General features: G+C 48.7%; 53 protein-coding genes and 2 pseudogenes (1 of these 55 only partly in view). 37 read left to right on the top strand and 18 right to left on the bottom strand.

The features are described 5' to 3' along the window. Both C4S74_RS22550 and C4S74_RS22545 read left to right on the top strand, forming a co-directional pair. Positions 1 to 360 (top strand): annotated as a pseudogene (locus C4S74_RS22550) (hypothetical protein); the annotation flags it as partial. 371 nt (positions 361 to 731) lie between these two features. After that, positions 732 to 3,116, top strand: a complete 2,385-nt coding sequence (locus C4S74_RS22545; RefSeq protein WP_181024510.1) for a polyprenyl synthetase family protein — start codon at positions 732 to 734, stop codon at positions 3,114 to 3,116. A gap of 105 nt (positions 3,117 to 3,221) precedes the next feature. Here the strand turns inward: C4S74_RS22545 and C4S74_RS22540 are convergent, their stop codons facing one another. Next, complete coding sequence (locus C4S74_RS22540; protein ID WP_103997587.1) at positions 3,222 to 4,406, bottom strand: multidrug effflux MFS transporter; 1,185 nt, start codon at positions 4,404 to 4,406, stop codon at positions 3,222 to 3,224. A 272-nt stretch (positions 4,407 to 4,678) separates the two neighbouring features. Between C4S74_RS22540 and C4S74_RS22535 the strand changes: the two genes are divergently transcribed. The 3 genes and pseudogenes from C4S74_RS22535 to C4S74_RS22525 all read left to right on the top strand — a co-directional run bounded on the left by C4S74_RS22535 (position 4,679) and on the right by C4S74_RS22525 (position 6,379). After that, the gene (locus C4S74_RS22535; protein WP_103997586.1) at positions 4,679 to 5,662 is read left to right on the top strand and encodes a phosphotransferase; all 984 of its coding nucleotides are present in this window, start codon (positions 4,679 to 4,681) and stop codon (positions 5,660 to 5,662) included. A 53-nt stretch (positions 5,663 to 5,715) separates the two neighbouring features. Continuing rightward, positions 5,716 to 5,886, top strand: a pseudogene (locus C4S74_RS22530) (TetR/AcrR family transcriptional regulator); the annotation flags it as partial. Positions 5,887 to 6,067: 181 nt separating this feature from the next. Continuing rightward, positions 6,068 to 6,379 (top strand): hypothetical protein, encoded by a 312-nt coding sequence (locus C4S74_RS22525; RefSeq protein WP_103997585.1) that lies wholly within the window; start codon positions 6,068 to 6,070, stop codon positions 6,377 to 6,379. 261 nt (positions 6,380 to 6,640) lie between these two features. Here the strand turns inward: C4S74_RS22525 and C4S74_RS22520 are convergent, their stop codons facing one another. Then, a complete protein-coding gene (locus C4S74_RS22520) occupies positions 6,641 to 7,354 on the bottom strand; it encodes an HAD family phosphatase (RefSeq protein ID WP_103997584.1) in 714 nt (237 codons plus the stop codon). A gap of 167 nt (positions 7,355 to 7,521) precedes the next feature. Further along, positions 7,522 to 7,974, bottom strand: a complete 453-nt coding sequence (locus C4S74_RS22515; protein ID WP_103997583.1) for a VOC family protein — start codon at positions 7,972 to 7,974, stop codon at positions 7,522 to 7,524. A 244-nt stretch (positions 7,975 to 8,218) separates the two neighbouring features. On the opposite strand from C4S74_RS22515, the gene C4S74_RS22510 reads away from it, so the two are divergent. Further along, complete coding sequence (locus C4S74_RS22510) at positions 8,219 to 8,809, top strand: TetR/AcrR family transcriptional regulator (protein ID WP_103997582.1); 591 nt, start codon at positions 8,219 to 8,221, stop codon at positions 8,807 to 8,809. Between the two features lie 36 nt (positions 8,810 to 8,845). Continuing rightward, positions 8,846 to 9,904, top strand: coding sequence for an NAD(P)/FAD-dependent oxidoreductase (locus C4S74_RS22505; protein WP_103997581.1), 1,059 nt, complete (start codon positions 8,846 to 8,848; stop codon positions 9,902 to 9,904). Between the two features lie 485 nt (positions 9,905 to 10,389). Here the strand turns inward: C4S74_RS22505 and C4S74_RS22500 are convergent, their stop codons facing one another. After that, positions 10,390 to 10,584, bottom strand: a complete 195-nt coding sequence (locus tag C4S74_RS22500) for a hypothetical protein (RefSeq protein ID WP_103997580.1) — start codon at positions 10,582 to 10,584, stop codon at positions 10,390 to 10,392. Between the two features lie 345 nt (positions 10,585 to 10,929). Here C4S74_RS22500 and C4S74_RS22495 point away from each other — a divergent pair, with 345 nt between their 5' ends. The 4 genes from C4S74_RS22495 (at position 10,930) to C4S74_RS27130 (ending at position 13,175) form a co-directional block, all read left to right on the top strand. Next, a complete protein-coding gene (locus C4S74_RS22495; RefSeq protein ID WP_103997579.1) occupies positions 10,930 to 11,685 on the top strand; it encodes a sulfite exporter TauE/SafE family protein in 756 nt (251 codons plus the stop codon). A 192-nt stretch (positions 11,686 to 11,877) separates the two neighbouring features. Next, the gene (locus C4S74_RS22490; RefSeq protein ID WP_103997578.1) at positions 11,878 to 12,060 is read left to right on the top strand and encodes a hypothetical protein; all 183 of its coding nucleotides are present in this window, start codon (positions 11,878 to 11,880) and stop codon (positions 12,058 to 12,060) included. Positions 12,061 to 12,157: 97 nt separating this feature from the next. Then, positions 12,158 to 12,817, top strand: coding sequence for a DUF1835 domain-containing protein (locus C4S74_RS27135; protein WP_258042577.1), 660 nt, complete (start codon positions 12,158 to 12,160; stop codon positions 12,815 to 12,817). Further along, positions 12,807 to 13,175: a DUF3658 domain-containing protein gene (locus C4S74_RS27130; RefSeq protein WP_258042576.1), complete on the top strand. Its 369-nt coding sequence runs from the start codon at positions 12,807 to 12,809 to the stop codon at positions 13,173 to 13,175. Before C4S74_RS27135 ends, C4S74_RS27130 begins: the two co-directional genes overlap by 11 nt. Before the next feature lie 119 nt (positions 13,176 to 13,294). Here C4S74_RS27130 and C4S74_RS22480 read toward each other — a convergent pair whose 3' ends face one another. Then, entirely contained in the window at positions 13,295 to 13,837 is a 543-nt protein-coding gene (locus C4S74_RS22480; protein WP_103997577.1) for a helix-turn-helix domain-containing protein, read from the bottom strand. Positions 13,838 to 13,989: 152 nt separating this feature from the next. Here C4S74_RS22480 and C4S74_RS22475 point away from each other — a divergent pair, with 152 nt between their 5' ends. Genes C4S74_RS22475 through C4S74_RS22465 form a run of 3 tightly spaced genes read left to right on the top strand, consistent with a single transcriptional unit; the run spans position 13,990 to position 15,917 of the window. Next, the gene (locus C4S74_RS22475; protein ID WP_103997576.1) at positions 13,990 to 14,229 is read left to right on the top strand and encodes a PLD nuclease N-terminal domain-containing protein; all 240 of its coding nucleotides are present in this window, start codon (positions 13,990 to 13,992) and stop codon (positions 14,227 to 14,229) included. After that, positions 14,226 to 15,128: an ABC transporter ATP-binding protein gene (locus C4S74_RS22470; protein ID WP_103997575.1), complete on the top strand. Its 903-nt coding sequence runs from the start codon at positions 14,226 to 14,228 to the stop codon at positions 15,126 to 15,128. Before C4S74_RS22475 ends, C4S74_RS22470 begins: the two co-directional genes overlap by 4 nt. Continuing rightward, entirely contained in the window at positions 15,129 to 15,917 is a 789-nt protein-coding gene (locus tag C4S74_RS22465; RefSeq protein WP_103997574.1) for an ABC transporter permease, read from the top strand. Between the two features lie 90 nt (positions 15,918 to 16,007). Here the strand turns inward: C4S74_RS22465 and C4S74_RS22460 are convergent, their stop codons facing one another. The 3 genes from C4S74_RS22460 to C4S74_RS22450 all read right to left on the bottom strand — a co-directional run bounded on the left by C4S74_RS22460 (position 16,008) and on the right by C4S74_RS22450 (position 18,023). After that, entirely contained in the window at positions 16,008 to 16,385 is a 378-nt protein-coding gene (locus C4S74_RS22460) for a hypothetical protein (RefSeq protein WP_103997573.1), read from the bottom strand. Positions 16,386 to 16,543: 158 nt separating this feature from the next. Further along, the gene (locus tag C4S74_RS22455) at positions 16,544 to 17,521 is read right to left on the bottom strand and encodes an EamA family transporter (RefSeq protein WP_258042575.1); all 978 of its coding nucleotides are present in this window, start codon (positions 17,519 to 17,521) and stop codon (positions 16,544 to 16,546) included. A 49-nt stretch (positions 17,522 to 17,570) separates the two neighbouring features. After that, positions 17,571 to 18,023 (bottom strand): Lrp/AsnC family transcriptional regulator, encoded by a 453-nt coding sequence (locus C4S74_RS22450; protein WP_103997571.1) that lies wholly within the window; start codon positions 18,021 to 18,023, stop codon positions 17,571 to 17,573. A gap of 341 nt (positions 18,024 to 18,364) precedes the next feature. Between C4S74_RS22450 and C4S74_RS22445 the strand changes: the two genes are divergently transcribed. Together C4S74_RS22445 and C4S74_RS22440 are read left to right on the top strand one after the other, a co-directional pair. Continuing rightward, positions 18,365 to 18,703, top strand: coding sequence for a helix-turn-helix transcriptional regulator (locus C4S74_RS22445; protein ID WP_103997570.1), 339 nt, complete (start codon positions 18,365 to 18,367; stop codon positions 18,701 to 18,703). A 44-nt stretch (positions 18,704 to 18,747) separates the two neighbouring features. After that, complete coding sequence (locus tag C4S74_RS22440) at positions 18,748 to 19,257, top strand: SRPBCC domain-containing protein (RefSeq protein WP_103997569.1); 510 nt, start codon at positions 18,748 to 18,750, stop codon at positions 19,255 to 19,257. Positions 19,258 to 19,335: 78 nt separating this feature from the next. Here the strand turns inward: C4S74_RS22440 and C4S74_RS27125 are convergent, their stop codons facing one another. After that, positions 19,336 to 19,458 (bottom strand): hypothetical protein, encoded by a 123-nt coding sequence (locus tag C4S74_RS27125; protein ID WP_258042574.1) that lies wholly within the window; start codon positions 19,456 to 19,458, stop codon positions 19,336 to 19,338. A 104-nt stretch (positions 19,459 to 19,562) separates the two neighbouring features. Between C4S74_RS27125 and C4S74_RS22435 the strand changes: the two genes are divergently transcribed. From C4S74_RS22435 to C4S74_RS22420, 4 genes are all read left to right on the top strand, one after another. Continuing rightward, positions 19,563 to 21,011, top strand: a complete 1,449-nt coding sequence (locus C4S74_RS22435) for a catalase (protein WP_103997568.1) — start codon at positions 19,563 to 19,565, stop codon at positions 21,009 to 21,011. A 288-nt stretch (positions 21,012 to 21,299) separates the two neighbouring features. Continuing rightward, a complete protein-coding gene (locus tag C4S74_RS22430; RefSeq protein WP_103997567.1) occupies positions 21,300 to 21,788 on the top strand; it encodes a cysteine hydrolase family protein in 489 nt (162 codons plus the stop codon). A gap of 234 nt (positions 21,789 to 22,022) precedes the next feature. Beyond that, positions 22,023 to 22,925, top strand: coding sequence for an SDR family oxidoreductase (locus C4S74_RS22425; protein WP_103997566.1), 903 nt, complete (start codon positions 22,023 to 22,025; stop codon positions 22,923 to 22,925). Positions 22,926 to 23,163: 238 nt separating this feature from the next. Further along, on the top strand, positions 23,164 to 23,724 hold the full coding sequence (locus tag C4S74_RS22420) for an NAD(P)H-dependent oxidoreductase (protein ID WP_103997565.1): 561 nt from the start codon (positions 23,164 to 23,166) through the stop codon (positions 23,722 to 23,724). 76 nt (positions 23,725 to 23,800) lie between these two features. On the opposite strand, the gene C4S74_RS22415 is transcribed toward C4S74_RS22420, so the two are convergent. From C4S74_RS22415 to C4S74_RS22400, 4 genes are all read right to left on the bottom strand, one after another. Then, positions 23,801 to 24,157: a helix-turn-helix domain-containing protein gene (locus C4S74_RS22415; RefSeq protein ID WP_103997564.1), complete on the bottom strand. Its 357-nt coding sequence runs from the start codon at positions 24,155 to 24,157 to the stop codon at positions 23,801 to 23,803. 120 nt (positions 24,158 to 24,277) lie between these two features. Continuing rightward, a complete protein-coding gene (locus C4S74_RS22410; RefSeq protein WP_258042573.1) occupies positions 24,278 to 24,706 on the bottom strand; it encodes a VanZ family protein in 429 nt (142 codons plus the stop codon). Between the two features lie 143 nt (positions 24,707 to 24,849). Further along, positions 24,850 to 25,983, bottom strand: a complete 1,134-nt coding sequence (locus tag C4S74_RS22405; RefSeq protein ID WP_103997562.1) for a DUF4179 domain-containing protein — start codon at positions 25,981 to 25,983, stop codon at positions 24,850 to 24,852. Then, positions 25,970 to 26,503, bottom strand: coding sequence for a sigma-70 family RNA polymerase sigma factor (locus C4S74_RS22400; protein WP_103997561.1), 534 nt, complete (start codon positions 26,501 to 26,503; stop codon positions 25,970 to 25,972). The genes C4S74_RS22405 and C4S74_RS22400 overlap by 14 nt, the downstream gene beginning before the upstream one ends. 272 nt (positions 26,504 to 26,775) lie before the next feature. On the opposite strand from C4S74_RS22400, the gene C4S74_RS22395 reads away from it, so the two are divergent. From C4S74_RS22395 to C4S74_RS22380, 3 genes are all read left to right on the top strand, one after another. Beyond that, the gene (locus tag C4S74_RS22395) at positions 26,776 to 27,612 is read left to right on the top strand and encodes a MerR family transcriptional regulator (protein WP_103997560.1); all 837 of its coding nucleotides are present in this window, start codon (positions 26,776 to 26,778) and stop codon (positions 27,610 to 27,612) included. 23 nt (positions 27,613 to 27,635) lie between these two features. Then, positions 27,636 to 28,658, top strand: coding sequence for a serine hydrolase (locus C4S74_RS22390; protein WP_103997559.1), 1,023 nt, complete (start codon positions 27,636 to 27,638; stop codon positions 28,656 to 28,658). Positions 28,659 to 29,449: 791 nt separating this feature from the next. Further along, the gene (locus C4S74_RS22380) at positions 29,450 to 30,253 is read left to right on the top strand and encodes a class I SAM-dependent methyltransferase (RefSeq protein WP_103997558.1); all 804 of its coding nucleotides are present in this window, start codon (positions 29,450 to 29,452) and stop codon (positions 30,251 to 30,253) included. On the opposite strand, the gene C4S74_RS22375 is transcribed toward C4S74_RS22380, so the two are convergent. Then, on the bottom strand, positions 30,231 to 31,052 hold the full coding sequence (locus C4S74_RS22375; RefSeq protein WP_103997590.1) for a DUF2935 domain-containing protein: 822 nt from the start codon (positions 31,050 to 31,052) through the stop codon (positions 30,231 to 30,233). The genes C4S74_RS22380 and C4S74_RS22375 overlap by 23 nt on opposite strands. Before the next feature lie 215 nt (positions 31,053 to 31,267). Between C4S74_RS22375 and C4S74_RS22370 the strand changes: the two genes are divergently transcribed. Continuing rightward, positions 31,268 to 32,932, top strand: coding sequence for a DUF6138 family protein (locus tag C4S74_RS22370; protein ID WP_103997557.1), 1,665 nt, complete (start codon positions 31,268 to 31,270; stop codon positions 32,930 to 32,932). Between the two features lie 413 nt (positions 32,933 to 33,345). After that, positions 33,346 to 34,374, top strand: coding sequence for a lytic polysaccharide monooxygenase (locus C4S74_RS22365; protein WP_103997556.1), 1,029 nt, complete (start codon positions 33,346 to 33,348; stop codon positions 34,372 to 34,374). 333 nt (positions 34,375 to 34,707) lie between these two features. Here the strand turns inward: C4S74_RS22365 and nagA are convergent, their stop codons facing one another. The 3 genes from nagA to C4S74_RS22345 all read right to left on the bottom strand — a co-directional run bounded on the left by nagA (position 34,708) and on the right by C4S74_RS22345 (position 38,002). Then, positions 34,708 to 35,853: an N-acetylglucosamine-6-phosphate deacetylase gene (gene nagA / locus C4S74_RS22355; protein ID WP_103997555.1), complete on the bottom strand. Its 1,146-nt coding sequence runs from the start codon at positions 35,851 to 35,853 to the stop codon at positions 34,708 to 34,710. Then, positions 35,843 to 36,637 (bottom strand): DeoR/GlpR family DNA-binding transcription regulator, encoded by a 795-nt coding sequence (locus tag C4S74_RS22350; RefSeq protein WP_181024511.1) that lies wholly within the window; start codon positions 36,635 to 36,637, stop codon positions 35,843 to 35,845. The genes nagA and C4S74_RS22350 overlap by 11 nt, the downstream gene beginning before the upstream one ends. A 321-nt stretch (positions 36,638 to 36,958) precedes the next feature. Then, on the bottom strand, positions 36,959 to 38,002 hold the full coding sequence (locus C4S74_RS22345) for a LacI family DNA-binding transcriptional regulator (RefSeq protein WP_103997553.1): 1,044 nt from the start codon (positions 38,000 to 38,002) through the stop codon (positions 36,959 to 36,961). A 389-nt stretch (positions 38,003 to 38,391) separates the two neighbouring features. Here C4S74_RS22345 and C4S74_RS22340 point away from each other — a divergent pair, with 389 nt between their 5' ends. Genes C4S74_RS22340 through C4S74_RS22320 form a run of 5 tightly spaced genes read left to right on the top strand, consistent with a single transcriptional unit; the run spans position 38,392 to position 43,602 of the window. Then, positions 38,392 to 39,528: an ABC transporter substrate-binding protein gene (locus tag C4S74_RS22340; protein WP_258042572.1), complete on the top strand. Its 1,137-nt coding sequence runs from the start codon at positions 38,392 to 38,394 to the stop codon at positions 39,526 to 39,528. A 16-nt stretch (positions 39,529 to 39,544) separates the two neighbouring features. Then, positions 39,545 to 40,480, top strand: a complete 936-nt coding sequence (locus C4S74_RS22335; RefSeq protein WP_103997551.1) for a carbohydrate ABC transporter permease — start codon at positions 39,545 to 39,547, stop codon at positions 40,478 to 40,480. Between the two features lie 16 nt (positions 40,481 to 40,496). Further along, positions 40,497 to 41,321 (top strand): carbohydrate ABC transporter permease, encoded by an 825-nt coding sequence (locus tag C4S74_RS22330; RefSeq protein ID WP_103997550.1) that lies wholly within the window; start codon positions 40,497 to 40,499, stop codon positions 41,319 to 41,321. Positions 41,322 to 41,344: 23 nt separating this feature from the next. Beyond that, on the top strand, positions 41,345 to 42,646 hold the full coding sequence (gene melA, locus C4S74_RS22325; protein WP_103997549.1) for an alpha-galactosidase: 1,302 nt from the start codon (positions 41,345 to 41,347) through the stop codon (positions 42,644 to 42,646). Continuing rightward, the gene (locus C4S74_RS22320; RefSeq protein WP_258042571.1) at positions 42,646 to 43,602 is read left to right on the top strand and encodes a carbohydrate kinase family protein; all 957 of its coding nucleotides are present in this window, start codon (positions 42,646 to 42,648) and stop codon (positions 43,600 to 43,602) included. Before melA ends, C4S74_RS22320 begins: the two co-directional genes overlap by 1 nt. A gap of 254 nt (positions 43,603 to 43,856) precedes the next feature. On the opposite strand, the gene C4S74_RS22315 is transcribed toward C4S74_RS22320, so the two are convergent. Continuing rightward, positions 43,857 to 44,738: a CPBP family intramembrane glutamic endopeptidase gene (locus C4S74_RS22315; protein ID WP_103997547.1), complete on the bottom strand. Its 882-nt coding sequence runs from the start codon at positions 44,736 to 44,738 to the stop codon at positions 43,857 to 43,859. 348 nt (positions 44,739 to 45,086) lie between these two features. Between C4S74_RS22315 and C4S74_RS22310 the strand changes: the two genes are divergently transcribed. From C4S74_RS22310 to C4S74_RS22280, 7 genes are all read left to right on the top strand, one after another. Continuing rightward, complete coding sequence (locus C4S74_RS22310; RefSeq protein WP_103997546.1) at positions 45,087 to 46,436, top strand: erythromycin esterase family protein; 1,350 nt, start codon at positions 45,087 to 45,089, stop codon at positions 46,434 to 46,436. 246 nt (positions 46,437 to 46,682) lie between these two features. Next, on the top strand, positions 46,683 to 48,137 hold the full coding sequence (locus C4S74_RS22305; protein ID WP_103997545.1) for an aldehyde dehydrogenase family protein: 1,455 nt from the start codon (positions 46,683 to 46,685) through the stop codon (positions 48,135 to 48,137). Between the two features lie 21 nt (positions 48,138 to 48,158). Beyond that, positions 48,159 to 49,037 carry a methyl-accepting chemotaxis protein gene (locus C4S74_RS27220; RefSeq protein ID WP_103997544.1) on the top strand — a complete coding sequence of 293 codons (879 nt, stop codon included), beginning with the start codon at positions 48,159 to 48,161 and terminating at the stop codon, positions 49,035 to 49,037. A 215-nt stretch (positions 49,038 to 49,252) separates the two neighbouring features. After that, a complete protein-coding gene (locus C4S74_RS22295) occupies positions 49,253 to 49,648 on the top strand; it encodes a VOC family protein (RefSeq protein ID WP_103997543.1) in 396 nt (131 codons plus the stop codon). Between the two features lie 262 nt (positions 49,649 to 49,910). After that, positions 49,911 to 50,585 (top strand): response regulator transcription factor, encoded by a 675-nt coding sequence (locus tag C4S74_RS22290; protein WP_103997542.1) that lies wholly within the window; start codon positions 49,911 to 49,913, stop codon positions 50,583 to 50,585. Beyond that, on the top strand, positions 50,582 to 51,949 hold the full coding sequence (locus C4S74_RS22285; protein ID WP_103997541.1) for a cell wall metabolism sensor histidine kinase WalK: 1,368 nt from the start codon (positions 50,582 to 50,584) through the stop codon (positions 51,947 to 51,949). The genes C4S74_RS22290 and C4S74_RS22285 overlap by 4 nt, the downstream gene beginning before the upstream one ends. Before the next feature lie 213 nt (positions 51,950 to 52,162). Then, a protein-coding gene (locus C4S74_RS22280; protein WP_103997540.1) for an alpha/beta fold hydrolase crosses the window boundary here: on the top strand, positions 52,163 to 52,772 show its 5' portion. Its footprint extends 404 nt past the window's final position; the window shows 610 of its 1,014 coding nt (coding positions 1–610); the start codon lies at positions 52,163 to 52,165; its stop codon lies beyond the right edge, outside the window.

The raw sequence follows: 52,772 nt of genomic DNA, 5'->3' as shown, positions 1-52,772 counted from the left end.
CCTGCATCTGCAGGAACTAAAGTGGAAGGTTATTTCACGAGAGACGGCAAGCCTGATTATTTTGCCGATGGTTTCTTGAATGATCCGAAACTGTTTTCCTTACTGAAAATCAGCCCGGAAGAATTGAAAGCCGAATTGGCAAAAGGTAAATCTGTCGTGGAAGTGGCGGCGTCTAAAAATGTCTCCAAACAACAGGTGATTGCTGTCATTTCTCAAACACAGGTTGATGGACAGCTTCAAGGTGAAAAGCAAGGCGAAGTACCTAAGAGTAATCAATCCAATGAACAAATGTTAAAAGGCGTTGAACCTAAAGTATTGCATGTGATTGAGCACAAAAATGAACCATCTTCGAAGAAATAACCAGGCAAGCCGAATCAGGTTGGCAAAATGATGTTCATCCTACATGAAAATGAGTGTCAAATACCCCCGCTTCATCCAGGAGGGGGTATTTGACATGTTCTCATGGCTATTTGTTCAACGGAATTCATCATCGGCTGATAGGCCGGTACGATCATGCGGAAATGATCAAAATAAGAGCGCTGTGGCCATCACAGACGCTCTTTTATTTTTCTCCCGGCATCTTTTCGAATGGTTTTTTACGGTCCCGGATAAACATTTCGTAACCTGAACGATTTTTTCCCGTATAAATAGAACAAAATCGGTTGCCGTCCGGCGAAGGAGCTGTTCCTTTAAGACGGTTTAACCAAATAGAAGTCGAGGTCGTGCATCCTATGAACCAGACATTTACAGACCAAGCCGATACCTGGTACCGGCTGGCTGAGCAGAGAGCCGCTCAGTATTTCACATCGCTTTACGAGCAGGTCAAGGAGAAGCGTTATGTGTCTGTCCTGACTGAAGATATCCGCCTGTGGAAAAAAGATCATCTCCCGCCTTATTCGCTATTTTCCTTATTGACCCGAAGAAAAAGAAAGCCCGATTCGCGGGACTATTCCCGGTATATCCAATGGCTTCGTTACACGGGAAAATTGGACGATTATCTGGACCGGAGCATTTCCTATATTTATTTGCGTGATCTGGGCCAAGCCCTAGATTCTCCCGGCACACAGAAGAAGATCCGGCACTTGATCGGCGACGTCAAAAACCAGTTGATAAATTCCGGCAAAACAGACGGGGGAGATCAGCCGGATTATATAAGCTGGGCGGGCTTATACCGGTGGGCTCAGAAGGAAGGGATCGAATCCGCCGCCATTTGGTTAATAGCCAAGCTCAAAAGCGTTTCTTCCCGTATTCCGGACGGTATGAATGCCGAGCAGGCTCAGCGCAAACTGCTCAAAATCATTCTCGGGGTTATTCTGCACGTTAACGACGATATGGATGATACAACGCCGGCGGATGAACGGTCCCGCAGACTTGATGAAGCTATCCGGCTCGGCTATTCATACGGGCTGACCTATCCTTTTATAGACGATCTTCTCGATTCGGGGATATTAACCGACCGGGAGAAAGAAGAGTTTACCCGCATGATACGAAACGCGCTTCTGACGGGGTCCGTGCCTGAATTAGGCGATTGGTCCTACAATAACCGGACTTTGCTGGAATTCGTACACGCGGAGCTGCGGGATGCTTTTCAGTCGATCCAATCGTATCAGAGGCCGGAAACATTAAAAACCTTTTACGAACAATCGTATGTGTTTTTCCACTCCCAAGAGCTTGACCGTAAGAAGGACCTGTCCTGCGAGACTTACACGAATGAAGAGCTGTATATCCCCATCATTCTAAAATCCTCTTCTTCCCGGCTGATTGTACGTTCCGTACTTAGTGCGGACGCGGACGAAGGCTTTGACAACCGGACTTTTTATTACGGCATCTACAACCAGTTGGCCGATGATTTCGCGGATATGTTCGATGACAGGGAAGACGAGGCGGTAACTCCTTATACCTACTACTTAAAATACCGGGATCGCCGTCCGGATCTGATTAATCCCTATGAATTATACTGGACGGTTATTTCCCATCTGATTCATAACGTGTACCGGTCCGATGCCAAGACCCGTGAAGTCATCCTGGATCGTGCGATCAATGGTCTCAAACGATGTAAAGCACGTCTCGGTGGAGAGAAGTATAACGATATCATGAATATATTCGCTTCGGGAGATCCCGAATTTAATCGTCTTATCCAAACCATGGTAAGCAAAGCGGACGATGTCGATTTCTTTGATAAACTGCTGCGGGACCAGGTGGTTGCCGTGCTCCGAAACAACAAGAGAGAGAAAGAGGATTTCTCCGATACGGTCGCCGACGTACGTGATCAGATCAACAGCTTTCTGCATATATCCAAGCCTCACGGAATGCCCGAGATGAAAGAGGCGCTGATTGACGCGGCCAACTACAGTCTGGAAGGCTCGGGGAAGCGAATCCGGCCTATTTTGACCTGGGTGATGGGCGTGAACGAATACGGTCTGCAAGCGGAGGAGATCGTCCCGCTGCTCAGATCGCTCGAATATATGCACACCGCTTCCCTCATCTTCGATGACCTGCCTTCCCAGGATAACGCGTCCACGAGGAGAGGACGGCCGACCCTGCATCAGGTGCACAACATAGCCACCGCGGAACTGACCGGACTGTACCTGATCCAGAAGGCCACCCAAGAGCAGACGTCGCTGGACCGTTTTCCGGCTAAGTCCGTCCTTGCCCTTATCCGCTATTCGGCCGAAAAGACCGAGGAGATGTGCATGGGACAGGCGATGGACTTGCAGGCCAGGGGAAAAGCATTGACCCTGGAGCAGTTGAACCGGATCTGCTTTTATAAAACCGGCATCGCATTCGAGGCGGCACTCGTCATGCCGGCCATTCTTGCGGAAGTTCCGGCTTCCGAGATCGAAGCGCTGAAAAAGTTCGCCTACCACGCGGGCATCGCTTTTCAGATCAAAGACGATTTGCTTGATGCGGAAGGAAACTTGGACGTACTCGGTAAACCTGCCGGCAAAGATATTGAAAACAACAACTCGACCTTCGTGACGGTATTGGGACGGGACGGCGCAGCTAAAGAGATGTGGGAGCATTACTGCCTGGCAATGGAAATGCTGAAAGAGATTCCGCGGAATACCGCTTTCCTGAAGCACTTGTTGACTTATATAGTCGGAAGGGATCATTAAGCGTGCGGGAGCATAAACATAAGTTTTTTTAAAAGAAAAAAAGCCGATTTTCTGAATTCAGAAAATCGGCTTTTGAAGTGAAGAACGTTGCCTGAGATTGCCGCTTTATTTTACGGGCAGCAGCTTTTTGCTTACGAATACCATAATCAGCGACAAGACGAGAAAATAAAGCGGCATCGTGAGTAAAGAATCGTTGTGAAGGTAACTCATGCCGCTCGTGATCAAGCTGACAAGGATATAATAGCCCAAACCGAAGATGGCGCCCGCAGTCCCGAGCACATCGCCGTATCGGACCAGAGCCAAGCTCAGACAGTTGGGGATAGCCATCCCGATTCCAAGCAGGAAGATGAAGATACAGATGGCCAGAAGGATGAGAAAGGTTGCGGAAGGACTCGCCTTGTACAAAATGATGGCGGTCATGCAGGCCGCTCCGGCAGCGGATACGGCCGTACCGGTGACGATGATCTTTTCGGCGGTGAATCTCGTTAACAGTTGTTTCGACAACAAGGCGCCGAGAATGGAAGACAGCGCCACGAGAATACCGAAAATACCGAATTCGCCCGGTGTCAGGTGAAAATACTCCATAAAAACAAACGGTGACTCGGCATAATAACTGAACAAAAGGCCATTGGTTGCACCGATGAGAAAACCGAATGCCCATAGCTTTTTATCTCCGATCATGCGCCGCAGCACAAACCGGATTTTTATGTTAGTTGTTACGGCTCCTTTTGTCTCGGGAAGTGCGGCGAACGTATACGCAAAAACGGCTGCGCTCATGATAACAAGCGTGAGGAAAACCGCCCTGAAACCGAGCGCTTGATCGACCCACCCGCCAATTAACGGGCCGATCGCCGGAGTGAACGCCAATGCTGCGGAAATTTGGGCGAAAACGGCGTGACGCTTGGCGCCGTCGATACTCTCGCGCAGAATGGTTTGCGTGACAACCGAGCCGGTACTGGCTCCAAAGGCCTGAACAAACCGGCTTACCAGCAGCCATTCGGCGGTGCCGGACAAATAACACCCCAAGCTTCCGATCCCGTAAACGAGAATACCCCAAAGCAGCGCGGGACGACGGCCGATAAAATCCGAGAGTCTTCCCCAGCAAAAAACACCGAGGGCAAAGCCCAGGAAGTAGATACTGAGCGTCAACTGGATCAAGTTCCGGCTGGCCTGGAGCTGATCCGCGATGTCCGGTAAAGAAGGCGTGTAGATCGTTTCACTGATTTGCGGAAAACCCACCAGAATAATAAACAGCAGGATGGATGGTGTTGAGATTTTTTTGGTTAACACAGTTCATGCCCCCTATAAATTGAAAAATCTCAATTCGGCACGATCATTACGGGATAGGGGGCTTGCATTTAATCAATCGGGCAAATGACAGCATATAATTTCACCTTTATTTTTTATAGGGGGGACTATAGCGAGTATTATAGCAGGAATGCTCAAAGTTCCCAAGGATAATTCGAATGTGAATTCATGGCTCAAGGACGGGGAATGTCTGCTGCCCGCAGACTGTTTTAAAATAACGTTAACGAATTGACAACCGCTGGAGGGGAAAAGGAATGGAAATAGAGAGCTTGAAGCTCGCACGGCTCGCAAAATTGGTTGCGGAACATTATCTTCTGGAGCCGCTTAGCATTAACAGGCAGCAAGGAGGCTGGGCTTCCTTGGCTTACCGGATCGAGACCTCAAGTAACTCAACCTATTTTTTGAAAGAGTATGAGAAAAAGCGGTCGTCGACTCCAAAATTAACCGCAATGCTGGATACATATATCCCCGTGACCTGCTGGCTTAACGAAAATACGAACCTGGCCGGTAAAATCACGGTGCCTCTGAAAACTCAATCTGGGGAATATGTATGCGAAAATGTGGACGGTATTTTTCTTCTTTACGAATATATTCACGGAGAAACGATCGGAAAAAAAGCTTTAAACCAAACTCAGATTGAACAATTGTCAACGATATTGGCCGAGCTGCACAAGGCCGGAGATTCCATCCCTGTGCCTGTGGAGCACCTGACGGAGGATTTTCAGGTCTCGTTTGTGTACGCACTCGGCGAAACGATGGCATCCCGCCATACGCCTCCAAGATTCATATCTGCCATAAAGCCTTACGAAAACGTTTTGCTTAAACAGGTATCTATTTTGCAGGACTTATCTTTGAAATTGGTCGGCCGCATGCTGCCTTTACGTTGGTGCCATACGGATATTCATCCCTGGAACATGATGCAGAGCGATCAACAGCTCATTCTGATTGATTGGGAGGGGGTAAAACTGGCACCCGTGGAAGCCGACTTGATGTTCCTGACGGATGAAAGCTATTTTCACGATTTTTTCGCTTTATACAAAAAAATACATCCCAACTATATCCTAGATGAAGAAGCGCTCAGATTTTATAAAATCAGGAGGCTGCTTGAAGATATTTGGGAATTCACGGAACAATTTTTGTATGACGAACAAAATGAATCTGAAAAAGAAGAAACTCTTAGGCAGTTGATTCATGAATTGGAAGCTTTGAAGGAATACGTAGCTCCATTGACAAGATAAAATCCAAAGAGTATTCTGACGAAAAACATACGCTGCCGTATCTAAGGGGGACCATGCAATTAACGAGGGAAGATTGGGTAAGAGCCGGGTTAACTAAACTGGCCGAAAGCGGCATACATGAAGTTCGTGTCGAAGTACTTGCCAAGGCGCTGAAAATAAGTAAAGGAAGTTTTTACCACCATTTTCGAGACCGTAAAGAACTTCTGGATTCCATGCTGGATTACGGTTTAGTACCTGTCCCGATCCTTGTGGAAAGAAAAAAATAAAACATCTTTCTGTACAGGATGAATGGAGAGGATACAGGCTGCGGCCTTGAACAACAACATAACTTTCACGGGTTGATCCTTTTGCCCTTATGCATTCCTGAGATATAATAGATGTACTAAAAATATGGGAGGCATCTCAATGAGCCAGCGTTACCGGATTACAAGAGCGTTTCAGGAAAACGGCAATTCCGCAAAAACGATCTCTTTGGAAGAGTGCAAACAGTATTTCTCGTCCAAAGCGGATTTTTCCTATACAACCGTTTTTACGGTGAAGGGCGCAACCAGTATGTCCATTGAAGGGGACTTTTTTATGTGGAGCTATGACGGGGATACCGTGATTCCATTCAGGCATTACGAAGGGGATATCTACGTGTCCGGTACGAACAAGGTCGTGATTCCCTTAGTCATTGAAGTTGCGAGCGATTTAGAGGCGGACGTACAGGAAGAGTAGTTTGTACAAACCGTGTGCTGTCTAAACTAAATGATGCAAAAGCGGAAAGCCTGCCGGGTACGATAGTCCGGCTGGCTTTTTTTGTGCGGAATAGGGACGGAACATTTCTTACAAATCTGAGGTTTTCGTGTCATCAAATGAATTCTCTTTCAAGGAAATACGGGGCTTCAGAAGGTATATTCAGTGAATGGAAAGCATGGGCGGGAATGGCAAAAGGGCTTATCTTCATTAGAAGGCAAGCCCTTTCGTCTTTTGCAGATGTTAAGTCAGCGAAGAAAACGGGGCAAAAGGCAGCGAATCTTTTAAGGCCCAGAGCTCTTCGAAACTTCTTATCCGGTAATCGGCTAGTGAAAGATCCTGATTGCCCGAACCGGGATTCTGAAGCCCGATGCACCGCATGCCCGCGCTCTTCGCGGCCTTAACGCCGTTGCGCGAATCTTCGATGACGAGACAAGAAGAGGGTTCCACTCCCAGCAAGCCCGCCGCATGAAGAAAAATGTCCGGTGCCGGCTTCCCGTGTTCGACTTCCTCTCCGCTGACGCGTACGTCGAAATAAGGCCCAAGGCCGGTCTTGTCCATAATCAGCTCAATAAGCGGCCGTGGAGAAGAGGAGGCGACAGCGACCGGAATCTGCTTTTCTTTCAGCCAGCTTAGCCAGCGCTCCGCCTGAGGCATGGCAGTAAGTCCCGTATGTCCGGACAACATATTCATCACATTGTCCTTGTGATAGGTCAGTACTTGCTCCAGCGCAAACGGAATCCGGTGCTTGTCCAGAACCTGCTGCCACATGGACTCCAGCGTTACACCCACAAAACTATGATGATCTTCTTCGCTCACGGGCACGCCGAAATGGTCGAACGAACTGCGTTCAATATCAAAATAAATCGGTTCGCTGTCTATAAGGACGCCGTCCATATCGAACAGAACCGCTTTTATGGAAGCTTCCTTCCATTCGGATTTGTTTAAATCCTCCAATGCAATTCCTCCTTTGACATGCAGCTCGGAATACAAACCATGCTAGCATATTCGTTTGGTCTTTTAAAGATTAGGCTATGGTAAATCCTGATGTTGATCTTTACGATAAGAAAACCGCCCCCGTTGAAGAGGCGGCTTATTGAGTTAAGTCTGCTTTTAAACGTCACTTATTTATTACCGAGTTGTTCAGCCAGCCCGATTAAAAGTCCTTCCTTTCCACGAATGTAGCAGAGCCGATACGAGTTCTCGTACTGAACCACTTCGCCAACGAGCTGAGCACCATGCTTAGCTAGTCTGGATACCATTTCGTCAATGTCTTCAACGGTGAACATGACGCGTAGATATCCGAGGGCATTTACAGGGGCATTCCGGTGATCTGATATAATCGGTGGAGTGAGAAATCGCGAAAGTTCAATCCGGCTGTGGCCATCCGGGGTAATCATCATAGCAATCTCTACACACTGTGAACCCAGCCCGGTTACGCGACCGGCCCATTCACCTTCGACAGTGGCTCGTCCTTCGAGCTTCAAGCCAATCTCCTCGAAGAAGGAGATTGCGTCATCAAGGGATTCTACGACGATGCCGACATTGTCCATTCGAAGTAACTTGTTATTTGCCATAGTTTTATCTCCTTAGGTGTGCAAATTTATTGCCGGATCATCTTTATATATATTCTATCAGGAATTACTAGTTCCTTCCAAAGCAAATCCCAATTTGAGATCTCCTCGTTCGTTTCGGAGGGAAAAGCCAGATTCTTGGTTTGGGACAGTAAAAGTAGACAAGCCGGAATAAACTTTTCAAAATAGGCTCCGCCATGTTATAGTTAATGCAAGCAAGTACTTGCACGCGTGAAAGGTGATGCAGATGGAACAAAATGCGCAAGAAACGCGGGATAAAATTTTAACTGCCGCTATCTCTTTAATGAAGGAAAAAGGATACAAGGGCATGACTACACGCGCCATCGCAAAAGAAGCCGGCGTGAACGAAAGTACGATTTTCCGGCATTTTGTTAACAAACAGGGGATTTTGGACGCTTTAGTGGACCGGTATTCCTATGTTCCCGGGATCCATCAAGTTTTTGACAGCCTGACGGGGGAGCTTCAATCCGACCTGATCCTTGTGGCGCGGACGTACCAGGAGTTTATGGAGCACAACGGCGAAATGGTGTTAATCGGATTAAGAGAGACCGGGCACTTTCCTGAACTGGACGAAAAAACGGCCGCAATACCGATTCAATTAAAGGAGCTGCTAATCGGTTATTTAAGCCGTATGTATGAGAAGGGAGCTATTGAGCGAACCGATCTAGAAGCGGCGGCGATGACTTTTATTTGGATGAACCTCGGATTTTTTATGTCGGCTTCGCTTTACGGTCAGAAAATAACGTCCGTCAAAGTCGAAGATTTTCTACGGTACGGTGTTGGTACATTCGCTCAAGGTTTGTTAAAGGAACGCTAGGTTAACGATAAAATCGCAGCCAGGGGAAATGTGAAAATGAATCATGTGGAAGTTATTATCATCGGCGGAGGACAAGCCGGTCTTGCGATGGGGTATTTCCTGAAGCGGAAAGGAATACCTTTCCTCATTCTCGATGCCCATAAACGGACCGGAGATTCCTGGAGATCGCGTTATGATTCCTTGACTTTGTTTACACCAAGGATGTACAGCAGCCTTCCCGGCATGAAGTTTCCAGGGGTTCCTGACGGTTTACCCGCCAAGGATGAAACGGCCGATTATCTGGAGGCGTACGCGAAAGCTTTCGATCTGCCCATCCGGCATCAAACGAAAGTACATTCACTTACGAAACATGAGCACGGGTTTAAAATCGAAACCGGGCAGGAAACCTTTATTGCCCGTCAAGTAGTTGTGGCCACGGGGCCTTTTCACGAACCTGTCATTCCGGATTTTGCGAAAAAACTGCCGGAGGAAGTCATGCAGATCCATTCTTCCGGTTATAAAAATGTATCACAGCTTGCGGACGGTCCCGTACTGGTCGTCGGAGGCGGCAATTCGGGCGCACAGATCGCGGTTGAACTTTCCGGTCATAGGCAAGTCACGATCTCGGCAAGCCGTCCCATGAGTTTTAAACCGATGCGTATATTCGGTAAAAACATATTCTGGTACTTTGAGACATTCGGTTTGTTGAAAGCGGGCAAGGAGTCTCCGCTTGGTTCCTGGCTGAAAAAACAACCCGAGCAAGTATACGGCACCGAATTGAAAGCTCTTCTGAAAAAAGGAGTCGTTTCCTTAAGGCAAAGAGCGGTAGATGCGGATTCCGGAGAGATCCTTTTTGAGGATGCAGCAAGAATGAAGGCGGCTAACATCATCTGGGCCACCGGTTTTCGAAGTGATTATCCCTGGATCGGTATTCCGGAAGCGGCAGATGCCAACGGAAAACCGATTCATGTCAAAGGGGTCAGCAAGGCGAAGGGATTGTATTATGTGGGCCTGCCTTGGCAAACGTGCCGCGGCTCCGCTTTGTTGGGCTGGATGGCGCGAGATGCCGAGTACTTGGCGGAAATCATCGAGCAGCATGCAGAGCGATCAGGGTGAAGTACGCGGCTATCGATAAAAAACGGGAGGATGCTGCCATCGAGATGGTATGGCTCCTGAGTGAAGCAGGAAACGGACAGTGAGGCAAGATGTGCCGCACTGTCCTTCATTTGGTCTGTCATGCCGGGCAGGCGCTGCAAACTGTACCGAGCTACAGATGCGTGTTAACGACAATCCAGCCGGTGTCCGGCTGCATAAACGAACCTTGAATTTGGAAACGTCATAATCCACAGCGATATGAACACCTACACCGGGAAGAGTTGTAGTTGTCGTTACGTAACTGTCCCATTGTCCGCCAATACAATCTTCCCCTCAATAAACACTGAAAGTAATAGAACCTGATGTTGGGAAACTTGGATATTCTGCTTTGATTACGTCGCCATAGTAAGTGCCGGATGACAAGTTAGTAAAGGTGGTGTAATTAACCTCATTTGTGATGATTTTATAAGACGTACAGCTTCCTCCGCTTTTACACACCCTCACTTTTAATTTATGATGCGGCTGCCAATCGTTAATGACAACATCCACGTTACTGCCTGAAACGGCCTTAAAGCTTCCGTCCCATATCCCGTCTCCGTAGTAAAATTAGGTTTCGCTGCGGCATCGACCGCGGAAACTGACGCTGATAAGGCCAGCAATAAAGCAAAACCGGAAAGAACGGTGATTACACTTTTCCTCATCCTCAAATCTCCCTTCGTTCGTATGATTTATTCCGTTTAGAATGTATGGCGGAAAATTTGTACGTAGACCAGATGTTTTGGGAATAAAAAATTCAATGCGAACACCTCGCCAGAACTCCTCGTTTCATTTATAATGACCTGTAAAGAATTTAGTGTATAGGATCTTGTGTTATGCCATTTAAATCGCTTATATAGCGCATTAAACTCGTTAAAACACGCATTTTATATAAGATAATCATGTGATACTATATAGATCTGTACAAAAAGGAGGGGTTCTTTGCATTATTTCTTGTTCCATGCAAAATTGTTGAACAGGCTGTCTTATCGGGCCGGTGGGAGGGAACAATGACACTCTCTCTGATCGTGCTTGTGGTCGCTGCGGTTTTTGTGGGCGCCTTCATGAAATCCGTGTTCGGGTTCGGGGAAGCGATCGTGAGCATGCCTTTGCTGGCCTTGCTGCCGGTGCCGCTGCAAACGTCGGTTTCCCTGATCGGTTTGGCGGGACTGACCGTTGCTTTGCTTACCGTGTTCGGCGGTTGGCGCCATGTCGAACGTCCTGTTCTGATACGACTGGCCGTATCCACCATAATAGGAATTCCTTTCGGGCTTATCCTGCTTCACCTGGTTCCTGCCATAGTGATTACTTCCGCACTTGGCGTTTTCTTGATGATTTTCGGCTGCTATTCTTTGCTGAAGAAGATGCTTTCCCAGAAAATCGGACAGCCTCTGCTTAATAACCGCGGATGGGTGCTGCCGTTCGGTTTTGCTTCCGGCGTACTGGGCAGCGCCTATAATTTTAACGGTGTGCCGGTCGTTGTTTACGGTACTTTGCGGCGCTGGAATCCGGATCGTTTCCGCGGCACGCTGCAAGCCCATTTTCTTATATCCGGCTTACTCGTTGTGACCGGACATGCACTAGGCGGATTATGGACACCAGACGCACTTGTTTTGTACGCGTACTCTTTACCGGCTATTCTTGCGGCTACGGGGCTTGGTGTCGTCTTAAACAAGCGTATTTCCGCTGAAAAATTTGAACGGTACTTATTTATGATGATTATCGCACTCGGTATTCTTTTAATCGTGCCAAGCGGCTCCCGCTGAGTCTTGCTTTTTATCCTTCCACTCAACACTTGAAAAGACCGGCAGTTTAAAGCTGCAGGTCTTTTTTGCAAGGCTATTATCTCGGGATGTAATTATTTAGCTCTAAATATAGATACAGGCAGCAACAATCCTGACTATGGTAAAATAAGGTAACGGGTTATTTTTGGTTACATAAGAAAGAGGGGATGCAGGATGAATGAGGAGATCAATAAGGAAATATTAAAAGAACTAAGAATTTTAAACGAAAAAATCGATCATTTAAGCGCAAAAGGATTATCGACCCCTTATAAATTGTTAGCCGTTTTTATCGGGTTCGCGGTGATTGGTCCTATCGTTCTGGTGATTGTGTCGGTTTTACTGAATTATTTTAGATAACCGTGTAAAGCGATATTTTGTATGGGGAGATAGCCCAGGAAAGAAAGGGATGATAAGGATGGGAGATAGACCGGGTATCGCGAGGGCAATCGATAGTTTGGGAGGACAGGGCGCGAAGCTTTATCTGGCATTTGCTTTGAAACAAATCAGGAAGCTGAAGGAAGAGGAAGCGCCACCGGGAACAGCGATATCCGAGCTCATTGAGATATATGACGATTTAATTGAATCCGCAGAGAAAAGAGCCGCCTGGGACCCGGATCCGGCCTGTACCCATGTCCATTTTGTTGCAGGCGATTCCTTTGCGGGCCTTATGAAAGCGGCTTTGAAGCAGCTCAACTGGAAGGGCACACACAAGTTGATTATTCTGCCGGATAACTACGCCATTGGACCGCTTGGCGAGCTGGATTCATACGAAGGACGGAAAGCAAGACGGGACTGGTTTCAGGACCATATTTCAGAAGACTGTGAAGTCTTTGATGACTCTGATGAAGAGTACAAACAGTTACTGGATAGGGTCAGCAAGATTCCGCATCAGGCGAAGGCAATCGTCTGGACCAGCCGCAACGCATGCGAGCGGATCGGGATGCTGCACGCGGTCCGTTTGATGAGCGGCCGTCCCAATGGTTTAGCGGTATACGATACATGTCAAATCTGTGAGGAGCTCATTAATTCTCCGGATGTAACTCACCGTTTTAAATACTCGGGGGGAGATTCCGGCAAACCATCTGCAGACGGCACTTGTCCGTATGGACGATAGCAGCTGCCTGAATGATGCGGATAGGGCCAAGCTGGAGCGGGAATGGCAGGCTCTCTTAGAGCAAAAAGGAACACTTCGGATTTGGCGGGACGGAGCAGTGGCAGAGGTGCCGGATGATTGTTATGACTCGTACTTGCTGGAAACGCTGGACCGCCTCAAACCCGCTTCCGATTCCAGCTTTCTCAAAGCGGCCCGTCTGATTGGAGAGGCGATAGGCTGCTGTGACCAAATTATCGGAGCCGCCTATTTCGAATACCGGCTGAGGAAGTTGATTTATGCAGGTATTCTTGAAATCAAAGGTGTCCCTCGTTCGATGAGACACTACAGCGTCAGACGTAAAAAGCTATCGTCAAATTGAGCTTCGAGATGGTAAGGAGCCCTTCATGATTTCAAGCGGCGCATACAATTCTAACTCGGTCCGCCCGGGGACCGGAAGCAGAGAGGACGTGAAGCAGGCTTTAGCTGCATCTCGGCCCTCTAAGCATCCGGAATAATCGTAAAGGCGATTGTCCTTACCGGTGCCCCCGTATCTTCGCTGCCTGAATGATAATACTTGGTCATTAATTCATTTAATTCGTTCTGAAAGCGGCTAAATTGTTCTTCGCCCAGCTTCAGTTCTACCAGTGAAAAGGTGGCCCCGTCGTCTTCCGGGGTGTTTTGTTCTTCTAATTTTTTGAGATAACTTTGATACTGAGTCATAAGAGAGAGCTGGTAATAAGAAACATAATCAAGCTTCTTCTCATGAGAAGCTTTTTTCCATTCTTCGACATTCAACTTCGCCTCAAGTTCATTCAGAACATAATATTTTTCCACGACGGATTTCACTTTCTTCTCTTTAAATACGCGTATGATCCCCGAATCCAGCATCACCTGGATGTGCCGGTACAGAGTGGCTTGAGGCACGTCTTTAATCAGTTTGACCATTTCCAGGGATGTCAGCCCCGTGTCTTTGTTTCTCATGAGCACCTGCAAGATTTTCATTCTTACCGGATGCATTAAAACTTCTACTTTGTTAGCCATCATTTTCTCCTTATACGGGATTAAATTGGTTTTATTGGTGCTCCTTATTTTGATTCTTATTATAAATAATGAGAATAGGTATTGCAACGAACACGGTTTATCGTTTATATTATCATTATCAATAACGATAATAAAATGAAGGAATGATACGCATGAAGCTCCACTACGGGTTTGACGAATTAAAGGACTTTGATTTCATGGCTTTGATGCCCATGCTTCTCCCGTTTATAGCCATAGGTACCCTATTGGTCTTGATTGCCTTAATTGATGTATTCCGCCACAGGGCGACGAGAAAGAATGTGCTCGTATGGACTTGTCTCATCTTTTTCGTGCCTACATTGGGTCCCATTCTTTACTTCGTGCTGGGCCGGAAGGATGACGTGAAAATATGAAATTGGAAATCAAGCGGGTAAAGAAAGCGTACAAAGATAAAATAGCGGTCCATGATTTCTCGATGGAGCTTAATGCAGGGGAATGTGTCGGCTTGATCGGTCCGAACGGAGCGGGAAAATCGACGCTGATCAAAATGATTTCAGATATGATCGAACCGGACGAAGGCGAAATTTTGCTTAATGGAAACAAGATCTCCCGGATGAAAAGAGAAATCGGCTATTTGCCGCAGTACCCCAATTTCTATCCTTGGATGACGGCCCGGGAAACGCTTGCGTTCATGGGACAACTTTCCGGATTGCGCAAAGATGAATTAGCTAAGTCCATTCCGGAGATTTTGACCAAAGTTGGGCTGGGCGAGGCGGGGAATGCAAAAGTCGGCACCTTTTCCGGCGGTATGAAACAGCGGCTCGGTATCGCCCAGGCACTGCTGCACAAGCCTGCGCTCCTCGTTATGGATGAACCGGTATCCGCTTTGGATCCGGTCGGACGGCGGGAAGTGGTGAACCTGATCCGGGAGATCAAACAAGATACTACCATTATATTGTCCACCCATATATTGAGCGATGCCGAAGAAATATGCGAACGATTCGTCATGATCAGAAAGGGCATCAAAATAGAGGATACCACGATTGCCGAACTTTTCGGCCGCGGTAACAATAACAAGCTGAGCATTCAATGTACAGCGAAAGATTTAACTTGGATGGACGCCGCAAAAAAATTGCCTTATGTGAAAAACATAGAGGTTACCGGACACAGGATGGATATAGAAGTCGAAAATATCCGAACCGATAAAAACAGATTGCTGGAAAATGCTCTTATGCATGGAGTAGACATCTTAAAATTCGAAGTCCATACCGATACGTTAGAAGAAATCTTTCTGCAGCTGGTGGTGAAGTAAATGACTGCATTTCAAGTGCTCGTAAAAAAAGAAGGAATTCAACTGATACGCGAGTTAAAAGTGATTTGGCTGCCGATAGTATTCATTTTATTGGGAATGACTCAGCCCCTAGTCACGTATTACTTGCCATCTATTCTCGGAGCGTTGGGGAGCGGGAAGGGGATTACTATCGATCCGGTCTTGTCTGCCCAACAAGGCGGGGAAGTCCTGGCCGGCACGTTAGGATCTCAGTTTGATCAGCTCGGTCTGATTATTCTAGCCATCTCCATGATGGGGATTATTCAAACCGAGAAGGGCAGCGGCATGCTGGCTTTTATCCTGACACGGCCTGTAACGGTCCGTTCCTATTTGACGGGGAAAATCGCCACCCATTATTCCATGGCCGCTTTTTCTGTATCCATAGGATATTTCGTTTCTTATTTATATGTAACTTTTCTTTATACGAAGGTTCCGTTTTCACTGATGATAGCTTCCTTGCTGCTGTATCTGGTTTGGATTTTATTTGTTACGTCCTTCATAACCATGCTCAGCGCCCTGTTTAATACACAGAGTATGATTGCCCTATTAGCCATTGTTCTGCTTATCGGCTTCAGAATGTTGGCGGGTATAAGCCCGCTTATCGATTTAATCAATCCCGCGAGTATGAGCAAGCTTGCCATGGAAATGCTGATTAACGGATCGGTCCCGTCAGGAACGTTAGCGCATACTTTAGTAACGCTCCTTTGGATCCTGCTGATCCTTCTTGCAACCCATCACTGGATTTCGAGCAAAAAAATCAATGCCGAGTAAGCGGCAGCAGCAGTTTTTATAGCAGCTATCCGGCTGATTCTCTCCTATGTAGATTCTTCACAAAAGAGACTGTGAAGAATGCGGAATCCTTTACATCACGGGACTAAGGGAAGAAATAAAGCTCAGTTCAGATTGAAGAATACGCTGATCGGTGACAAGATTTCCGAATCCGTCGATACCGAACACGGACAGCAACGCGTTGGGGGCTGCTACGGAAGCTGTGTTAATTTGAACTTCGTAAGCGACGTTTCCGGCGATAAAAAATTCTCTGACATTGTAAGAATTTGCAGGAACTACGTACGTGATCAGGTAAGCCGTGTAGAAAGTAGTGGAATTCACAGAAGCGAATATTTGCACCGTAACGGTTACCGGGTTTGTAAGGTCCAGATTTCTGACGTTCATCACGATGTTGGAAGATGCGGTACCTGCGTCTCTTGTATTCGTAATTATACCTGTAGAGAATGGCATTCTTGTTCTCTCCTTTCGCTAGATTTGCTATAAGATATGAAAGATTTATATTCTTTGCTTGGACGATCATCTACTATGCATACGAAAACAAGCCATCCTCGGAAAGCGAACGAAGGATGGCTTGTTTTTATGTTGAAGCGTATCGATTAGAATACCGCTCAATCGCGGCCGGCAACGGAAGCTGACCGTCGGGCTGATTTTCTCCCGCTTGTGCTTTTTCCCGAAACCGTAATGACGGCAACCGCGGCTACAATGAAGCAAGCGGCCGTAAGCGAATTGGAGGAGAGCTGTTCACCGCCAAGGAACCAGCCCAGAAATACGGCGACGACGGGATTGACAAAGGCATAGGTGGAAACCAGAACGGGTTCCGCATGTTTCAGCAGCCAGATATAGGCCGTATAACTGACGATAGATCCGAATGCAATCAAATATCCAAGGGCCGCGAAAGAACGGAGGGTAACGGCACCCGGCTGAAAGCCGGACCACTCGCCAAGTACAAGTGAGACGATTAAAAGCAAACTTCCTCCGACGACCATTTGGACGGCGGTAGACAGCAGCGGCGATTCGGGAAGCTTGGCTTTGCGCGAATACAAAGAGCCGATTGACCAAGAGACGGAAGCGAGCAGGAGAGCGGCAATGCCTGCCATATCCAGACTTCCGCCGGAAGATGAACCCGGGTGAACGAGGATGACGATTCCCGCGAAACCGAGTACGATTCCCGTCATGACACCTGCCGAGGGCTTTTTCCGGCTAGGGCCTGCCCAACCGAATACGAGCATCCACAAAGGAACCGTAGCTACCAGCAGGGAAGCGACGGCGGACGGGACTCGCTGTTCCGCCCAAGCGACGACCCCGTTACCGCCCAGCAGCAGCAAGGCTCCTGCAATTCCTGCTCCTTTCCATTCGCCGGCATTCGGGCGTTTTACTCCTTTGAATCGTGCCAGTATGTACAAGATGAACCCAGCACTAAGAAAACGAATACCTCCCATCGTAAAAGGCGGGATCGTTTCAATAGCAATCTTCATGCCCAGGTAGGTCCCGCCCCAGAACAAGTAAACCAAGAGCAGTGCGGCCGTAATGGCCATAAATGGGGGAACCCCTGCCTGAGGAAGTTTTGTCGCCGCAGGTTGTTTCATATTCTTCTTCCTTTCAGGTTCTATCATGAAAATTACGGATAGTCCGGACTCAATTTTCTTTCTGTCCGTTTTCATAGACGGTAGACAAAATGAAAGTCGTGGAAGTTTCCAGAACTTCGTCAATCTTAACCATTTCATCGATTAAATTCGTAATGTGACCGGGATCGGATACCCTTACTTTAAGCATCATGCACCATTCTCCCGCAAGCCGCTGACATTCCAGAATCGTGACATTCGGAACCTGGAGGGCGACGATTTGGCCCGAAATTTCCTTAAAGTTCAGGCACTTCATCTTTACGTAGATATAGGCTTTGATTTTTTGTTCCAACTTGCTCCAATCAACGATGCCTCGATAACCTCTAATAATTCCGTTTTTTTCAAGTTTCGCGACTCGCTGATGAACCGCCGGACGGGAGATGTGGAGCAATTTGCTTATCTCTTCGTGAGAAAGTCTCCCGTTCTCTTCAAGCAGCCGGGTAATTTGTAAGTCGATAGGATCCATACCTAACCTCCTTAGATAAATTATAGCATGTGAATAGACTATCAAAACTATTCGTTACATAGAGCGTATAAATTCAAACGATTCGTCAGAATACAAACCGATTTTTGAAATAATTACCCAAGCTTGCAGGAAAAGAGACTACCTTTTCTTTACGAATCGTAAAGAAGGGAACGGCGATTAATCCGGCAGAAACGTGTACAGAATCCGTTGAAAAAATTTAATCAAATATATTCCTTTACAGGAATATTCCTTATATGGTATATTCAATTCAGCAAGAAAAGCAATCGTGAAAACACCCTCAGACTCTTACATACAAGTCCGACACAGAATGGAGGATGACGATGGACGCTCGCGTCATGAGTGCTCTTGCTGAGCCGAACCGGCTGCTGATATTGGAACTGCTGCGAGAACGTCCGCTTACGGTAGGGGATATTGCAGAGCGCCTTCTGCTGCGCCAGCCTCAGGCATCGAAGCATTTGCGCGTTTTGAGCGAAGCGGGCCTTGTCAAGGCGCAGGTAGATGCGAATCGGCGGATCTACAGCCTTCAGCCGGAACCGTTTCAGGAGCTGGACGAATGGCTGGAGAGATACCGCGTCATCTGGGAAGAACGATTCGACCGTTTGGACGACTATTTACAGAAGCTGCAGAACCCGGCAAACGAAGAAGACCGGCAGGACTGAGAGCAAAAGATGAAAAGAAGGACCAATTCGAGGAGGAATGTAGGATGACAACCCCAATTACTTCCAAGGTAGAAGACAAGACCCTGACACTTGAGCGTGTATTCAAGGCTCCACGCGAGCTGGTATTCCAGGCCTTCACGCAGGCCGAACATCTCAAGCACTGGTGGGGTCCGAGAGGCTGGACTATACCGGTAATTAACGTCGATTTCCGTGTCGGCGGCGTTTGGCATTATTGTATGAAATGCGAGGACAAGAATCAAGGCGACTTCTATGGCATGGAATCGTGGGGCAAGGCGGTATACAGTGAAATTCAGCCGCCCGAGAAGATCGTGTATACCGACTATTTCTCTGACGCGGAAGGCAATGTTGCGGAAAACATGCCGGCTACTTTCTGCACGTTGAACTTTGTTGAAGTCGAAGGCGGCACCAAAGTCATCAGCACAGCCGAATATGCATCGGCCGAAAGCTTGAAGCAGGTCATGGATATGGGAATGCTGCAGGGCATCACCGAGACATGGGATCGCCTAGTCGAGCACCTGGAAACGATTCAGTAGAACATGCGGTTCGGCGTTTTACACCCTATAGATAAGAAGAAGATCACTCCCCGAGTGATCTTCTTTGTCGTTAGCGGCCTAAGCGCGTTTGCGTAAACGGAGCGTGACGAAGTTAAGCTTGCGGCCGGGAACGAGCTTTGACACGCTGCCCTTAAAATCACCGTTCGTGATGTAACCGAGCAGGGAGGAGGGGATGATCATCGCCCCTTCCACGAATATAGGGAACGGAGGGTTATAAATGCTCCGAAGTACAACATATACAATAGGGTAGCCGCAAAAAAATCGGACGTGTGAGGAGGATGAGGATGGAAGGAATCAACGGACGGTTTCAACCGGACACCAGGGCTCCGCAAGGCGTTCCTCCGCAAAGACCAGCGGGGCAAAATGTACTCAGAAACGAGTCTGCCCAAGATCACTTTTCTGCCCGGCGGGCGGGAGATATACCTGCTGTTTATCATTCCCAGACGGTAGGGGACAGAGGACCTGTACTGGAACAGGACAATATTTTACACGAAACCCTGGAAACTTTTGTACATACAAAAATCTTAGAAAGACCGGTTCACGTTAAAGGCTACGGCGCTTTCGGTTACTTTCAGACCGCTCATTCCATGGCAGCTTACACAAAACTCGGATTTCTGCAGAATGTGGGTCAGCAGGTCCCCGTCACCGTAAGATTTTCCCTCGCCGTAAGCAATAAAGGCACTCCGGATACTTCCCGCAACGTACGCGGGTTCTCCACCAAGTTTTATACCGAACAAGGCGTATTCGATCTGGTCTGCAATCATATTCCCGTTTTTTCCGTGCGGGATGCCATCCGCTTTCCGGAGTCCATTAAAGCCTTCTTGCCCTCGCCGGTTAATAACCTGATCGATCCGGAAAGGTTTTGGAGTTTCGTCGTCAGAGCGCCCGAATCGACGCATTTCCTGGTCCGGCTCTACTCGGACGCGGGTACGGTCAAGAGTTTTCGCCACATCCCGGGCCATAGCGTAAACACCTATGTATGGAGGAACGCCGGTGGTGTACGCACTTATGTGAAATACCACTGGATTCCGTGCGCCGGCGTTCAGGGTATAGATCGTCAGGAAGCGGCCCGGTTGACGGAGAATCCCGATGTTGCGGGCAAAGATTTGTACGATACCCTGGCGGCGGGAAAAACCGTGGAATACGGGCTGCATGTGCAGCTTATGAATCCCGGTGACGAAGCCCGGCTTCCTTTTGACCCATTAGATGATACCAAAGTCTGGGATGAACGGCAGTATCCTCTGGTGCCGGTCGGCCGGTTAGTGTTGAACCGCAATCCAGACAACTATATGGAGCAAGTGGAGAAAATTGCCTTCTCGCCTTCCAATCTTCTGGACGGAGCCGAATTGTCGGACGATAAGATGCTGCAGGGACGCGCAAATATATATTGGGATTCACAGCGCCGGCGGCTGGGACCAGATTTCCGCAGCATTCCGGTCAACCATCAGGCGAATTGGCTGCCCGACTCTCTTGTGACCAGCGGCAGCGGTAGATATGTGGAGGGCCGTCTTATGCGGTCAGACCTGTCCAAACCGGATGATTTTACGCAGGCCGGGCAGTATTACCGCGCTTTGCCGCCTGTGCAGCAGGAGCATCTGGCAGGGAATCTTTCCGCCGATCTTGCGGGTATATCCCGAGAAACGCAAAATATTGCCTTGAGTTATTTATACCAAGCTTCGAAGGAACTGGGCGAAAAGGTTGCCCGGCAAATTCAGATGCAGACAAGGGAGTAATTTCAGTAAAGCAAGACGGCCGAGATCTCGTCTCCCTGCTTCACAATTATCTGGATAGCTTCTATGCCGGGCCGAACCATACAAACAAATGAAAGCCGGCATATCCGATACAGCCCCTCCCGCATTAAAACAGCCCGCAATTTACCAAGGCAGCCGGTCATAGAGACCTGCTGCCTTTTCCGTATTCCGGATAAAGATCAGCTATACCCGATAAATCCATATACAACTTTATTCTTGCTTTGCTATAGTGTAGAAAAAAAGCTCCAGTATATGAGAGGTAGTGAATCCATGAAAATTGCCCTTTTAATCGTCGATATGCAAATTGAATTTCTTCAGGATCAACCGGTCGCAGCCGCAAGCGAGTATATAAATCATACGGCTCAAATTCTGCGGTCAGGCGGCCACCAAGTCATTCATATCCAGGATGTGGAAGGGGCGGAAGACGAGGAAGACGCGGTTCCTGAACGGCTCCGGTTTATCCCTGAGATTGTAGTGGAGCAGGATGATCTTGTTGTGAAGAAAACGTTCTCCAACGCTTTCTGGCAAACGGATCTGGAACGGATTTTGCTTGATCGCGAGATCGGCCTGGTCGTGGTAGCGGGCTTTGACGCCGGCAATTGCGTCTTATTTACCTACAATGGAGCGATTGAACGCGGGTTTAAGACAGCCATTTTACACCGTGGCATTATGAGTTCAAGAGAAGATCTTGTTCTCCTTACCTACCGGGATCGCCATGTGGTTTCCTATCCGGTTATCGAGTTCATGGTTCAATCCTAGGCGGCTGGAATCGGACTGGCTGACCACCGTCATGGGCATCCGGCACCGCGTACTGCAAAAATCCGGCAATCCCTTGACAGATCGCTTGAAAAGGGCTGCCGTGACAGGCGCACTGATCCAAGACCGCCGTACCTATCGTTTAAATGTCCTCCATCTTGGTTACAAAGAGAAGTGTTAATCACTTTTACGTCAACTGTCGAACGATACAGATACGACCAAGAGGAGGACTTCACTATGCCGGATCAAAACCAGAATACCGTGCAGGATCCAACGACTCAATATCCGAAGGCTTCACCTGAATGGAAGCAAAAACAGCCTGAACCGGGGCTTCAGAACAAAATGACTCCCGTACCCGACGCGGGAGAGACCAGCTATCGCGGCACCGGGCGACTAACCGGCCGCAAAGCGGTAGTCACGGGAGCCGACAGCGGAATCGGACGCGCGGCGGCGATTGCTTTTGCCCGTGAAGGCGCCGATGTGGTTCTGTCTTACTTGCCGGAGGAAGAGGCGGACGCGCAGGAAGTCGTCAAGCTGATCGAAGAAGCGGGCCGGAAAGCCGTCGCTTTTCCAGGCGACCTGAAGGACGAGCAGTACTGCGGGCAGCTGATTGCGACAGCGGTGGAAAAACTGGGCGGAATCGATATTCTTGCCAACGTGGCAGGCAAGCAGCAGTTCGTGGAGGACATTGCGGATCTGACGACCGATCAATTCGACGCCACTTTCAAGACTAACGTCTATTCTCTGTTCTGGCTCTGCAAGGCTGCGATCGGACACATGAAGCCGGGCAGTTCCATTATCAATACTTCTTCCATTCAGGCGTATAAGCCGTCACCGATACTTCTGGATTACGCGACTACGAAATCGGCGATCAATACTTTCAGCAAAGCACTCGCACAGCAGGTAGCGGGCAAAGGCATCCGGGTGAATGTGGTGGCGCCTGGCCCCGTATGGACTCCCCTGCAGGTAGCGGGAGGGCAGCCGACCGAGAAACTGGCGGAATTCGGAGCGAATACGCCGCTCGGACGTCCCGGCCAGCCTGCCGAAATGGCCCCGGCCTTTGTATTCTTGGCCAGTCAGGAATCCAGCTATATCAGCGGAGAGACTCTTAACGCCAACGGCGGTACGCCTACGCCGTAACTTTTTCCGAATCCCCGAAGACGCCTGTGCCCGTAAAGGAAACGAGTTATTCATAAAAAAACTCTTACCGGTCTTCAAAAGGCGGGTAAGGGTTTTTTTAGTTTCAACAAGAAAGCGAAGGATGGGCAGCTCTCACACTTACCTTTAGGTAAGTACATGTTCTAAAAGTGCATACTTACGTATTTGCAACAGGGCCTTTATACTCTAGAGGTAAATACACCTGTAGGAGGACGAAGCCCTGAAAACACTTGTTATCGTTGCACATCCCAGTCTGGAGACATCTGTCATCAATAAGCGGTGGATAGAAGAACTGAGCAAATTCCCGGAAAAATATACGGTGCATGACCTGCATAAGGCTTATCCGGACGGGAAGATCGATGCGGAGAAGGAACAGCGGTTAATTGAGTCGCACGGCAGCTTTGTTTTGCAGTTCCCTATTTATTGGTTCAATTGTCCGCCCCTTCTTAAAAAATGGCTGGACGACGTTTTGGCATACGGCTGGGCCTATGGTTCGGGCGGCGATAAATTAAAGAACCGCAAAGCCGCTCTAGCTGTATCCGCGGGGATTAAAAGAGAAGATTACAGGGAAGAGGGGCGGTACCGTTATACGCTGGAGCAGCTATTAGCCCCGTTTGAAACGACCTTCCTTTACTGCGAGGCGGATTATCGTTCGTTTTTCGCCCACTACGGTACGGAAAACGAGCCCGGTGAAAATGAACCCGGCCATGAAAACGAGCCTCCGGGGAGCCTGCTGGAAAAAAGCGCACAAAATTATATAAATTTTATTGATCATTTGTAACAGGCGCCTTTGCTTTAGAGCTGCAAAAAAAGAAGTATCTCCCCATGGGGAGATACTTCTTTTGATTTCGTCAGCCTTATCGCTGTCCGGTTTGCGGAGCCGGCAAGTTGTTTTCTCCCCACTCGCACATCATGTTTAATAAGGGAAGGAGAGACAGGCCGCGTTCCGTTAAGGAATATTCAACTTTAGGCGGCACTTGGGGAAATTCCTCGCGCAGGATAAGTCCGTCCGCTTCCATTTCTTTTAACATGACGCTCAGTGTTTTATAGGGAATGCTTCCGATACTTCGTTTCAGCTCATTGTGCCGCATCACTTTGTTCTCGGCCAGCCAATACATAATGATCATCTTATATTTGCCGCCTATTATGGACAGCGTATATCCGAACCCGGTGTCTTTCAGTGCCACGCCGGACGGAACACAGGTTTCCCTCACAAATTACACTCTCCTTCCGGTGAGTACAGGTCACCAATAGATATACTATAAATCAGATCATTATGCAATCTTATGGGGAGAAGGTAATTGAGCAGCCCGGTAAACCCGCCGGGTTGGACGCTACAACTTGAACCTGTCTGCCAGACGCCGGATAGCGGCCGACCGCATCAGCATCCTGTAGATAAGAAAGCCAAGGACTCCCCCGAGCGTGTTGGCCAGAAGGTCATTTATATCCGTGCTCCTTCCGTTACCCAGAGTGATCCGAATGACCAACTGCAATACTTCTAAGGAGAGGCTTACAACCAGTGCCAGTTTCGCCGCTTTCGTAACGGTGCCGTATTTAGGGTTCAAGAGAGGCAGGTAAATGCCCAGCGGTACGAGCATAAGGACGTTCAGGACAAAAGTCTTTATGTCAAGCGTCAGAAGCGGAATAAAATTAATCGTTTTATACCACGGCGTCTGATTGGCATACAGCCCGATATTGATGTCAATCGGAAAAAAGACCAAATGAATGACTGCCGATGTATAGATGCAAAATGAAATCAGCAAGATGTACTGCATACCTGTAAACTTGCGTTTTTTAAATTTTGAAATCTCAAACAAAGCGACCAGGAAAATCAAAAATAACGGTATCAGTATGAAGTAGGACTCAATTGTAAATTGGATAGACATCAGTTTCGAATTTCCCCCGTTCAGTCGGCAGCATGCACGTCGATTTTCATTTCAAGCCCTTTGATGTACTGATCCTCATGCACCTTTTCCGTAAAATCATCCTTGATCACAAAAGGTTTTAAAACTAAATAGCCCGTCTTCCCGGGTGTTGAGGCGTACCGGTTGTCAAAGTTCAGTCGATTCCCTTCATATACGCCATCCCCGTTCAAAGAGGGCAGCTGCCGGCCTTGATCGTCGAAAACCGCTATACCGATCCGGCGCAATCTGTTTTCTTCTTTCACATTCAAAGCGGAGACTTTATCCAAGGCTATGGAAGAATAAATGCGGGTCGTCAAAGGCGTCGCTTGCAGAGCGGATACCGAGAATGTAAGCTCATCCTTGGTGACAGCCGAATTCGGATTCCTGTTAACGATCCGGTCCGTGGACTTACGGAAAGGGACATCCAGTTTAAACTCGTGATCGATCCCGTCCAAGACGAGCGTTACTTCGGCATTGAACGAATCGGGAACAGAGCGGGAGCCGGATGTGTCCAGCACTTCTTCGAAGATCAGCATGTCCGGATTTGCTTCCCCGGCTCCCGCAAAGAATCCGCCTTTCAGAATAGAACCCGGATCACCCTGCCGTTTCCCGTCTACGCTGAAAATAACGTTGTCAATGGCGTTATTAAGATTCACTGTCTTTTTTCCGTTATTATACTTGCCATCACGCAGATTTGGAGCCGACACTTTGAGCAAGAAGGCGGCCCGGCTTCCGTCGAAGACCGTTTCGGTTACCTCAAGCTTAACGTCCTTGTAAAATACCTCTTTGTTCACGGGTGAAGCAAGCCCGAGGTCGCCGGCGTTGCGAAGCCCGATATCGCCTTCAATGGAGCTGAAGAGGCTTCCGAGTATAGGAATACTCTTGATCGAGCTTGCCATTACGGGAGACACGAAGCCGGAAGCGAAGAGCGCCGCACCGACGATAACAGCCGCTGAAGTAACAGAGGCGATCCGGCGCAGACGGGACTTCGGTTTATGCATGCGGGTGGAAGCCCTATCCGGGAGTGAAGCGTAGGTTTCATCCAGGCGAGAGCGGACAAGCGATGAAATAGCCATATCTGCGGATTTCACTTCTTTCAGTTTTTTTAATTCGTTCCCAAGGTTAAACGGATCCATAATTGATCTTCCCTTCGCGAAGGATTTTAAATTGTTTCAGCAGGGTATCGCGCGCTCTGGAAAGGCGCATTTTGACGGCACTCTCCGAAATGTTCAGGGCGCTTGCCACCTGGCGCAGGGGCAAATCTTCAAAATAATGCAGAATGACAACGATACGCTGGTTCTCATCCAACCGGTCTACCGCTTCTCTCAAATCCACTTTATCGTACTCATCGGAAACGGAAGAGGCTGCCGGTACTTCCGAGTAAGCTGCGGTTCGGGACCTGTTTGCAAGAATCGTATGGCATTCATTTATGAGAATCCGGAACATCCAGGTTTTAAAAAATTTCGGCTCGCGCAGGGAAGGAATCGCTTTGTACGCCTTGAATACGGTTTCCTGCAGCGCATCGGCGACATCCTCGTCTTTTCCCAAAATGGATTTGGCCATATGGTGTAAAGAATCCTCCGATTGCCTGACAAGGCTGACAAAAGCTTCACGGTCGCCGGCTATCGCTTTAACCGCAAGTTTCGTTAAATCCACTTTCCACACTCCTCTTTCTTGTAAGCTTATATTTATACTAGTTAGACGGCCCAGGCCGGAATATGGTCACATTTTTTTTTTGCCGTGTGTCTGCTGCGGTGACAATAAACGTTTCCTCCAAGCAAAAGACATCGTTTACAGGAGGAGGCCGCTAATCGGCCGTTGACTTTGCCCTTAGGGGAAGCTGTACAGTGAAGTAGAACAAAGGCACAGAGCCGCCGCACAGCTCAGCTCTTAAACTCTTAAATAACCGGATGAATGGAGGTGATCGCTTGCTATCGATTGGGGAATTTTCGAAAATATGCGAAGTATCCACAAAAACGCTTCGATATTACGATGAAATCGGATTAATTAAACCCGATGAGATTAACCCCGAAAACGGATACCGGTACTATTCCATCGGCCAGCTGAAAAAGATGCTTCTGATTAACCGTTTGAAATCATATCATTTTTCTCTCGAAGAAATCAAAGCGCTGCTGGAATCGGAAGAGGATCATTCGGAAGAGAAGCTTTATTCGGCTCTTGGCCGCAAAAGGAAGGAAATCCGGGAGAGGCTGAATGCTTTGGAATACACGCTGAATCAGATAAGTACGGACATCGTCCATTTGCAGAAGGGCATACCCCTGATGTCACACGTGGACCAAATAGAAGTGCAGCTTGTTGAAACCCTGCCCGTGAATATCCTTTTTACGCGTCAGATGTTAAGCAGAGATGACTTTGCCTCGGGCTATGCGGAGTATTTTAGCAGGCTGTACGAGAAGATTGCCGCCGAAAAGCTCACCATGCTGGGGACGCCGATGACGATTTATCACAGCCTCGATTACGATCCTGCGGGCAGTGATACGGAGTTTGCGATCCCGATTGCGGAGGCGGTTAAGGGGACGCGGGATTTGCCGGGAGGTCTGTGCGCGAAGTCCGTATGGAACGGTTCCTACCCGGAATTAAGACCGGTTTATGCCAGGCTTACGGAATGGATAGCGAATGAAGGCTATGAATGGGTGAGGCCGCCCTACGAAGTATATGTAACCGATCCCCACCAGGCCGAGGTGTCGGGGGATATCGTTACCGAAGTGTATGTTCCGGTAAAGAAGAAACGGCTTATACACTGACAATACATAGGGAGGTGTGGATCATGCGAAACAGCTGCTGGCCGACTGAAAAATGGCAAGCCGAAGATCCGGAAGCTCTGGGAATGGACCCGGAAAAGCTTGCAGAACTCGAACCTGTTGTACGATCCGGGTACGGCAACATAAACGGAATGGTTATCGTTAGGAAAGGGTTTCTTGCCTATGAGAACTATTACAACGGTCACGGACCGGATGATACGCACCATGTGGCATCGGTTACGAAAAGTATTTTGTCCGCTCTGATCGGGATTGCCATAGACGCGGGTTTTATTAAACATGCGGATCAGAAGGTGCTGGATTTTTATCCCGACTATATTCCCGATGCCGCTGACGGGCACATACGTGACATCACGCTGCGCCACCTTCTTACGATGACGGCTCCCTATCCGTTTGAGGATTGGCATGAACCGCTCGACAAGATGTGTATGCAGCCGGATTGGGTAAAGTACACGCTGGATATGCTGGGTCAAAAAGGTGAGATCGGAGCATTTAAGTATTCTACGGCGGGGGCGCACCTGCTTTCGGGCATCATCACCCGCAGTACAGGCAGAAGTGCACGGGAGTTTGCCAACGAACGGTTATTCAGCGCCATCGGTATGCAAAAGATTCCGGATTACGGAATGAAATCGTTCGGGTTCGAGGACTTATTCGGGACGGGAGTAAGGGGTTGGGTTAACGATCCCGACGGCAACTCCACGGGAGGCTGGGGACTCACGCTCACTCCCCGCGATATGGCGCGTTTCGGTCTTCTTTATTTGAACCGCGGCTTCTGGGATCACACCCGGATTATTTCGGAAACATGGATTGATGAATCGACAGCAATGAATGAGAATCATTACGGTTATTTGTGGTGGCTGCGCGATGAAGGCGGAGTTTATGCCTATATGGCGCTGGGCGACGGCGGGAATGTCCTTTGCTGTATACCCGGGAAAGAACTGATCGTTGCCATTGTGTCCGAATTTATCGTGCAGCCCCGTGACAGATGGACGCTGATAAAAGATCATATTCTGCCTGCGGTCATCGCTTAAGCAGACCGCCCGGCATACCTTTATCAGCAAAGAAACGAGCGTATACATTTTAGTCCCTGCATCGGGGACTTTTTTATTTGGCCTAAAGAGTCATTCTTACCATTGACGAGAGAGTCACCGCTCCCAGGTTCTGCTGATCACAGACGACAGGCGGATCATACCCGCTTTAGCGGGTACATCGACTCTGACGGACAGTTCCTTCCCCTTATAGTCCAAAGTCATTTGATAAGAACAGAAGGATCTGTCATATCGAAAAGTTCCCATTCCATCGATCGAATGGTCCGGTTCAAAAATGAGGTTATCGGAATACACCCGTTCTTTCACATCGGATTGCAGTCTGTACGGAGTTCCGATAGTTTATTTTCCGAGCAGTAAAGCTCTTTCAACAGCGGATTATGAGTCAGATCCAAGCGGCTAAGATGATTTTGGAAACATCTTAAACTTTCTAAAGCCGGGCACCGGGATACAACCAACTGCTTCAAATGCTTTCAAAAAGACGCTTGACATTCCGAAGTATTCGCAGCTATCATGGATGCATGAAGTCCATAATTATAAAAGTGCTCCAATCGCCTAAAGCGGAATGACCGGAGCGTCACAGTTACAAACGGTCAATGCCGGGTGATGATAAAGGACTTACCGGGTGCTTGTCCGGTGGAATTGTTCTTGTTACACCTAAGGCAAAGAGCAATCCTTTGATATATTGTGGATATCATCCATCCGTATAATCCATAAAAGATGCGTGGATGATTCAGCTTTCCCGCCAATTATAAACAGAAGGAGATTTTACCTCTATGTGCAGCCAATCCGACACCAATCCTTTCCATTCGAAATTGTCTCAAGTTAATCAAAATTTTAGTACGAACCCGGGAGCCGGAGTCTTGTCCTTGCTGCAGCCGCAGCCCGGTGAGCGGATCCTGGACATAGGATGCGGGAACGGGGATTTGATGTCCGAGATCGCGGCTGCCGGTGCTATACCTGCGGGCATCGATCTATCGCAGGAAATGGTGAAGCGGGCGAGAAAGAAACATCCCGGGCTGGAGATTCAAGTGGGAGATGCCAGCCGTTTCAGGACCGATGTCCGCTATGACGCTGTGGTTTCACATGCGGCGCTGCATTGGATCAAGGATGCTCCCGCTGCCGCCCGTACCATCTGGCTGGCCCTTCGGGACGGCGGCAGATTCGTTGCGGAATTCGCCGGCAGCGGCAACGTAGCCGTACTGACCACAGCCATCGAGAAGGCCCTGGTGGAGCATGGGTATGTGTGGGAGGGGCGGGATCCGTGGTATTTGCCCACGATCGGCCAGTACGCCGGTCTGCTGGAGCGGACCGGCTTCCGGGTCACACTGGCTCAGCACTTCGACAAGCCCACTCCGCTCAAAGGAGAGAAGGGAGTCCGGTTCTGGCTCGACAGTTTCGCCGAGCATTTCTTTCCGGACGTAACTCCGGCCGACAAAGCATCCATCTATGAAGCCGTCGAGGCACAGGTTACGCCCCGCCTTCTGCGGGAAGGGCAGTGGATGCTCGACACCAGCCGATTGCGTATCGAAGCCGTTAAGGAATCTGTCTTTTTACCTAATGATGGAAAGCAGGATTAACGCCGCCGCTTACGCCTGTCAAAGACCGCTCGAACATCTCGATGATCTCCAGAAACCTTTCCGCTTCACGAAAAACATGGTCTGCCAATAAAGGATGGATGATGCTTTTTATTTTGCATTGCTCAATTAAATCTCTTGCGGTTTTCTTGAAATCCTTTAGTGACGCAACCGATACCCGATTCTGATCAAGAAATTGGTTTAACAACGGCGCTGTCTGAGATTGAGGGCGCATCGAGTCCATATCCCTGGCCTGATATAACAATTGATCGAAATCATGGCTGAAATCCCGGGCTTGTTCCACTAACTTCCGCTCGGAAGGGTCCAGCAGATGCCCGATAAATTTTGCATGGTCCGCCATAATGCGTAAGAAAAAAACATTTTCATCAATAATGGCATCTTGAAGCGGCTCTAGCTTCCCTTGATTCAATTCTTCCAAACGATTGCGGAAATATCTTGCTTCTCTGCTGACATGATCCACTAAGAGAGGAAAGTTCGTTTGCCCCGGAAGCCGGCAAGTCAGAATGAGGCCGAGTACTTTTCGTTTAAAAACCCAAATATGCGAAGCGGCTGTGTGTACTTCTTGATTAAAGGTGCAGATCACAGCCGGATCCGTTTCTTCGGGAAAGGAATGTGCCTTCTGCTCAATCGCTTCGAACGTACGGTAAAAATGGTTGGCTTCATTTATGAGTTGGGTGTCTTCGCTTCGGAATCCTAAACGCAGGAAAAAAGAATGCTCTTTCATAATGCGCGACCAAAATCTAATTTCCTCCAACGAACGGGAAACAAACACATCAGCCATATAATTCCCCCCAAGTAAACGTACTTTCGTAAAAGGATATGAGCAGGGCGGCTTGTTTAAATACCAATAATTAAGAAAATACAGGGCGAAAATAAGACCCTTCCATGTCTGCATGCTCCATCCTGTTAACATGTCGTAATATAAAGTAATATTCAACCATTAATGCGTTGGACGACTATTCATCTATACCGCCATATAAAGGAGCACTAGACGACATGGATCTCACTCCCGAAACGATTCTGGACGAAATGAAGCGCCAAATCGATAAATGGATCGCCTATATCAGCGACAAGGACGCGAATCAAATCATAAAACGCACTACGCTGCAGCTCGGAATTCACGATTACGCTCTGCTTGAATACGTCAAGGGCAGGGTCACCGTAACGGATAATAAGATCGACTTTGCGATACCGGAAGACGGGGCCGGAAAGAGCCGGCCTGCGGAAATGCTGACCGGGGAACATGTGCGGGAACGAATTGTCCCCGAGCTGGCCTCTTATATCCGGGATACGTTTAAGGAGATTCCTTCCGCGGTAATCGACTATCATTTCACTTGGAACGGTAAGTTTCAGACGAAGGACGGCGAGATTCACGTTCTTCTTTACGAATACATCGACGAAGCGAAGAAGAAGCTGCTGCTGGAACGAATCTCCGATTATATCGCGAAAAAGCTTGAAGAGGGAAAATACCCGACCAAACCTTTGGAGACGTTTTTCCTCTCCAGACATCTGTTGGACGAAAGATTGTTTCCGGAAATGGATGCCGGGCGGATTATTTCCATTTTCGAAAAGATCCAGAAGGTGAACAAAGGAAATAAACACCTTGCCGAGCACCGGAAAGATGTGACCTCAGCCCTGCGCAATTGGGTGGAAGATTGCTGGCTGCCCCGTTATTTTGACCCGGTAAGCGAACAACTGCCCATAGAATATAAGAAAAAGAGCGAGGCCCGGCTGGAAGATACCGAGCGGGGTCCCGTCGAACTCGTCATCTATACCGCGGTTATGATTCTAAAATATGAGCCCTCTTACAGCAGAAGCACGGGGCTTTCTATGCTGAACTGCGCTATCGAGCTGGGAAGCGATAAGGCCAAGCGTCTGACGGCGGAAGGCAGCGGAACGCTCGCCAAGGAAGATGTCTGCCGGAGCGATGAGTGGGTTGAATGCAAAGCCAACGATGTGTTTGCCGAAGTAACTCTGGTTATTAAACAGGAAACGGAGGAGAGCTATGGCCGTGCGCTAAGGTTTCTGACCCGCCTGCTCAGCCTGGGCTTCCCCAAAAGCTATCAGATCAAGCTAAAATCCGGCGTCAAACATTGGCTGCCGATCAAAGGCTTGGCCAAGTCGGGAACGCACCGCTTCTTCGCCCAAGCCCTGGAATACCCGAGCCTGCATCCGCTTCTGGAGGAATACGCCCGGACTGCGATGGAACCGTTCGAATGGTATGCGGATACGGAAGGGGAGAAGAGCTGCATGCCGGGCAGTTATGCGGTCTTTGGCCTCGGCTTGGCGAATCGGGCTTATTTTCCGTTAGTCGAAGACTATATGACGAAGGTTGATGAGGAACACCAATCGGTGCAAAACCAATTCACGATCGCTTTGGTCGAACGGCACGGCGTTAACGCGGAGACCATTCCTGTTTTGGTGAAGTGCATGCTGCACAGTACGGATTCCATGAAACTGAAGATTAAAGCGGAGATGGAGGACGGCAAGAACCTCGGTCTGCTGCTTGAACAGGTCAGAAATCTCCGCCACTATGAAGCGGAGCATATCCTTTATTTGATCTGGGGCGGTGCGGATAAGCTGAAGAAACTGGCCGCCAAAGCCGATGGAGAGCGCGCACAACAGCTTAACGAGCTTGTGGGGCTGGCCGGTCGGCGGTAATTGTAAATGCCTTGCGTAGGAGAACGCATAAGAAAGTCGCCGTTGGCGGCTTTTTTTTGCTTGCATGCCGTCATCATGAGCGCACCGCCGGATATACCGGTTTTTTCGAAACCGGGGAAGTCTGACATTGGAGCATACGGTGAGTTTTTGACGGCAGCATTTTTTCCAAACGACGAAATGAATAGGAACGTATGCTGTAGAAGAAAAATGATACATTTCGTTACAAGTACACCTTTTTTTGTTAAAAATGATTGTGATCTAAACCATTTAGGCTTATAATATGGAAGATATATCCACGGGGTCTCTTCTAGCAATACTCATCCTCGTAGGATAAACATAGGAAAGAGGTGAGAGACTTAAACCTAATATGTAAGCGCTTTTCTGTTTGAAAACCCAAAATTGAGGAGGAATGAATGATGAATTTGGCTTTGCCGAACAATGCTTGGCTGCAAAAACTGGTCGTGGCATGCGGAATGCTGCTGATGCTCGCTTTAGTGATGGTTTTGTTTCCCGAAAAAAGCTCGGCTCACGGGTATTTGGATGTACCTGCAAGCCGTGCTCTTTTGTGCAAAAACAACGTGAATACGGATTGCGGAGGGGCTTCCTACGAGCCGCAAAGCGCCGAAGCGGGCAAAGGCTTCCCTAACGGAGGCCCCGGCGACGGACACATCGCGAGTGCAGGCAATACTTTCCCAAAACTCGATGAGCAAACCTTCACACGCTGGAGCAAGGTACCTATGAAAGCGGGTCCTCAGGCTTTCAAATGGCAGTTGAACGCCGCTCACGCCACGACGACTTTTAAATATTTCATCACCAAGCCCGGCTGGAATCCGAATGCTCCTCTCACGAGAGCTTCCTTTGACTTGACGCCTTTCTGCCAGGTGGATCTGAACGGTGCAAGCCCTTCCAACTACTACACGACGAATTGTAACGTTCCCGAGAGAACCGGTTACCATGTCATTCTGGCTATCTGGGAAGTCTCCGGAGCGCCTACCGCTTACGTCAACGTAGCGGATGTGGATTTCGGCGGCGGCAGCGCGCTTCCAGCACCGGCAAACCTGGCTTCCACAGCCGTAACGGAAAACAGCGTTTCCTTGAGCTGGGCATCCGTAGCGGGCGCGGCCAGCTACCAAGTATACCGCGATAACGTTGCGGTAGGCACGACAACTTCGACATCCTACACGAACACGGGCTTGTCGAACGGCACTTCCTACAGCTTTACCGTGTCCGCTATCGATTCTTCAGGCAAAGCGTCTCCATCCTCAAACGTAGTGACAGTCAAAACTACAGGGGGCAGCACAACCACGTATCCGGCCTGGAGCGCGACTACAGTTTATGTGGGCGGTAACAAGGTATCCTACAACGGTGTCAACTATGAAGCCAAATGGTGGACACAAGGCGAAACTCCGACCGGCACTAACGTGTGGAAGGTCATTCCTTAACGCTAGAACGCCGCAAGCCCTGGAGGCATAAACCTCCAGGGCTTTTTTTCCCCTTTTCCGGGTTGAGGTTTTGCGGGATACCACACTCTAACCATAAGCCCGCGGTGATTTTGAGGAAGGCTAGGAGAGCGAAGACAGCCGCAAGGCCTGCACCTAGGCTGATTTTTTCGATTCCTCATGAAAAGCAGTACCACCAGCAGAACCAGATTGGAGCCAATAAGCAGAATTTCATACAAACGCATAACAATCTTTCCCGTTTTTCATCTTTTTTCCTTTTCTATTGTAGAAATCCAAGGTTAAAGATGAGGGAGAGGGAGTTTAAATGTTGGTTAATTAGACGATAGAACCTTTAATCATTGTCCATTGTACTTGAAATTGTTCGTCTAACAAGACAAGATCGGCATCAAAACCCGCGGAAATCTTACCTTTGGCAGCCAGTCCTAACAGCCGTGAAGGTGAACTGGATGCCATTTTAACCGCGTCCGTTAAAGAAATACCGGTTTCTACGGTTAGACGAAGTGCCTCATTCATCGTAACCGTACTGGAAGCTAAAGTTCCGTCCTCAAGGCGTGCTACACCTTCGGAAACCGTAACGGGATGGCCGCCGAACATATATTTCCCATCACCGAGCCCCATGGCTTGCAGAGCATCTGTGATAAGTACCATGCCATCCGGTCCTTTGAGACGATGCATCATTCGAACGATCGCGGGATGCAAATGAATGCCGTCTACAATCGCTTGGAGGCTTACATGTTCTTGCTCAAAAGCGGCTACAACCAGACCGGGATCCCGATGATGAATCGGACGCATGCCGTTGAAACAATGCGTAACATGACTGGCTCCCGCTTCAAAGGCCTGTTTGGCCTCCTCGTATGTGGCATCCGAATGCGCGACGGCGATAATTACGCCCCTCTCCTTCAGAAAAGAGACGAGTTCCATACCGCCGGGTAATTCAGGAGCTATTGTAACCATCTTGATCAGCCCGTCCGCTTCATCAAAAATTTCTTTCATTTCAGTAAGATCCGGATGTCTTAAAAACCGTTCATTTTGCATCCCTTTACGCTTCGGATTCAGGTAAGGACCTTCTAGATGAAGCCCGGCAATTTTGGCCCCGGCTTCATGCCCTGCGACACGCTTCACACTACGAATCATGGCTATTAATGCTTCAATCGTCGAGCTGACGGAGGTGACCAGAAATGAGGTGCAGCCCGTTGCTGCACAAGCTCGCGAAACCTCCTGAATACTCGTCTCGCTTCCATCCATCATATCGAAACCGTTGGCGCCGTGAATATGGACATCGATCATGCCCGGGATTAATAAGTGGCCTTGACCGTCCATAAATTCATAATCACCCTCCGGAAGAGCAGATAGGGAGCTTTCTATCCGCTCAATAATTCCGTCTCGTATCCAAAGTGTGGCAGACATACCGGAGTTATCTTCTTGAACCACGTTTACATTGTGCAAAATTTTAAGACTCATCTGTATATTCCTCCTCGTATTTGTCTTTCTCCTCACATTGTATAAGCGTTATATTTTTAGTATGAAGTACTTCTCTAATAGCGAAAGGCACTTCTTGATCGGTAATCAAAATATCTACAAAATCAAAATCCAACCGATAAACCGACTTGCTTGTAAACTTCGTAGAATCTGCTACAACAATGACCTGATCCGATCTGCGGGCCATCTCTTTTTTAACCGAAACATCCTCTTCGTACGGAAAGTAAAGCCCATCGGCTCGTATAGCCGTAGCTCCGATAAAAGCCTTATCGGCTCTTAATTCCCTTAGCTTGTCGATGACGGAAGGTCCGTATAACAATCGGTTTTTGGCATGTAAATAGCCGCCGAGCACATAAACTTGCAGATCTTCCCGACCGGAGAGAATCCCTACAATATCTATGGAGTGCGTTACCGCCGTAATATGTTTAGCAGAAATTTGTTCGGCTGCGGACTGTACCGTAGTGGATACGTCCAAAATGACGGTTTCGTGATCTTGAACTAATTTAGCCGCTAACTTCCCGATTTTTCTTTTACTGTCTGTTTCGTCAATTAAACGTTCCTGATAAGTGGCTATTTCCTTCTGTAATTGAGGGAGAGCGACACCTCCGTGTGTACGAATAACGACCCCTTCTTGCACTAATTTAACAATATCTCTTCGGGCCGTATCCCTAGATACATTTAGAAGCGAACAAATATCCATCACACTCATCGCGTGGTGTTTATTAATATAGTCGAGTATTTTCAGTAATCGTTCTTCTTGATACATCATTTTCACCTCTCATAAGTAAATTTATCATATATTTTAAGTATTTCAAGTTAATTTTTAAGTACATGTAAGTACTTTGTTGATTTTGCTAGGAATAATGAGCGGAAGAAAGTAAAAGTAATTTAGCGGATCTTGATGATCCGAGATCGTCGGTAACTAATGTTAGGAGTTTTTGAAAAAATAAAAAACAAGCTATCCTTCAATTTAGTCCAGGATGGCTTGTTTTTATGAATAAACGGATCGGCCTTTAAGTCGAGGTATCACTCCGACCGGGAAAATAATGTCCTTACGGAGGAGGATGACTTTGCCGGGCGACCGTGTTTAGCGGGTTGCGTTGTTGTTGTCTTGAAGCTTATGCAAACGACGGTCGCTTGACTGGCGAAATAGAGGTTGAAACGGCAGCAAAATTTTGACTGGGAGAGGATACGGCGTTTGCATTTCCTGAAGGACCGTTCTTGCGGCGACACTTCCGATTTCAAAGGTAGGAATATGAATCGTCGAGAGGGGGGGAACCGTGTAACGGGAAGGCTCATTGTCGTCAAAACCGATAATGGCGAAATCTTGCGGGATTCCATAGCCCTTCTCGGAAATGGCGCGCATCGCCGCCATCGCCATAATATCGCTGGCCGCAAAAACGGCGGTAGGCAGGTGGCCGCGATGTTCGTCGATGTAATTCAGGACGAGCCGGTAAGCCTGATCGGGTTCCCACTCGGCGTTAAGCACATACTGCGGCTGAACCGCCAAACCGGCTTGCTCCAATGCCAGCTTGTATCCCCGGTAGCGTTTTTCCCTCTGGAATTCTCCGGACAAGCCGGTGCCTCCGATAAACAGGATATCCCGGTGGCCCTGATCCGTTAAATGTTTGACGGCTGTACGAGCGGCTTCGACCCGGTCATAGGAGATAGTAGGAATATCCGGATCGGATACGTCGATCCCGACGATATGTTCCACATGCTTGCGGATATAATCATACAAATTCTTCTCGATGCCCTCGATGATAATGAGGCCTCCGGTTTGGTCTTTGTGGATGACCTGCTGCAAAATTTCAGGTTTTTGCAAATCTTCTTGCGTATAAGTGAACGCAATCTGATAGCCGTGAAGAGACAATTCTTTCTCTATTCCCTCGAAAATAACGGAGAAGTAGGGATGGTAGCGCCTTCCCTGCATCGTAGAAACGATACAGCCTATTCTCTTCACAGGCTCTTGTGCGGAAAGCTTGATCGTGTAGCCGAGTTCTTGGGCAGCGTCCCAAATTTTTCGGCGAGTTTTGCTAAGGGAGGCGCGGCTGATATCGTCAGCCAGAACACGGGAAACCGTAGAAATGGAGACACCGACCCGGTCCGCTATATCTTTTAGTGTGGGCATGCTATAACCTGCCTTCATTTCATTAAGGATGAACGAACAAAAATTCTTACTCTCTATGTTAAGTAAAATAAAAACGCAGGTCAACTGAAAATAAGAACAAATAATTTGCAATTAATGATCATAATTTTGCATATAAAATGCAAAATAAATATTGACGTCTCATTTTTGTGGAGGTATTATTTCTATGTAGACGTAGAAATTTCCAGATGAAATAAAAAGAAAGGGGTTACAAGTTGAAAATAGTCCGTTTTTTTTCATTTATTTCTCTGTTGTTTGCAATGATTATCGTTTCGTCTTGCGCAAATGATAAAGAAACGACGGCTGATAATTCTGCAAATCCGGACGGTAAAGTGAAACTCGTTTTTTGGAGCCATCAGGAAGATGCCTTTATGAATGCGTATAAAAATTTGATTGCCGCTTATCAGGCAAAGTATCCGGAAGTAGAGATCGACTATCAATCCTTTCCATACGATGTTTACCCTCAGAAGCTAAAAGCTTCTTTCATTGCCAAAAATCCTCCGGACATCGCCGAGATGTTCGGCACCTGGGTTCCCGTCTACTCCACGAACGGGCTGCTGGCGGAAATACCGGACGGCGAACGTCTCCGGGACGGCTATTACAAAGCCCCGCTAGGGGGATATTCATTGAACGGTAAGCTTTACGGACTTCCGCTCGAATTCAACATCGAAAACGGCGGCATGCTGATCCATCCGCAAATGTTGAAAGAGAAGGGGATCGCCCAGCCTCCTTCTAGATGGGAAGAGCTTGTGGAGAGCGCCCGTAAGCTGACGGTCCGGGACGGAAAGGGCATCAAGGTCAAAGGGTTTGATTTTGTATCCGGCGACAATATCACCTTCACGTTCTTGTCCATGATTTTGCAGCAAAAAGGGAAGTATTGGGACGAAAATGATCACGTGAACTTCCGGACGCCGGAGGCAAAAAAAGCGATGCAAGCTCTAATCTCGCTTATCAAAGACGATAAAGTCGCTGATCTCACGACGTTCGGCGGCGAGCTTGATACCTCCGACTATTTCTTTCAGGGAAGTTCGGCAATGACGTATCGCGGACCCTGGTCCATAGCCGCCGGTTTGAATACATACAAGGCAGACGACTTCGAGTATGTGCCGGTGCCGTCTTTCACGGAGAATCCGCCCACATATGCTGCCGAATCCGGCTGGGGACTGGTAGCCGCACAAAAAAGCAAGCAGCGGAAAGCCGCCGTCGATTTTATCGAATTCGTTTCTTCCAACGAAAATCTGCTGGAATGGAATCTGAGCACGTTTACGGTCCCCGCCAAAAAAGAGGTGGCCGAAAATCCCGAATTTCTCAAAGCTAATCCTTTTATGAAAACTTCGCTGGATATTTTGACGCTGGGAGAGTGGATCGGACCGATTACGGACCGGGATTATTTCTTCAAAGTGATCAACGACCATTTTCAATTAATGGCAAGCGGACAGGAAACCGTGGAAGCGGGTCTGAGGGGCATTGAAAAATCAATAAACGACAATCAGGATCAACACAAATGATCGGAGTGATCGGAGTATGAATCTTGAACCGGCAGCAGGCAGAACTCGAAAGATTCCACCGGCAGCCCAACATAAAGGCCGAAAGAACGCGCGCGCGTTTGTTTATTTGTCACTGATACCGATCCTGCTGTTATTCGGCGCATTCGCTTTTCTCCCGATCGGCTGGAGTCTCGGGCTTTCCCTTTTCAAATATAATCCCCTCAGCTCCAGCACGACTTTCATCGGTGCGGCGAACTACTCGCGGATGCTGGGAGATTCGGTCTTTCTCAAATCGCTCTGGGTGACGGTTAAATTTGTAGTCGTTGCCGTTGCGGTGAATATAGCCGTCACTCTGCTCATTGCGGTGGCCATTCAGCGGCTGCAAACAGGATGGCTGCGCAATTTAATGCGCACGGTGTTTTTCCTGCCGACGATCGCTCCGCTTGCCGGAACGGCTATCGTGTGGAGCACAATGTTCAATTATAATCACGGCTTGTTCAACATGCTGCTTGAGAAGCTGCACATGGCGCCCGTCCAATGGCTGAGCGACCCGCATTATGCGCTGTATTCCGTCATTATCATGACGTTGTGGGCGGACATCGGCTACAATATCGTCCTGTTCATCGCCGGAATCGATTCCATTCCCGGGCTGTATTACGAAGCTGCTCTCCTGGACGGAGCGAACCGCTGGCATTCATTCCGGTATCTGACGCTTCCCCTTCTGCGGAGAACGATGCTGTTCGTATCCGTGACTACGGTCGTCTCTTATTTTCAGGCCTTCGCCCAATTCCAGATCATGACCAAGGGAGAACCGTTTAACGAAACGAGAGTAATTGCCCTGCATATTTATGAGATGGCTTTTTCCAACTCCAACATGGGCTATGCGTCTGCGATGGCGACTGTTTTCTTGATGATTATTCTGGCCGTGACCGTCCTGCAGCTTAAATGGGGCCGCACGGATTGGGAACATTGAAGGAGGCTCCAATAAGATGCAACGTAGAAACAGATGGCTGGACGGAGCGATTCTGATCGTACTGGCGGCTGCCGGTTGTTTAATGCTGCTGCCGTATCTCTGGATGGTTCTGTCTTCGCTGAAAAGCAATATGGAAATTGTCTCCGGATCGAGCACCTTGTTCCCGCAAGAGGCAAGTCTGGAGGGCTATCGCACAGTGCTTGTGGACGCGCCTTTTGTAAGATGGCTGCTAAACAGTGCGGTGACATCTGTCGTCATTACGGCAGCGACTCTTTTTACGAGCGCGCTGGCCGGTTATATTTTCGCCAAACACGAGTTCAGAGGAAAAAAGATCTTGTTCCTGCTCATTCTGGCCACGATGATGATCCCTTTTCAGGTCGTCATGATCCCGACTTATTTGATCACGGCTAAACTCGGTCTCGTCAACCAACTGCTGGCGATTATTTTACCGAGTCTAGTCAGCTCGTACGGCGTTTTTCTCGCCAAGCAATTTATCGAGGACATCCCGCAGGATCTGCTCGATGCCGCCCGAATAGACGGTGCGGGGGAGCTGCGGTTGATGGTCCGGATTATTACGCCGCTTATTTTTCCCATGTTGTCGGCGCTCGGCATCTTTACTTTCATGAATTCATGGAACAACTATTTGTGGCCGCTTATCGTATTGGACGACTCCCGGAAAATGACGGTGCCGCTGGCTCTCGTTTATTTTAACGGAACGCATACCGTCAATTATAACGTCGTCATGTCGGCGGCCGTTCTAATAACGATTCCGGTGATTATCGTATTTCTCATTTTCCAGAAGCAATTTATTAAAGGCTTGACGATGACCGGCATGAAATAGACCTTGATAAGGAGAGAACAACCATGACTAAAATTTCAATTATCGGCGCGGGAAGCGCATTTACGCAGGAAATAACGACGGATATTTTACTGATCGAAGGAATAGAAGGGGGAACCCTCGCACTCGTGGATATCGACGGGGAACGGCTGGAGATTGCCCGCAAGCTGGTGGCCCGGATTATCGAGAATACGGGGAAGAAATGGAACGTAATCGCTTCTACCGACCGCAGGGAAGTAATCGGCGGCTCCCAGTTCGTCATTAATCAGATTGAAGTGGGCGGGCTGCAGACCGTCCGTTACGAATATGAAATTCCGTTGAAATACGGCGTAAATCAGTGTATCGGCGATACACTCGGGCCCGGGGGGCTGTTTAAAACGCTGCGGACGCTTCCTGCCTGGATGGACATCGTACGGGATATCGAGGATTTGTGCCCGGATGCGACGATTCTCAATTATACGAACCCGATGTCGGCCGTCACGCTGCTCACATCCCGCATCACGACGCTTCCCGTTGTGGGCCTGTGCCACTCGATTCAAAACACGTCCAGTCAGTTGGCCAAATATGCCGGCGTGCCATACGAGCGGATGCAGTGGAAAGCGGGAGGCATCAACCATATGTCCTGGTTTGTCGAACTGACCCATGAAGGGCAAGATTTGTACCCGCTGCTTCTGGAGAAAATTCAAGACCCCGAGCTGCTGAAAAAAGACCCGGTACGCTTCGACGCGATGAAATATCTGGGGGCATTCGTATCGGAATCGAGCGGGCATTTCTCCGAATACATTCCTTATTACCGCAAACGCCAATCGTTAATCGACCGGCACTGCAATTCGGGATACAACGGGGCGACCGGTTATTACGCGGATAATTGGCCGATATGGCGTAAGGAAAACGATGAGAAAATCATCGAGCAGCTCGAAGGAAAACGGCCGCTTGAGCTCCAGCCGAGTAACGAATATGCGGCTATCATTATCGAAGGAATGCTCAAAAACGAGCCGAAAGTCATCTACGGCAACGTGCCGAATACCGGCCTGATCACAAATCTGCCGGGCGACGGTATCGTGGAAGTAGCCTGCATGATCGACCGCAACGGCATTCATCCTTGTCATTTCGGCAGCTTGCCGGAGCATCTCGCCGCTTTGTGCCGCTCCAATATGGCCTTTTTCGAACTGGCTGCAGGTGCTGTGCTCCACAAGGATAAAGAAATGGCCCGCCATGCCCTGATGGTGGACCCTTTATCCGCAGCCGTATGCTCGCTCGAAGAAATCGGCGAGATGTTCGAGGAGCTATATGAAGCGGAGCGGGACTTCGTCCCGGTGCTGAAATGATGCATACCGACAGCAAGAATAAACCGGTCGTTGTCGTCGCCGGCGAGCTGAATGCGGATTTGATCGTATCAGGCAAAGATGTAATACCGGAGTGGAACCGGGAGAAAATCATAGACGGATTCCAAACCGTGCTCGGTTCCTCTTCCGCGATTACCGCATGTGCGCTGGCCAGTCTGGAAGTGGATGTAAGGTTCGTGGGAGTTGCGGGCCAGGATGACCTTGGCGCCTTCTGCATCGGTGAGCTGGAGCGGATGGGGGTGAACACCGACGGAGTGACCGTACTGCCGGATGTGAAGACCGGTGTCACCTTGTCGTTCACGACTCCTTCCGACCGGGGTCTCTTGACTTATCCGGGCAGTATTCCGATGTTAGTACCCGAATATATTCCGGAAAGTATTCTGCGCGAAGCGGACCATCTGCATTTCGGTTCCTACTTTTTGCAGGACGGCATGAGACCCCATTGGAAAAACCTTTTCAGAGAAGCCCGGTCCAGGGGGACGCGTACTTCATTCGATGCGGGATGGGACGTGCGCAACGAGTGGGATTCGAAGGGCATCCGTTCCCTGCTGGAGGAAACGGACTTGTTTATGCCGAGCGAGGAAGAGGCGCTGCATATTTTCGCAGCGGACCGGATCGCGGATATCCGTGAGAAGCTCGGAAGCGCAGCGGGGCGGGTGGCCGTCAAGCAAGGGTCCAAGGGCGCGAGCCTTCTTGCTCCGGACGGGAGCGTCGTAACAGCCGCACCGTTCCGGGTATCTCCCCGGGATACGACAGGAGCGGGGGATTGTTTCAACGCCGGCATCATTTACGGTTCCCTCCACGGCCTAAAAGGGGAGGAGCTGCTGCAATACGGCAACGCGTGCGGAGCACTGTCCACGTTTGGCCTCGGGGGAACGGGCAGCCTGCCGACAACTGCGGCTGTCGGCAGGCTGCTACAAGAGCAGTCAACCACCTAAAGGCCTTCACTTATCAAGTAGGAAAAGAAACGTTCCGGTTGCAAAAAATTATTCGCGGAATCGTTCTGTTTTGTATGTAGAAGATGAAGAATTGCGTAGTCATGTAATATAAAGAAGGAGAACTTTAATTTCAACTGGAAGATATATACATCTCAAGAAAGCACAGAAACATCAACCAGCCCTCGTCCGGCAGATGGCCGAACGAAGGCTGTTTTTTGCTGCGCAAGGATGATTCGCAAGCTTTCCGCTTGAAGTCAGCGCGCCTGTTGCTTTGTTGCCCGGTAGACAACAAGGGCTGTAAGAATAATGACGAGACCGGTAAGCAGACCGGATTCTCCGATCCAAATCTCCGTACCAGTTCCGGCAGTCGCATGCGTGAACGGTCCTTGAATGACGGCATTCCACGCGGAATGAAGAATAACCGCCGGCCAGACACTGCCTGTAATGAGCCGCAGACGGGCGATAATAAAACCGAACGGAACGATACACAAGTAAAGGCCGATTACAGAAAGAATAAGGGACGTTCCCGCCACATATAAACCGGCAATGACGATCGGAACGTGCCAGGTTGCCCAGATCAATCCGCTAAGGAGGATAGGACGGGATACTTTGGCATCGATTAACCTAGTCAGCATGTAACCTCTCCAGCCGAGTTCTTCACCCATAACCGGGATGAAGTTGATCAGGCTCCCCAGAATTCCGGTCAGCACGACTATGAGAGCGAAATGCAGCGGGGCCGGTAAATGCTGCAGTCCAAGCAGTTGAAAGATCGGTTCTAGCGTACCGCCCACAGGAAGCTGAAATGCGGCAAGTCCGCTTAACCAGGCGATGGAGTAAGTAATCGAGCAGATAATGATGGGAATCAGCACGGCCAATCCGATGCCTCTCCATATTTTTGCGCTTCCGAGACTGAACGATACGTCTTTGAATCCTTCTTTGAGAATGAGACGGGCAAGTATAGAAGAAATCGAGGGTATAAACATATACACGATGATGAGCGGAACGCTTTTAGTCAAAATTACGACGGCATTCATAATAATCGATAAAACGAGCAAGATGCCCAGAAAGAGCCGAAGTCCTTTTTTTGCCTGTCGCACATGCTCCCCGGTCGAGAGTGTTTCTGAATAAGTTACCATTATGAACCTTCTTTCCTGATTAATTAGTATGTGTATCGAAACAAATTTTTGCCGTACATGCGTCTGAAGCCAGCGTCGGTCCTTAAGGCTGCCGCTTGATTTTTTTGTGCGCTCACATCCTTTTTTGTCATTTGGTTAGGTCCGGTGAGCTCATTATCGTCGTCGTCTTGTCATTATGGACAGTGAGAAAACGTAATTTCATCCCACATGATGTTTTGTCAAATCCGGTTTATGACAGTTCATCACTAGGAAAAATGACAGGCAATGAGTGACAATCGGTTCAAAGCGATTGACGCATTGTAACAGCTGCGGATCATCTTGCTTAATGATATGAATGAGGTGGAGACGATGAAAAAGAAAATGATGTACGGCGGAATCGTAGCGGTGGTTAGTGCCGCTATGCTGGTTGGAGGATGCGCAAAGGAAGGGGAGACTAAAACGGTAGTGGTTACACAGTCACCTGAGCCGGCCCGGAACGATGTTATCTCATCCATTAAATCGCAGGCAAAGCCTTTGAAGACGATTGACCCTGCACAACCATTCGATGATTTGCAGCCGCTGAAAAGCATGATCGGAGAGGCCCGTTATGTGGGATTGGGAGAGAGTACTCACGGAAGCTCCGAAATATTTACGATGAAGTTTCGGCTCGTGAAGTATTTGGTCACCGAGCTTGGTTTTACGAATTTCGGGATGGAGGAAGATTGGGGTAGCGGTTTAAAGCTGAACGAATATATCCAAACGGGAAAAGGTAATCCAAGAGAATTTTTGAATCTGTTGTATCCGACGGATGAAATTGTCGCCATGGTGGAGTGGATGAAAGATTATAATGCCGATCCCGCGAACAAGAAGAAGATTCAATTTATCGGACTTGACTTAAAAACGCTGGATCCGGGTGTCTATCATAAAGTGACGGATTATGTTAAGCGGCATTATCCCGATATGCTGGCAGAAGTGGAGCTTAGCTACAAAGAGCTTGAGACCTCGACCGGAAACTTGGCGGACTACATGAAGCTGTCGCCCGAAGTAAGAGAGCGGTACAAGGTTAACGCCGAGAAAGTCGTCCGGTTGCTCGAAGAGAAGACCAAACAAGCTGACAAAGAGAAAGATGCAGCCGAGCTTACCTGGGTGAAAGGAACAGCGATGGCTATACGGAATTTCACAACCATGCTGATTCCTGATGACTATCCAAGCATGATAAAGCTGCATGAGCAGTATCTGGCCGACCATGCGGTGTGGGCCGAGAAGGAGCTTGACGGAAAAACGATGGTATGGGGCCACAACATCCACGTTGCCAAAGGAATTATCGACAAGCAGTTATATCCGGATGGTTCCGGTAATTTCCTGAAGAATCGTCTCGGCGACCAGTATATCGTAATGGGAAGCACCACCTCAGAGGGAGATTTCACCTTATACAGCGAATACAGACCCGACGGTACCGGTAAGCTTTCCACGGAAAAAATTCCACAGGATGTGAACAGCTCTAACTACACGCTTGGAAAAGTTTCGCCGGAAATGTTCCTGCTGGATGCCCGTCATCTTGAAGGACCGGCCAAGCAATGGGTTGGTGAAAAGCGGCCGCTGCTCAGCTTAGGGGGACAACTCATCCCGAACGCGCCGGTATACTTCGATGCTTCTTTGCAAGAGCAATTCGACATTCTTTTTCACATCCGGAAAACAAGCCCGTCCCACATGAAGTAAAAGCATGCCCCCAGCGGGAACGGCAAGACTGGCGTCGTTGCCGGGCATCTCAAGAAAAATCCTCCTTACCAACAGGGAGGATTTTTTCTTTTTCACAGGTAGAGAGCGGGCCCCGTATTTTTGACATATGTTTTCATTGTGACACTTTCCTGAACATGCGGAATAAGTCTCCCGAGTACTTAACAAATTTGGGAAGTTTGTCGATATATAGGATGCTGCAAATTAACAGACAAAAGAGGAGATCATATGGACTACCAACTGTTAGGAAAACAATTTATAGGCGGCGAATGGAGAGACGGCCGGAGTGGCAAAACGCTGCCAGACATCAATCCGTACAATGATGCCGTTATTACCACTTTTCAAATAGCCAATGTTGCCGATATAGACCATGCGTACCAAGCCGCCTATCAGGCAAAGCTGGAATGGGATAAGGTAAACCCCTACAAGAAGCGCGACATCCTAGAGAATGCGGTTAAATACATAGAAGCACATGAAGAAGAAATTACGTCCCTGATCGTGCAGGAGCCGGGCGGAACGCGTCTGAAGGCGGCTTTCGAGATCGGTCTTGTGAAAAATATGATCAAGGAAGCGGCTACGTTCCCCTTGAGAATGGAGGGCAAGATTCTGCCTTCTACCGAGGACGGCAAGGAGAACCGGCTGTACCGGATCCCCGTCGGCGTGGTGGGCGTTATCAGCCCGTTTAATTTCCCGTTCTTTTTGTCGATGAAGTCGGTCGCTCCGGCTCTGGGTGCCGGCAACGGGGTCGTGCTTAAGCCGCACGAGGATTCTCCGATTACGGGCGGCACGCTGATCGGCAAGATTTTTGAAGAAGCGGGCGTACCGAAGGGCTTGTTGAATGTAGTGGTTACGGATATTAAGGAGATTGGCGACGCATTCGTCGAGCATCCGATTCCGAGAGTCATTTCTTTCACGGGCTCGACTAAGGTCGGAAGTTATATCGGCCAAGTGGCGATCAAAAATTTCAAAAAACCGCTGCTTGAGCTGGGCGGGAACAGCGCGTTCATTGTGCTCGGGGATGCGGATATTGACTACGCGGTACAAGCGGCTACGTTCAGCAGATTCACGCATCAAGGCCAGATTTGTATGTCGGCTAACCGGATACTTGTACAGAAGTCGATCTATCAGGAATTTGTGGATAAATTCAGAGAGAAGGTCTCAACGCTTACAACTGGTGATCCTAGTGATCCGCAAACCGTTATCGGTCCCGTCATCAACAACCGTCAGGCGGAGACGCTGGACAAGCTGATTGCAAGAGGCATTGAGCAGGGTGCCGTACCGCTGGTACAGGGCAAGATTACCGGCAGAATGGTTGAGCCTACCGCCCTCGCCAATGTCAAACCGGATATGGAAGTAGCCCAAGAAGAGCTGTTCGGCCCGGTTATTTGCATCCTTCCGTTCGAAACCGAAGAGGAAGCCGTTGAAATTGCCAACGATACACGTTTCGGGCTCAGCGGGGCCATTCACACCTCTAATCTTGAACGCGGCGTAGAAATGGCGAAGAAGATCCACACCGGTATGATCCATGTCAACGATGTCACCATCAACGACGAGCCGATTGTAGCTTTTGGCGGTGAAAAGCAGTCCGGTTTGGGCCGTCTCAACGGCGAATGGAGCCTGGACGAGTTCACGACACTGAAATGGATTTCGGTGAATTACGGGCAAAGGAGATTCCCATATTAAGAGCCGGGGAGAGTATAGAGCATGAATAACGTAACAGACGTACAAACGCAGCATGAGCTGATTCAAGCCTTTGTAAAGGTAGCCCCGCTGCTGGGCAGTCTTACGCATGATGACATCACGATCGGCATTTACGACACGGAGAAGCTGATCATCAACATTCCGGGTAAAACCTTCTCGCTTAACGTCAGTCCGGGTGACCCTTTAATGGAGGGGGACATTGTAACCAACGCGATCCGCAGCAATACCGCTTTAACGGCTGTCGTCCCGAAAGAGCTGTTTGGTTTTCCGCTTGCGGCACGTGCCATCCCGCTTCACGACGGGCAGGGCAGAGTGATCGGCGGAGTAGGCATGGGCACAAGTCTTGAGAAAGCGAATAAACTTTTCGAGATGGCCGAAAGTTTTTCCGCTATTGTGGAACAAACAACCGCCTCTATCGGAGATATCAGCCAATCCGTTTCTCACCTTACCGGGCGTGTTACCGACGTAACCAGCCAAATGAAGGATGTCAGCTCCAGTGCGCAGCAGATCGGCAAAATTTCCGCCGCAGTGAAGGAAATTTCGGACCAGAGCAACATGCTCGGCCTTAATGCCGCCATTGAAGCGGCAAGAGCGGGGGAAGTGGGCAGAGGCTTCTCCGTCGTGGCCGACGAGATCCGGAAGCTGGCGACAAGCTCCAAAGAAAATGTGGAGCAGATTAACGGCATCACGAAAAATATTCAAGAGCTTTTACAGCGGTTGAACCATGCGTTTTCCGATATCCACACATTAACCGATACCCAGTCAAGGGCAATTCAGGAATTCTCCTCTACAATCCAGGAGATCAGCGCGAAAGCGGAGGATTTAGCGCAGGTTGCCGAAGCGACTCTTTATTCCACAGAAAATAAAACGGCAGAAAATTAAAATTGTAGCTACACGGACCGGCAAGGAAGAAGTGCGATGTATGTTCTTCTTTGCTCGGTCTGTTTTGTTTTGTGTTTTAACCGTTCCCAAACCTTGTATCAAATGAGAAGGATAAAAATATTTTAAAAAGTTAGATGACCTTTGTCGATTTCACCCTTGTTCATCCGTCGTAAGGATAGAAAGTCAAATTCAAACGGAAAGGTTGTCGAACTTTTATGAGCGCACAAATTCATTCTTATCTGATGTCGGAGGATGCAAGAGGTCAAGCTAATTTTTATGTCGAGTCGCTTGGAGGCGAAATTCTTTTTCTTAACACATTTGCCGAGATGCCGGGAACACCCGAGGCCATGAAAGACAAAGTCATGCATTTGACTTTGAAAGTGGCAGGCACGAATACGTTAATGATGTCCGACTCATTCGAGCCGGTTTCGTATAACCGCAGCATCTGTCTTGCCTTGAACTATGACGATGTATCGGAAGCCGGTAACGCATATGCCAAGCTGAGCGAGGGTGGCGAAAGCAAATATCCTCTCGCTCTGCAGCCTTGGGGTGCTTATTATGGGGAAGTCATAGATAAATTCGGTGTCACGTGGATGATTACCACACAATAGGCTTTCGTAAAGCGTTTTAACGCAGCATCCAAATTTCACCGCAGGCGGTACGAGTTTTGTCCATGGGCAACAACTCGCGCTGGCGAAAAGCCGCGAATTTTGCGGCTTTTTTATGTAATACGAGGCATAAAGGTGAAGCGAACAATGGCTGTTTATAGGCGGTTTCCATGTTCGCAGGCAGCAGGGAGGGGGGTACTTCAAAGCTATTTATTGTATACTAGTTGCTATTAGATAAGCTGGATAACCGAAAAGAGGGAAACGAATGCCTACGATACTGGTTGCCGATGACGATGCGAACATTCGCGAACTCGTCTCTTTATTTCTGCGTAACGACGGTTTCGCAACAGCGGAAGCCGCAGACGGCAAGGAGGCGCTGGCGGTCTATGCCTCGACGCATATTGATCTTGTCGTGCTCGATATTATGATGCCGGTTATGGATGGCTGGGCGTTATGCAAGGAACTCCGAAAAGCCAATCCTGATCTTCCCTTGCTTATGCTGACTGCGAGAGGCGAAACATGGGAGAAAGTGAAAGGGTTCGAACTCGGGACGGACGACTATTTGACGAAACCGTTCGATCCGCTGGAATTGACGGTTCGTGTTAAGGCATTATTGAAACGATACCGGATTGGATCTACGCAGACAATTCAGTTAGGCAGTGTGATCCTTGATCGCCAGACCTATAAGGTAATGAGAGGGACGGAGTCGCTCACGCTACCGCTCAAGGAGTTTGAACTCTTGTATAAGCTCGCCGGCACACCCGGACAAGTCTATACGCGCGGGCAGTTGATCGATCAGATTTGGGGAATCGATTACGCCGGAGATGACCGGACGGTAGACGTACATGTCAAACGCCTGCGCGAACGGTTCGCCTCGACACCCGACTTTCGGATCGAAACGGTGCGCGGGCTTGGCTACCGGCTTGAGGTTTGTGAATGATCAGATCCTTATATATACGGGTTGTCCTGACATTTCTAGTCAGCGTTATCGCAGGCACGGTCATTGCTTTTTTTGTGTCAACTTGGATATTCGAAGAAAAATTTAGCGAAAACGCGAAAATCAACTTACGTAACTTCGGCCAGGACATCGCCCGGATTTACAAAACCCTTCCGCCGCATGAAGCGGATTCGTTCGTAAGCGAAATGAAGCAGCTCGATTCCTATTACATCCGAATCTACGAAGCAACGGGTAAGTTCCAATCTTACGGTAAACTTAACGGACACAAACCTGCTATGGTGACGATGGAGCAGATACAGAAAGTTATCGATGGAGGCGTTGTTCAAGACACCCCGAACGGTATCGCTATAGTCCTCTTAGGGCTGCCGTTGAAAACGGAAACGGGAACGAAAGCGATGTTTCTGGAAACGATCGCCCCCCCTTCCGCCTCTTTTGTCGCCAAGTGGGGACTGATCTTTGCAATCTGTTCGTTGATTGCAGGAAGCTTATTGATTCTCGTTGCTTCTGTATTCCTGGTCAGACCGATCAAAAAGCTGACAAAAGCGACCAGACGTATTGCAGCCGGAGATTTCAACGTCAAACTGAATATTAAGCAAGCGAGTGAGCTGGGTACGCTGGCTCGCAGCTTCGAGGACATGATGCACGATCTGCAGCAGCTTGAGCAGATGCGCAGGGAATTCGTATCGAATGTGTCGCACGAAGTACAATCACCGCTTACCTCGATATCCGGTTATGCTCAAGCGCTTAAACAAGTAAACCTCGCAGATTCTGAACGAAGCCGTTATCTGGACATTATTATCGCTGAAGCGAAGCGGATGTCCAAAATGAGCGATAGCCTGCTCAAACTGAGTTTGCTTGAATCCCAGTCACAGCAGCTTCGTTTAACCACACTAAGCCTCGATGAACAGATCAGACGAGTCATCGTGGCGCTCCAGCCGCAATGGACTGCTCGCGGGCTGCAGTTTGTGCTTGATTTAGAGACGCTTCCAGTAACGGCGGATCATGAGCTGTTAAACCAGGTATGGACGAATATTATCGGGAATAGTATCAAATTTTCCGAGGATGGCGGCATGATTAGCGTGAGCATTCAACACGATATCAACACCGTGACCGTCCGAATATCCGACACCGGTATCGGCATACCCCTTGAGGATCAGAAGCGTATATTCGAGCGATTTTTCAAGGCTGATCGTTCCCACAGTCGCAAGGTTGACGGGAGTGGGATGGGACTTGCCATCGTTAAACAGATTGTATCGCTGCATCAAGGCGACATTCGAGTGGAAAGTGAGCTTGGTCAAGGAACGACCTTTATTGTCGCCTTGCCAATCACTTCGTCAACAGAATAGTCAGACTCATCGGTATCTATTCGGATTGACTAGACCGAGTTCTCCTTGCTGAGGCCCACATGCAAGCTTCCTTGTATGTGGGCCTCAGCATTTTTTACATGTTCATATTCAGTTCATCTTGTCGTCATGGGGAGTACATCTTTGTCGGATATGATTTGCCTAACGGTCCGTTAAGGCTGCCCAAAATAGAGATAACGACGGGAGAAGATACGAGTGAAAATAAACGAGGTAAAGAAAAAAGACTTGGACACACCAACAGGCAAAGAACCGGCTAGTAAGATGAAAAAATTGCTTCTCATTTTACTTAAAGTCTTAGCAGTATTCGTTATAGCCATAGTACTTTTTCTAGCCATTGTGTTTACAGTTAATATTATCAGCAGCAAATCGGAGGAAGGAAGAATAAAACCCTATGGTCAGTCTGTAACCGTAGATGGGAAAAATATGAATGTTCTGATTCAAGGACAAGGCAAAGAAACAGTCGTGCTGCTGCCGGGCTTGGGAACAGGAACACCAGCACTTGATTTTAAGCCGCTAGTAGAAGAGCTATCACCCTTTTACAAAGTCGTAGTGGTTGAGCCTTTTGGTTATGGATTAAGTGATGAAACCGAAAAGGAACGAAGCACAGACAATATTGTGAGCGAAATTCATGAAGCGCTGCAGGGTCTTCATATAGATCGTTATATTCTAATGGCCCACTCCATTTCAGGGATTTACGGACTCGATTATGTAAATAAATATGAACACGAAGTGAGTGCATTTGTCGGGATCGATAGCAGTGCTCCAAAGCAATACGGTGATAAAGTTGTGGAATCTCCAATATCAA

The sequence above is a fragment of the Paenibacillus sp. UNC499MF genome (genome assembly GCF_900107975.1).
Classification (GTDB): domain Bacteria; phylum Bacillota; class Bacilli; order Paenibacillales; family NBRC-103111; genus Paenibacillus_F.
This window is presented reverse-complemented; position numbering and strand designations above follow the sequence as displayed.

Coding starts and splice junctions, on each gene's coding strand:
- C4S74_RS22545 (WP_181024510.1), top strand. CDS start 732: ATGAACCAGACATTTACAGACCAAGCCGATACCTGGTACCGGCTGGCT.
- C4S74_RS22535 (WP_103997586.1), top strand. CDS start 4,679: ATGGAAATAGAGAGCTTGAAGCTCGCACGGCTCGCAAAATTGGTTGCG.
- C4S74_RS22525 (WP_103997585.1), top strand. CDS start 6,068: ATGAGCCAGCGTTACCGGATTACAAGAGCGTTTCAGGAAAACGGCAAT.
- C4S74_RS22515 (WP_103997583.1), bottom strand. CDS start 7,974: ATGGCAAATAACAAGTTACTTCGAATGGACAATGTCGGCATCGTCGTA.
- C4S74_RS22510 (WP_103997582.1), top strand. CDS start 8,219: ATGGAACAAAATGCGCAAGAAACGCGGGATAAAATTTTAACTGCCGCT.
- C4S74_RS22505 (WP_103997581.1), top strand. CDS start 8,846: ATGAATCATGTGGAAGTTATTATCATCGGCGGAGGACAAGCCGGTCTT.
- C4S74_RS22500 (WP_103997580.1), bottom strand. CDS start 10,584: ATGAGGAAAAGTGTAATCACCGTTCTTTCCGGTTTTGCTTTATTGCTG.
- C4S74_RS22495 (WP_103997579.1), top strand. CDS start 10,930: ATGACACTCTCTCTGATCGTGCTTGTGGTCGCTGCGGTTTTTGTGGGC.
- C4S74_RS22490 (WP_103997578.1), top strand. CDS start 11,878: ATGAATGAGGAGATCAATAAGGAAATATTAAAAGAACTAAGAATTTTA.
- C4S74_RS27130 (WP_258042576.1), top strand. CDS start 12,807: ATGGACGATAGCAGCTGCCTGAATGATGCGGATAGGGCCAAGCTGGAG.
- C4S74_RS22480 (WP_103997577.1), bottom strand. CDS start 13,837: ATGGCTAACAAAGTAGAAGTTTTAATGCATCCGGTAAGAATGAAAATC.
- C4S74_RS22475 (WP_103997576.1), top strand. CDS start 13,990: ATGAAGCTCCACTACGGGTTTGACGAATTAAAGGACTTTGATTTCATG.
- C4S74_RS22470 (WP_103997575.1), top strand. CDS start 14,226: ATGAAATTGGAAATCAAGCGGGTAAAGAAAGCGTACAAAGATAAAATA.
- C4S74_RS22465 (WP_103997574.1), top strand. CDS start 15,129: ATGACTGCATTTCAAGTGCTCGTAAAAAAAGAAGGAATTCAACTGATA.
- C4S74_RS22460 (WP_103997573.1), bottom strand. CDS start 16,385: ATGCCATTCTCTACAGGTATAATTACGAATACAAGAGACGCAGGTACC.
- C4S74_RS22455 (WP_258042575.1), bottom strand. CDS start 17,521: ATGAAACAACCTGCGGCGACAAAACTTCCTCAGGCAGGGGTTCCCCCA.
- C4S74_RS22450 (WP_103997571.1), bottom strand. CDS start 18,023: ATGGATCCTATCGACTTACAAATTACCCGGCTGCTTGAAGAGAACGGG.
- C4S74_RS22445 (WP_103997570.1), top strand. CDS start 18,365: ATGGACGCTCGCGTCATGAGTGCTCTTGCTGAGCCGAACCGGCTGCTG.
- C4S74_RS22440 (WP_103997569.1), top strand. CDS start 18,748: ATGACAACCCCAATTACTTCCAAGGTAGAAGACAAGACCCTGACACTT.
- C4S74_RS27125 (WP_258042574.1), bottom strand. CDS start 19,458: ATGATCATCCCCTCCTCCCTGCTCGGTTACATCACGAACGGTGATTTT.
- C4S74_RS22435 (WP_103997568.1), top strand. CDS start 19,563: ATGGAAGGAATCAACGGACGGTTTCAACCGGACACCAGGGCTCCGCAA.
- C4S74_RS22430 (WP_103997567.1), top strand. CDS start 21,300: ATGAAAATTGCCCTTTTAATCGTCGATATGCAAATTGAATTTCTTCAG.
- C4S74_RS22425 (WP_103997566.1), top strand. CDS start 22,023: ATGCCGGATCAAAACCAGAATACCGTGCAGGATCCAACGACTCAATAT.
- C4S74_RS22405 (WP_103997562.1), bottom strand. CDS start 25,983: ATGGATCCGTTTAACCTTGGGAACGAATTAAAAAAACTGAAAGAAGTG.
- C4S74_RS22390 (WP_103997559.1), top strand. CDS start 27,636: ATGCGAAACAGCTGCTGGCCGACTGAAAAATGGCAAGCCGAAGATCCG.
- C4S74_RS22380 (WP_103997558.1), top strand. CDS start 29,450: ATGTGCAGCCAATCCGACACCAATCCTTTCCATTCGAAATTGTCTCAA.
- C4S74_RS22375 (WP_103997590.1), bottom strand. CDS start 31,052: ATGGCTGATGTGTTTGTTTCCCGTTCGTTGGAGGAAATTAGATTTTGG.
- C4S74_RS22370 (WP_103997557.1), top strand. CDS start 31,268: ATGGATCTCACTCCCGAAACGATTCTGGACGAAATGAAGCGCCAAATC.
- C4S74_RS22365 (WP_103997556.1), top strand. CDS start 33,346: ATGATGAATTTGGCTTTGCCGAACAATGCTTGGCTGCAAAAACTGGTC.
- nagA (WP_103997555.1), bottom strand. CDS start 35,853: ATGAGTCTTAAAATTTTGCACAATGTAAACGTGGTTCAAGAAGATAAC.
- C4S74_RS22350 (WP_181024511.1), bottom strand. CDS start 36,637: ATGTATCAAGAAGAACGATTACTGAAAATACTCGACTATATTAATAAA.
- C4S74_RS22345 (WP_103997553.1), bottom strand. CDS start 38,002: ATGCCCACACTAAAAGATATAGCGGACCGGGTCGGTGTCTCCATTTCT.
- C4S74_RS22340 (WP_258042572.1), top strand. CDS start 38,392: ATGAATGCGTATAAAAATTTGATTGCCGCTTATCAGGCAAAGTATCCG.
- C4S74_RS22335 (WP_103997551.1), top strand. CDS start 39,545: ATGAATCTTGAACCGGCAGCAGGCAGAACTCGAAAGATTCCACCGGCA.
- C4S74_RS22330 (WP_103997550.1), top strand. CDS start 40,497: ATGCAACGTAGAAACAGATGGCTGGACGGAGCGATTCTGATCGTACTG.
- melA (WP_103997549.1), top strand. CDS start 41,345: ATGACTAAAATTTCAATTATCGGCGCGGGAAGCGCATTTACGCAGGAA.
- C4S74_RS22320 (WP_258042571.1), top strand. CDS start 42,646: ATGCATACCGACAGCAAGAATAAACCGGTCGTTGTCGTCGCCGGCGAG.
- C4S74_RS22315 (WP_103997547.1), bottom strand. CDS start 44,738: ATGGTAACTTATTCAGAAACACTCTCGACCGGGGAGCATGTGCGACAG.
- C4S74_RS22310 (WP_103997546.1), top strand. CDS start 45,087: ATGAAAAAGAAAATGATGTACGGCGGAATCGTAGCGGTGGTTAGTGCC.
- C4S74_RS22305 (WP_103997545.1), top strand. CDS start 46,683: ATGGACTACCAACTGTTAGGAAAACAATTTATAGGCGGCGAATGGAGA.
- C4S74_RS27220 (WP_103997544.1), top strand. CDS start 48,159: ATGAATAACGTAACAGACGTACAAACGCAGCATGAGCTGATTCAAGCC.
- C4S74_RS22295 (WP_103997543.1), top strand. CDS start 49,253: ATGAGCGCACAAATTCATTCTTATCTGATGTCGGAGGATGCAAGAGGT.
- C4S74_RS22290 (WP_103997542.1), top strand. CDS start 49,911: ATGCCTACGATACTGGTTGCCGATGACGATGCGAACATTCGCGAACTC.
- C4S74_RS22285 (WP_103997541.1), top strand. CDS start 50,582: ATGATCAGATCCTTATATATACGGGTTGTCCTGACATTTCTAGTCAGC.